This is a genomic window from Parabacteroides faecalis, from assembly GCF_022809355.1.
In the GTDB taxonomy this organism is placed as follows: domain Bacteria; phylum Bacteroidota; class Bacteroidia; order Bacteroidales; family Tannerellaceae; genus Parabacteroides; species Parabacteroides faecalis.
The window spans coordinates 1-57,671 of the sequence record NZ_JAKZMM010000002.1; the positions used below are offsets into that span (position 1 = coordinate 1).

The following is a 57,671-nucleotide window of genomic DNA, read 5'->3' on the forward strand; positions in this document are numbered from 1 at the left end:
GACAATGCTGTGGCTGAACGAGTGAACGGCATTATCAAACAGGAATGGCTTTACAGGATGAAGCGGCCAAACAACTTTGTTGAAGCAAAGGAATTGCTTGACAGGATTGTCAATTTCTATAATGAAAAACGTCCGCATAGAAGCAACCAGATGAAAACTCCTGTGCAAATAAGAAGTCTCTCTGAGACTTGACGCTCTTTGGAGGCTACGCGCCTCCAGCCGCTATGGACAAACTTGCGGTAGTTTTTTCATATTAATAAATGATATGTCACCATCAGAAGATTTGTACCTTATTGTATTTTTTATCTTTGCAAAGGTAAAATGTAAAGCCTTTTAGTAAGACTTATTTTATCTGTAGAGTTTTTTAGTAACGTAACAAAAAAGTGTAAAGTAAATTTAGGCATAGTCAATTCCTCGTTGGTTTTGTTTCAAAAGACGCCGGCTTTTCAGTAATTCCCGGCGTCTTTTGGATAAAAGCCGGCGTCTTTTTACCTAAACTCGCTTTATCTGTTTGATCTTCTTATATACATAATAAAAAGCGGGAACCAAGAATAAATCGGCAGCCAGCCAGGCAGTCGAATCGCCAAAGCAAACCGCCATATAACCCCATACCGGAACGGCAAACAAACTGACGACTGTACGGGCGATCATTTCGGCTACACCCGAGAACATCGCCAGATTCGTAAATCCGGCTCCTTGGATGGAGTAACGCAGAATACACAAAATACCCACCAAAGGGAAAAAGACAGCCGTAACATGTACATACAGGATCGCGTCTTTCAAGATCTCCGTTTCACTCGGATCAACAAACAAATAAAGGATCTGACGAGCTCCTAACATCAGAACGGCAAATGTAAACACAGCATAAACCAGCATCATGCCGGTACTGGATTTGATCCCTTGCCAAACCCGCTCAGGCTTGCCTGCCCCATAATTCTGCCCGACATAGGTAGCCATTGCAATACCCAGACTTTCAAACGGACACAAGAAGAACATCTTGACACGAGCCGCTGCCGTAAAGGCTGCTACACAAGCCGTACCCAACGCATTATTCGCACTTTGCAGCATGATGCTTCCGATCGCTGTAATCGAGAATTGTAATCCCATCGGAACACCAATCCCCAATAAATGTCCCGCCAGTCTCGAACGGAATTTCCGATCATTCTTATCTCCCTGGATAATCGGGAAATGACGGTACATATAAAAATAGCACAGCACGGCCGACACTCCTTGCGAAACAACAGTTGCCACACCAGCTCCCAATACGCCCCATCCCAACACTAGGATACAAAACAAATCCAACAGCACATTCAGGACAGTTGAAAACATCAGGAAATAAAAAGGTGTCTTGCTGTCTCCCAAGGCCCGGATAATGCTGGCCAGCAAATTATAGAAGAAGGTACACGGCACACCGATAAATGTAACCAACAGATACAGATAAGCATCCTTGAATATATTCTCGGGCGTCTGCATGATCCGCAGAATATCTGAACAGAAAAGACTGGTTATAAGAGCAACAGAGATAGACATGACAACCGCCAATTGCAAACTGACAGCCACATAACGACGCATCGTCTCATAATCACGTGCACCAAACTTCTGCGCAACCGGAATACCGAAACCACAACAGCAACCGTTACAAAAACCCAAGATCAGAAAAACAACAGAAGTACTTGCTCCAACGGAGGCCAAAGCATTAATACCTAAAAACTTTCCAACAATTGCCGCATCAATCAACGAATAAGTCTGTTGCAATACATTCCCCAGCAACAACGGCAACGTAAAACTAAAAATGAGCGTTAACGGCTTTCCAACCGTCATTTCTTTTGAAGAAGCCATAAGGTTTTCTAATTTTGCGGCAAATATAGAGAAGATTCAACAGATTGTGTTTATTACCGTATGGCAAAAATGTCGCGTATTAAGAAAGAAAAACAGATCGTCACGATCATGGTTAAATTATATTGCCGGAAGAAAGAAGGGAATCCTGAATTATGTCCAAGTTGCCAAGCTTTATTGGATTATGCTTACGCACGATTGGACCGTTGTCCTTTCGGCGAAAACAAGACAACCTGCCAGAAATGTCCGATCCACTGCTATAAGCCGGCCATGCGGGAAAAGATGCGTGAAGTAATGCGCTTCAGTGGTCCACGTATGCTTCTTTATCATCCGATTGCGGCTATCCGACATCTGTTCAACCGATAAATACAACTGATATGACTTATTCTGAATTATTACAACAACTGACGGTAGAAAGTCAAGATAACGGCGAGGTATTTACCCGAACCAATCGGTTGGAACGAATCAAAAGTCTGCTGCATGAGTCTTCTTATGAACTATTGTATGCTGGAAAGCTGGCTCTCATCTATGGGAAGAAAGGCGTTACTCCGGCAAAAGCCCGGTTACTCGTTTCTTCCCACATCGATACGGTGTACACCCATTGTTTCTGCGAGGAAACTGATACACATTGGAAAGGGACATTCGACAACAGTGCGACCAATACAGCCTTGCTCCAGTTGATGCTGGAGAATAAAATAGGCGACCATGTGCTGATCACCTTTACCGGAGATGAAGAGATCGAATCCAGAGGTGCACAGGAAGTCAAGCGCTGGTGCAGCCAGCAGACTTGGTATCCTTCAGCCATCCTTGTACTGGACGTCACGAATGAAGGTTGGGACGACTCCGTTTCCTTCTCCATCGAAAACGACCGTGGCTTCGATCTCCTCACTGCCCATCAAATTATCTCATCCATTCAGGAGTCAGAACAACCTTGTGTCTTTCTTCACGACGCCCTGCCCGATGAAACCTGGATCTATGGAGAGAAACAAAATCCCGACGACCGGAGCTATCCATGCCTCAGCCTTTGTCTTCCAGTAGGCGGAGACATGCACAGCAATACCGGCTGTTGGTTGAGGAAGGGAGAGCCGAAAATGTATATGAAGATACTATCAAGACTCCTAGAAAGCCTGGCATAACATCATTTTTTCTTATACACTTCATACTGCTTATCGACCATAATCTCTTTAACCGCCTGGATGTAATCAAAGCCATACTTTACATCCGGCAAAAGATAAGCACCTTCTACCCACTCATTCCATGCATAAATGGTTATTAACTTAGGTTGCTCAGGATGATTGTCACAATATTCCTTCGCTTTTTGTAGAAAGGCTGCAAACGATCTGGGCGACTGGTTAAAATGAACCACATCCTTCTGCGTCTTATGAGGGAAACGTGGCGTATCATCCCAACCTATAGAGGCATTCGGAAAATAAGGAATGGAAACAGCCTCACTCCATTTCTCCAGACGTTCAAAAGCTTCAGTGCCCCATTGGATATAATCTTCCGGATGCGGTCCGCCCCAGTTATACAAAGTCAAGCTGCTAATTCCTAAAACCTTTATCTGGTTTAAGAAATGATCATTCGGCTCTCCTCCCGTCATTAACTGGATATGCAAACCGGGGAAACCGGCTTTTTTTACTTCTGTCCGGAAATAATCCAGTCCTTTACAGGTTTCCTCCAAAGAGCCGAACGTCTTGATCAAATTATCCAAACTGAAAACAGAGAATACAGGTTCGCCCTGTATCTTATAATAATTAGGCTGTTTGAAATATTGCTCTATCACCCGCTGTACCACAATCTTGAAGTTAGGCCAATCAATAGCCCCGTTCCATAACCGGGAATCGTCATCCTTATACCGATGCACATTCCAATAATTACGAGCCACATCATGATCTGCCCACATAATATAGAAATTCATCTTCCGGTTATTCGGAGCTTTCAGGAAGCCGTCATTCAAGCAACTCTCCAGGAATGGTCCGTTATTAAACCAGTACCAATCAAAGATGAATGTATTAACTCCATGATCAGTAGCCAAATCAATCCAACGCTCCATCACTTTCGGGTCATTATCCAATTCATATCCCCACAATGGGATCTTCGGCTGATAATGACCAGGAAAACGAGGATTTCCTTTCTTGATAATCTCCCACTCACCCGTACCATCCGGCCACAACACCTCTCTTCCCATCGGATCGTCATGACAAGATGGCCAAATATAAGCAGCCACAGTATATTCAGAAGACATGTTACCATCCTTATCTCCTGATTTCGCACTTACAAATCCACTTGACAACAACAGTGCCAATAACAGACAGCCCGTCCATAAACTACATTTCTCCATAAGTGTTATTTTATAAGGTTATTTAAAAGTGTACACTTAAAATATCACCACCTCCATAATTAATAAATTTATAAAACACAACCAATATGTTTTACACTATTAGAGAGCAGTCTATTTTTCTAACATTTACAATTTTCAACCCAATTATTTACACTGTATTTGATAATGACCAGAAGATAAAAATAATTTTTTCTTTTCTACAGATTCATTCCCATTTACAAAAACAGATTGAGCTTCAACAGGTATTATTAATGTAGCTTTACTTCCTATCGGAATATTAACATCCATTGTATAAACATCAGGCTTCTTTTCCCAACAAACTTTTAAAAATCCATAAGGTGTATCTTTTGAAACCCTCACCCAAGAAATATCATTTACTAACTGAGGACAAATAATGAAATGTTTATATCCAGGCTGACTTTCGTCTGGGATAATTCCACCTAATGCTTGATAAAACCAAGATCCTATCCCATTATAACAGTTATGAATATGACTACGTTGACCATCCCAATGTTCCCATGTTGTTGTCGCACCACGATCAATCATATACAAATACCCAGGATATTCCCTTTTTTTCAACATTCCATACATAAAATCAACTTGATTATTTTTCGTTACCCACTCAGTTATAATTGGAACTCCAACTAGCCCTGTAGATAGATGCCCTTTAAAACGCTCTGCAGTTACTTGATATAAAGTATTTTTCACCTCTGATACTAAATTATCTGGAGTTGCACCACACAACATTGGATAAATTAGATCTATCTGTGTCCCTGTAGAATAAGTTTTCGCTTCTGGATCATAAAAAGTTTCTTGTATTTGCCTAATAAGAGTTTCATACTTATTGGTATAGATTCTTTTATCATTATTTTCACCCAACAAATCTGCAATTTTAGCCATAGTATGATAGCAAATTGCAATAAAACAATTATTCACAATATTAATTGACAAAGAGTCCGTCTGATCAATCCCTATAGGTGTAGCCCAATCTCCTAAATACCAGTTTCTATACGTTGTATTTGGCCATTTTTGTAATAAGCCATTAGGGGAATGAAGTTGAACATATTCTAACCATTGTTTCATATTAGGATAATACCTATCTAACAAACGAGTATCTCCATAATTTATATATGTCTGCCAAGAAGCAGTGATAATAAAACCACACCAATACGGTCCACCTCCTGCAGAAAACGGATTTGGAGCTGTATGTGGTAAACTTCCATCTTCACGCATGCAATCACCCCATGACAACATCCAATTCATATATGTAGGAGCTAAATTAAACATTGTTTGTCCCGTTAATGTTGAAGCATTTCCATCACCACCATATCCAAGTCTCTCAACATGAGGGCAATCCACCATATCTCCTCCGATCATCAAGCATTCTAATGTATGATGAATCATATTATGAATTAAATTTAAATCTTTGTCAGAACAAGCAAACGAAGACTTTCCTGTATAATCCGTATGAATCAAACAAGCTGTAATATCAGATAGTGCAGGAGACTCTTTTAAATTAGAAACTTTCAAATAACGATATGCATGATAATTGAATTTATTAGTAAAAACCTCATCCTCTCTACCCGAAGCTATATAATAATCTTCATAAACACCATCCCTAAATTGATTATTGCTATCCAAGAAATCACAATAACTAATCCTTATTCTCTGCCCAGTCTTTAATGGTGGAAACTTAATCTTTGTCCAACCTGTAAAATTCGTTCCCATATCAAATATCCAAGCTGTATCACCGGAAGCAACGGCTGTTTTAGGATGCCATTCCTTCTGAATTCGATTTAATTCAACCATTTGTGGTGTTACACTATGAGAAGGGACCTTAACCATCTTAACTTTATACCAATCTACTTGGTCCAACGAAGAGGTTGTTAAATCAGATAAAAGACAAGATCCATCAATAATCTCACCTCCCAACTGATGCATTCGCCACGTTGACTGATATCCACTTTCACGAGCTACCCAAGATTGATCCGTAATTAAAATTGTAGAACTATTTCTTCCTTTTACAGATTCCAATTGAGCACGAAAAAATGGACCACCTTTAACAACACCTGGAATACCATCATGATACCAACCTTTTCCAAGCCAAACAAGTAAATCATTATCTCCTTCATTCAGAAAATCTGTTACATCATATGTTACAACCAAAGAACGTTTATTAAATTGGGAAACAGCAGGAGTTAATACGGCATCACTTACAGGTTTTCCATTTAAATAAACTTCATGATACCCCAATGAATTAACATGTAATAATACTTTTTCGTCAGATTGAGTCCAAGAAAATGTTTTTCGGAACTGTGGTGATTTGGGCTCTTCCAATTCATCTATCCCAATATATTGGGCTTTCCAATCATCTGACTCTAATAGACCTACTGCAAAAAAAGCAGGTTCGCTCCAATCTGTCACATTTCCTTTTGAATCCCAAACACGAACTTTCCAATAAGCCATACTTTTTGAAACTAAAGGTTTTCCTTGATAATGGACCCATATTGATTGATCAGATTTAACCTTTCCTGTATTCCATAAGTCTGCTTTATCTTCCGATAATAATACCTCAGAAGAAGCTACTAATAATTGATATGCAGTCTGTTCTTCACCTAAATTAGGAGATGTTAAAATCCAACTAAAATGAGGTGTTGTGTTATCTATCCCTAACGGATTTATTAATGCTTCACATTTTAATTGACCAACCTGTAAAAATTTTTGTTGACTACATGAAAGCATTAATAACATATAAATAAATAAATAAATTTGTCTATAAAACACTATCTTCATATTAACAATATTTACCAACCTGGATTTTGTTCCAATTTCACATCTTTATTTGTATCTATAACAGTTTGAGGAATAGGCCACAAATTAAATTTTTTATTTAAAGTTGTACGTGGATAATCCCAGTAAGCATATTTTTTTATACGATCAACAGCAACAGTTCCTCCCATCCTTAGTAATGTATTCCAACGACTTTCTTCATACACCAACTCTCTGGCCCTTTCATCCAATATTAAATCAAGATTAATATCTTTTGCTACTACTTTATATTGACATTTTGCTCGTTCTCGCAATAAATTTATATCATTCGCAGCTGATTGCATATTACCCAACCTATATTTTGCCTCTGCTCTTAATAATATAGTTTCAGGTAAACGGATCAAATAATGGTCTCTAAAAATATGAGACCTATTTTCTCCATCCTCAATACCAACATAATAATCCGGTCCAATTTTACATGAAATAGGATATAATTGAGTCGTTGCTACATCATTTCTTTGTCCAGAAGCATCTTCTCTGTATAAAACAGACCAAGGAAGTAATTTCCCATAATATTGAGACCCTGGTACATTTCCAAGAATTGTTCTACGAAATACCGCGTCAGAATTTCTCATATCAACATTCCATTTCCCTTCATAAATCAAATCTCTTGTATAGAAGGTTGGTTGTACAGCACAAGTACCTAATCCACCTACATCCTCCATTGAGCCTGTCGCATACTCTCCTCCTTGATCCCTAAATACAGGACAATAATATCCTGCATAAATAGTCCCTTTAGAACCTTCTTGTTTATAAACTTCATAATCAAATTGGATGGCCCAAATAGATTCTCTATTTCCTGCTTGATAATCTTGATTCCCCACTTGGAATAAATCCCAAAATACATTCCCGTCAATCCCATAACCTGCATTTTCATAAGAATGTTCTTCTGTCTGCTCAGCTTCAGAACTTGCATAATAAAATTGAGGATTTTCATTTGCCCTCATTCCAAATCGCTCTGTCATCAATGAATATAAACCTCCATCAATAACAAAATCTGCATATTCTATAGCCTTAAGATAAGCTGCATTTGAATCTCCTCCTTCTTCCGATAGAACAATACCTTTGTCTATATAAAGCTGACACAAATTATGCTGAGCAGCTGCACGAACTAACCTACCAGCTTCTTCTGAAGTCTCTGGTAAATCATCCAAACATGCTTCAAGTTCATCTATAGCAAATTGATAAGTTTCCAAACGAGTAGAACGCTCATAATCATAACGAGGTTCTATTGCTAACTCTGTTACAATTGGAACACCTCCATATAATTCTCCCAAATTCCGATAAGCAAAAGCTCTAAAAAAGCGAGCCTCTGCAATTATTCTTGCCTTCTCATCTTCCGAAGCCCAAACTATATTATCCAAATTCGCCGCCATCAATGCTGTATTTGCCATATTAATCAATTGATAAAAAGCAGAATATACGGAATAAAAGCCTTTTGTTTCCGAATTAAGAACACTATAATCATTAAATCGATTTGCTAAACGAATTGTTGCAACATCATACATATCCGTTCCATTACCCAAACAATATGCATAGAAATCTAAATCCCAATTTTCTTGTGGGCAATAAATATATCGAACTTGATCATAACAACTTGTTACTACAGCACTTACTTGACTGGATGTCGTAAATATATTATCTATTGTATAAAATGTTTCAGGATTTTCATTCAAAAAATCATTATCATTACAACCAAACAACATACTAGTCAATACCAACACTCCTAAATTAATATATTGTTTCATAATCTTTTCATTTTTAATTAAAAACTAATATTAGCACCTAAAGATAACGTGGTAGAAACAGGATAAGCACCACTAGTTAAAACATTACCCAGTTCAGGATCACCGCCCTTCCATCCTGTAATAGTTAAAACATTCTTACCTGTAAAAAATACTTTTAAATTATCAATACCGATTTTTTTTATACAAGGTTGCTTAAATATATACGAAATCGTTATATCTTGCAATCTTACATAAGAACGACTTTGTAATCCTAAGAATTTACTATCACCAGAGAACCAAGCTGCAGGATATTCATTATTAGGATTCTCAGCAGTCCAATATGGAACATAAATATTATTGGCACTAAAGAAATCTGAACGACCACCAGCCATATACGCAGGCAAATTGCTTTCCTGAAAATAACCATTACCTCCAAATGTTCCAGTAAATAACATATACAATTCTAAATTCTTCCAAGAAACAGTATTACCTAAACTCAATTTGAAACGAGGATCTTTATTTCCAATAATAACTCGATCATCAACAGTAATTAAACCGTCCCCATTTATATCTACATATTTAGGAGTACCAGCCTCTACTCCATTAGCATCCATATATTCTATATCATTTGTTTGAACAATTCCATTTTGTTTATAACCATATATTGAATGAATAGAATGCCCTATAAACAAATTATTACCTATATCATCATCCTCTATACCATCAGCATTTAAGTCATCACCATATAAATGAGTTAATTTATTTCTATTTAGCCAAAAAGTTAAACTCGTCTTCCAATTCCAATCTTTTGATTGAATATTAACTGATGAAAGCGTTATCTCAACACCTCTATTTTTTACCTCGCCCATAGATGATTTCATTGTAGTAAAACCAGTCATAACAGGTATCGTCCTATTAAAAAGTTGGTCATATGTTTTGGAAAAATATATATCTAAATCTGCAAATAAACGACTATTGAACCAAGATGATTCAAAACCAAAATTCCAAGCTTCTGTTGTTTCCCAACCTAATAGAGTATTACCTATCACTGATTGCTTTATACCATAAGTAGGGGAACCTATATTACCAAAAGAATAAAAAATACCACCAGAAGAACCTGTAGAAACCGTAGATAATGTTCCATAAGGATCAAGTCCTTGATTACCATTTTTACCCCATGATAATTTTAATTTCATGTCATCCAAAAAATTTATTGATTTCATAAATGATTCATTTGTAATACGCCACGCAGAACCAACCGCCCAAAAATTCCCCCATTTACTTTGTAAACCAAAAACAGAGGCTCCATCTCTCCTATAAGAGGCTGTTAAATAATATGTATTACTAAAGGAATAAGATATTCGACCAAAATAACCTATATTTCTTCTTTTTGTATTATTATTATTCCATTTTTGAATTTTCGCATAATGTAAACCATTTAATCCCAATATAGTATTACCATTAGTTGAAAAATCGGAGCCTGTCATCTTTTCATCTTTCACATATTTACTATCTCGAGTAGCAACAGCTGTTAAATCAATTGAATGTTCTCCAAATGAATTTTTATAATTTAAAATATTATCTATTACCCAACTTGTTGTTTTTATATTTTGTACATAACCATTTGCTACCGATAAATAATTTTGTTGAGTTGTTATAGAATAACGAGAATCATCATCATATGGGCCAATTGGTGCAAAATAATTTTCATGATAAAATTGACCTACTCTACGATAATCCAAATTACCAGCATAATTTAAACGATAACTCAACCCTTCTAACCAAGGAATTTTAACTAACATAAAAGCATTCATTCTAAAATTATTACGCAAATCTACATCATCTACACCTCCTGATTCAACATCCCACAATGGATTCACTGCTTCACTTTGTCCATTAGGGTATTTTTCTAATTGTGTTGAATTAGCTCTATACAACATATCATAAGGTGTAAGAATTTGTGCATTTGTTAAATTCGCTCCAATTCCAGAATAATCCGAATGTGTATATGCAGCATCAACGCCAATCTGCAACCAATCTGTAATATTCGTATTTATTTTACCTAAAACAGTCATACGAGAGAAATCATCACCTTTGACAACACCTTGATTATCTGTATAAGAAGCGGACATATAATAGTTCATTTTATCTCCAGCCCCAGAAACAGCTATCTGATAGTCTTGCATCCACCCAGTACGAGTTGATTCATCTAACCAATCTATTTCATTACCTGCCTCATAATTCACTTTCTCTTGACTAAACAAGAAACTATAATCCTCATACTTATTTTTATCTCTAACCATATTTAACCATTGCTCACCTTTCAATAACTTAGGTTTAAGATGCCAATTCTGCATACTACCTGCAACATTAAGATTAATAACAGGTTTCCCTGTTTTACCCTTTTTGGTTGTAATAATAATCACACCATTTGCCGAGCGTGATCCATATGCAGCAGCCGATGTTGCATCCTTTAATACATCAAAAGAAGCGATATCATTTGGATTAATATCATTAATATTTCCCATAAAAATAATTCCATCTACCACTATTAATGGATCATTGGATCCCGATATTGAGTTTTGTCCACGTACCTGCATTGAAGGTTGCCCTCCTGCAGAATTTGTTGCACCAATATCTAATCCAGAAACATTACCCTTTAGTGATTCTAAAGCATTTGTATTAGAAGATAATGCTATCGGAGAATTTTCTAACTTAAAAGAAGAAACAGAACCTGTAAATTCTTTTTTTGTCGTAGTTCCATATCCTACAACTACCAACTCATCCAAAGACTGACTATCTTCTCTTAACGTAATAGAAAATGTTTTTTGGTTTCCTACTTTTATTTCCAGGTTGGCATAACCAATATAAGAGATTTGCAAAGTTGCACCTTCTTCTATATCCAATGAGAACTTACCATCCATATCGGTAATCGTTCCGTTGGTGGTACCTTTTACCATTACATTAGCACCAATCACAGGCATACCAGATGGATCAACGATGGTTCCGGTTACAACTTTTCCGGATTGTTGAACCACAGCATCTTTCTGCATCAACAAGATATTATTCCCCTGCATGGCATAAATAATGTCTGTCCCAGCAAACATTTGGTTTAACACTTCGGCAACCGTTTCGTTGTTTGCCTGGATCGTCACAGTGTTGTTCAGATTTACTTTGTCATGATTATAGACAAACAGATAATCTGTCTGTTCTTCGATTTGCTTGATGACTTCTTTCGCCTGCTTCTGATTTGCATGGATATTTACCCGCAGACTTTGTGAGTTAACATTTATAGCAAAGGCCGAAGAAACACATAGTACTCCAAATAATGAGGTTAGCTTCATCAGTCTAAAAATGTGCTTAAATTCGGTTAACGACAAGGCATTTGACACCTTGATCAACTTTTTATTCATAACTTTGTTGCAATTAATTTGTTGGTATTCGATTTAATTCCCGTTAGTGTCAGAATACTGACTTTTTTGAGCCGGGCTATGTGGCAGCATTACCCGGCTTCTTGTTTTGTTCTTTCATTTATCCATAGGCACTTTATTTTATTGTTATTACATTCTGTTCGTTATCTTTTACATAACGGAAATGATGTTCCATCTGTAAAACCTTCAACACCTGTTCCACGCCGTCTTTACTCCGGAACTTTCCCGTATAACGTTCCTTCAAAAAGGCCTGATTCTGATGTTGTATCTCCACATCAAAATACAAAGACAACTTTTCCATAATCTTGTAAATTGGTTCATCCAGAAAACAGATCAAACCTTCTTTCCATTTGAAATAATCCGGATTCTGAATAAGTCCCGAATAATATTGCCCATCCTTGAAATAAACCATCTCTCCCGGTTTCATCGAATGAGGTTCCCGCAACCTCGATGATTCCAGTAAGACACTTCCTTTTAATAAAGCTACTTCAAAGTCGGCTTCTTCTTCATAGGCCGAAACATTAAATTCTGTTCCCAATACCTTTACATCCACTTTCGAAGTCTTTACGACAAATGGCACTTTTTCATTCCGGCGGACTTCAAAATAAGCCTCTCCTGAGAGTTCCACCGACCGAGTATCTTTCTGAAAAGAAAGTGGATAAACCAATTTGGAATGAGCATTCAGCCATACTTTCGTACTATCCGGCAACATCAGTTCTGCGCGTTGCCCAGCAGGTACATATAAAGTTTGGTACAGGGGTCGTTCTTCCGTATCTTGTTCTGACTGTCTGAACTCCCATCCATATTGAATCCCCAATACCAGTAAGATCACAGCTGCGATCTTGACGAGTTCGACTCCTATCGAACGAAGCTTTATTTGCTTTGCCCGTTTCCGAAGTGTTTGAGCAGCCGACTGGTTCATCACGGAGATGTCGAATGCTTTATGTAAAGCCATGAACTCTTTCACATGCGCTTCATCCGCATCCAGCCAATCGACAACTTGTTCCGCTTCTTTTGCCGTTACTCGTCCTTCAATATATCGTTGTAATAATTCGTAATCCATCTGTTTTTTATCCGTTTCATTAATATGACAATTCAACCCTAAAAATCCCTGAACAAAAAATCCACTTTTTTCAGAAAAAAATCAAGAAGTCGATATTCTAGTATATTTTATCTGTTTCGTGTTAGGAGAAATAACTGATATTCTTTTTCTTTGTTCTATCAAATAAAAACGGATTGCAAACCTAAACAACAAAATGACATGAGAACTATTTGGAGTTTATTGGGTGCCACGTTGCTATTGACGGCTTGTGGTACAAATCAGCAAGAGCAGATGGCGTTTCAAAACACGATTCCAATCGAGCCAAATGACACTAAAGAAATGATTATCGAAAAGGCGGCTCACGTGGTTCCAACAGAAAACCAGTTGGCTGCTCTTCATAATGAATACATTGCATTTATCCATTTCGGCCCCAATACATTTACCCGCCGTGAATGGGGAACAGGTATGGAAGATCCTAAAATCTTCGACTTGAAGAACTTGGATACCGACCAATGGTGTGAAACCATGAAGGCTGCCGGCATGAAGATGGTTATTCTGACAGTGAAGCATCACGATGGCTTTGTATTGTGGCAAAGTCGTTATACAACACATGGAATTATGTCGAGTCCATTCCAAAATGGAAAGGGAGATGTATTGAGAGATTTATCTGCATCTTGTCAGAAATATGGACTAAAGTTGGGTATTTATCTTTCTCCGGCTGACTTATTTCAGATAGAAAGTCCGGATGGTCTGTATGGAAACCTGAGTAAATATACCAAAAGAACGATCCCACGTGAAGTGCCGGGTCGTCCGTTTGCCAACCAGACTAAGTTTGAGTTTGAGGTAGATGATTACAATGAGTATTTCCTTAATCAGCTGTTTGAATTGTTGACCGAATACGGCCCTATTCATGAAGTATGGTTTGACGGAGCACATCCGAAGCGGAAAGGTGGACAGCGGTATAATTATACTGCTTGGAAAGAATTGATTCACAAACTGGCTCCGCAAGCTGTTATCTTTGGTCGGGAAGATGTCCGTTGGTGTGGTAATGAAGCCGGGAAAACAAGAGATACCGAATGGAATGTCATCACTTATCCGCACAATCCGGATACAGCAACGGTTTTCGTTGATATGACGGATACAGATCTGGGCAGCCGCGAGGTTTTGTATAAAGCGAAATACCTGCATTACCAACAAGCAGAAACGAATACCTCTATCCGTGAAGGTTGGTTCTATCGGGATGATACACATCAGAAAGTAAGAAGTGCCGACGATGTGTTTGATATTTACGAACGTGCTGTCGGCGGCAATTCAACCTTCCTGTTGAATATTCCACCCAATCGCGACGGACGTTTCTCTCCAGCCGATGTAGCCTCTCTGACGGAAGCAGGCAAACGGATCCGGAAGACTTACGGTACCAACTTGTTGGAAGGAGCCAAAGGTCCGGAAGAAGTTTTGGATAAAGATGAAAATACGTATGTGGAACTGGATGGTAAGAAGAAAGAGATCACAATCTCAACGCCTCAACCTATTACGTTCAACCGTTTGCTCTTGCAGGAAGCAATTGCTTCTCATAGTGAACGAGTAGAAAAACATGCGGTAGATGCTTGGATAGACGGCGAATGGAAAGAGATTGCCCAGGCTACAAATATCGGATACAAACGAATCCTCCGTTTCCCGGATGTGACAACCAACAAGATCCGCGTACGCTTCCTGGAGAACCGGGCGAATCCGGCTATCCATACCATCACGGCTCATCATTATCAGGCACGTCCGCCTCAGTTGGATTTCATCCGTGATTTATCAGGAAATGTCAGCATCGAGCCAAAGGTACAGAACTTCAAATGGAATCAGTATGGCGAGAACGCATCCAAGAACTTAAGTCAAGGTTATACCATTTATTATACAACAGACGGCAGTACTCCGACCACCTCATCTACTCCATATACAAAGCCGTTTAAGATGGAAAACGGAGAAGTGAAAGCTTTTGCGGTATTAAATGAGATGGAAGGTGCCATGCAATCGGATCGTTTCGGATGGATCAAACAGGATTGGAAATTGGTATCAGCCAGCAGTGAAGCCGATAATCATCAGGCAGCTTTGGCATTCGACGAGCAACCTTATTCTTACTGGTTGTCAAAACCCGGAAAGAATCAATCCATTACCATCGACTTGGGAGCTTCACGTGAACTCAAGGGATTTGCTTACACACCGCAAACAGTTAATGCAGAAGGCATGATGGAAAAAGGAGTATTCTACATCAGTGCTGACGGAAAGAGTTGGAAAAAAGCAGAAGATTTTGAATTCGGAAATCTGATCAACGACCCGACCAAGCGCCAGCATTACTTCCAGCAACCGGTTTCTGCCCGCTTCGTTAAAATAGAAGCTACCCGCATCGCCGCCGGAGGTCAAGTAGTAGCTATTGCAGAATTGGATTTGTTCTAAACTTCACGAAACATCTTTCGTAGAATTAACTCATATAGAAAAGCCCCCTCGGAGAGATTCGAAGGGCTTTTCTCTTTTTCCCGGTCTTTCTTTAATATCCCGGATTTTGTGTCAGCTGTTTATTCAGTGTAAGTACATTGTCGGGAATCGGGAAAACAGTGGTATAACCATTTTCTTCTTGCGGTAACTGCGGGCGACTGCTATAAGTCCTCGTAAACCGGCCAAAGCGAACCAGGTCTTGTCGGCGCCAGCCTTCCCAAGCCAATTCCAACTGGCGTTCTGCCAGAATATTCTCAAGCGTAGCTTTCCGTTCCGGCATTCCTACCCGCCGACGTACTTCGTTGAGTTCGCTGTCACCATTTTCTCCATTTCTCACTTTGGCCTCACTCTTCATCAACAAAGCATCTGCGTAACGGAAAAGGACGATATCATTGTCAGATAATTTCCCGTCTTTCGTTCCCTGACTATCTACTTCGTATTTCTTCATCCGTGCTCCTGCCGTCTTCTCAGCAGCCAGTCCTGAAAGATCCAGCTGAATATCCCAAGGAAGATACTCCAAGACCGTTCCATTATCCAACCGAACCGTATCACCGTTAAAGTCAAATACTACTCCTGCAAAATAGCAGGCGTCAAAACGGGTATCAACAGAATCCGTTCCATAACCAAATGTCTGAAGGGTTTCGATGGTAGCACTCGATCCATTCTCGCCTCCCAACCCATACGCCTTTGCATGATTATAATGACGGGAACGGAACAGATTCTGCATTTGGTTCGCATATAAATTCTTATCCATCGGGATGGTAAAGACATTCTCTTCCGAACCTTCGTTATAGACTTTAAAGTTATCGGTATAAGCCGGAGAAAGCCGATAACCGCAAACTGTCAGCGAATCACAATACGCCATCGTTGTTTGCCAGGCATTCAGGTAACGATCACCAACCTTAAAATAAATAGACTTTCCATCCGGGCGAGCTGTAGTCGTCCACCGGTCATGTAAATAGACTTCACAGTTTAATGCCAGTTTAGCCAACAGGAAAAATGCCACCGGACGCGTCACCCGTCCGTAATAATCACCCGGATAATTACTTCGTTCCAAACTCAAATCGGGTAACGCGACCTGAAGTTCATCCACGATAAACCGGAATACCTCACTCCGTTCGCTTTGCTTAACATCTTGCATAGGCGTGGACGACGACAATACCAACGGAACACGTCCGAAAAGATCTACCAGATAATAATAGTATAAGGCACGGATTGCCCGGACTTCCGCCAAATAAGGCGATAATTCGTACTCCGGATATTGTTTCTGCAAGGTCTGTAAGATTTCCAGAGATTTATTACTTAATACGATTACCTTATACAGATATTCCCAGGTTGCCTGAATTGCATAATTATTCGTTCCCCAACGATGTAAGAACAGTCCTTGCCAGAAACCACCGTCATACCAGTCGCCACCCCGTGTCGGGAGCATAGCTTCGTCCGTCGTAAACGTATTCAAGTCGTACACGCCGCGATATGTTCCTTGCAGACCTTGACTATCACTATTCCCTCCTATATAATTATATAAGGTAGCAACTGTATTCAGATAAATATTGGCTGGCGTATCAAAAGCTTCTTCCTCCGAGATCTGATCACGCGGATGCTCTTCCAGGAATTTACTGCATCCCATTAACAGGAAAAGACTACTTATATATAGAAACAAACTGAACTTCTTCATACCCGACAAACATTAAAATTGGAAATTCAAACCGATTGAATACGAACGGGCCACCGGGTAATTCCGTTTATCATCAACTCCCAGTGTACTGTTCACAATCGAACTATTAATCATTGGCGTCAAACCGGAATAAGCGGTTATGGTTGCCAAATTATTTACAGACGCAGACAGGCGTAAGTACCGAATATATTTCTTCAGTTTCCCCAAAGGAACATTCCAGCCAACTGTCAGATAATCAAAATTGACATAGTCTCCGTTTTCCAACCAATAATCGGTAGCAGTCTGGTCTTTGATTCGTTGTTCGGGAGCACCTTTCATAACGTTATAATCCGGGAAACTACCCATATTCATATAACTCAGTGCCGTTCCGTTATAAATCTTATGTCCAAATGCCCCATTAATCTGCAGGGAGATATCGAAGTTCCGGTAACGGAAACTGAAGTTTGAACCCAGCATTGCCTTCGGTGTGGCTTGTCCCGCCACATAACGGTCTTCTCCATCCTCCAGATTGACACCGTTTCCATTCAAGTCTGCCACTTCGTAGCGATAACTGCCGTCGGCCTGTTCTACCAATCCGGTACAATGCGGTAGATAGAAAACGCCCAACGACTCTCCTACAATCTGATATACAATATGATTGTTTCCTCCGTGAAAACCTGCTCCATTCAGACTGGCAATCGGCGTATATTGTGGGGCCGACATATATTGCCCGTTATACATACCGCTTAACGACAACAGTTTATTCTTCTGAAAGGCAACATTCACGTTGATATTCAATTCCATATCTTTCTTCTGAAGCGGAGTGATGCCTAATCCCAATTCAACTCCACTATTCTCCATCGAACCTAAATTCGCCAATAACTTATTATAAGCAAACGGAGGGACACTGACATCATACAGATATAACATATCACTCGTTTTAGCATGATAGTAATCTGCCGCCAAAATCAGCCGATTCTGGAAGAAACCAGCATCCAGTCCGACATTGAACGTCCGCTTCACTTCCCATTTCAAATCGGGATTAGCATTTCGGATCACACCCATCGTAACAGTCGGTGCTCCGTTTACCGAAACAACCCCATTCGGTTTCATCAACTGTAAAGAATTATACGAATCAATGGCTCCTAAATTTCCTGAAACACCATAACCCGCACGCAGTTTCAGGTTATTTAGAAACGAGACTTCTTTCAGAAAACCTTCTTCCGACAAGATCCACGCCAGGGATGTAGAAGGGAAGAAGCCCCAACGGTTATTCTCTCCTACTTTAGACGAAGCATCCGCACGGGCATTGGCGGTCAGGACATATTTCCCGTCGTACACATAATTGAAACGCGCCAGGAATGAAGCCAACCGGGGCGATTCATAAAACGAACCCGTTCCTTCCCACAAGCGGACAGCACCTGCCTGCAAGTTATTATATCCATACTGATCGGTAGTAAAGTTGGTCACAGTGGTATAAAATCCGGTCAGAATCTTTTTCTGGACTTCCGCCAATCCCAGGACATCCAACTTATGCTTTCCCCAGGTATTGGTATAGCTCAGCATCATGTTCCCGAGCAAATCTTCCGTCTTGTTCTCCCCTTTGTAAGCTTGTCCGTGTGCCCAGACCGAAGTGGGCAAATACTGCGAATTTTCTATGACATTATAGGAATACGAGCCAAAAACCGAAAACGTCAGATGCCGGTTCAGTAAGAGAGAGAATTTCATGTGGGTATTAAAGTGAGCATTCGATTCATCATCCTGTACCTCCAGCCAAGCCAACGGATTGGTGATCTGACTGGCATTCGTAATCTGATCCCACGAACCAGTTTCCGGATTTCGATGATTGGGGAAAGTCGGATTGAATGTCGCTGCCGAATAGAAGGTCTTTTGTTCATCTGTCAGGTAATTGTTTTTCTGCAACGAACCAAACAAACCCATATCCAACTGGAAACGATCCTGAAAGGCCTTTTGCGAAAGATTTACCTTAGCGGTAAAATTCTGATAAGCATTATTCTGTACCACCTCTTTCCGATCCATCATACCAATAGAAGCCCGGTAATTGGTTGTATTCGTTCCGCCTCCAAAGGCTATATGATGATTTTGCATGACTCCCAAACGAGTAATCTCTTCGGGGAAATTCGTCTGGTTACCTAAATCCAGAATATCCATATTCAGTTGTCGCGCTACGGCCCGGAATTCATCGGCCGAAAGCATTTCCAAATTCTTATAAACCGACTGAACACCGTAATTCCCGGTATAACTTACCCGAAAAGATTCACTTTTTCCTTTCTTGGTTGCTACCTCAATTACGCCAGAAGCACCCCGCGATCCGTACTGAGCAGTCTCGGACGCATCTTTCAAAATCGTGAAACTCTCAATATCTGCCGGATAAATCGTATTCAATGCACTCAAATCTGCCGATACTCCGTCAATAATTACCAAGGGATCATTTCCTCCCGTCAGAGAAGTTGTACCTCTGACACGCACCGACGACAGCATGGCTGCCCGGTTTTCACCTGAAGAAATACTGACACCCGCCGATTGTCCGCTCAAAGCTTCCAAGGGTGTCGTCACAAATCCTTTATTCATCCGCTTTTCAGAAACTTTATCGACAGCCCCCGATAAGGTTTGTTGGTTTCCGACGGCATATCCGATCTTGATTTCCTCCATTCGCAATGAATCTATCCGCAATGTATCTGAAGAGATTAACTCCACTTGCCCCTTCGCGCCCAGCGAAAAACCCAGGAAACAGGCTATCAATAACGGGCACACATGTGTTTTACTGGTACGATCCATAAAGCTTTTTATTTCAAAACAAGTAAACTCAAAAGAAAGTTTACTTTCATTAGCTTTAATTTACAAGAACCACCAAAACACCGGTAAATAATCTTTCAAGGCTATGCGAAGTACTTTCAATGATTTGGTAATATGATATTCTACACTTTTGGGAGCCAAGTGCAAGGTTTCGGCAATTTCCTTTACCGACATCTGTTCATATCGGCTCATGATAAAGATCTGACGTGTCTGTTCGGGCAAAGAAGCCAATGTATCCTCCAGAATACGGGTTATCTCCGAAGAAAACATCTCTTCCGGATTACAAGCCTGCAAGGTAGCGATCCGATAAGAAGTATCCCGTATCTGCTTGTCCGAAATATCTTCCATTGCCTCCCACTCTATAGCCTGATGTTTCAAATAATTCAATGCTTTATTCTTCAAGATAGTCGTCAGCAATGCCAATGGAGTATTTACCGTTTCAGTCTTCAAAGTCTCCCATAATTGAATCAAAGCCTCTGAAGCAATATCCTCGGCCACCATATCATCACGTACATACGACTTCACAAACAGGAAGGATCGCTTGTAGTACTGCGTATATAATCCACTGAAACTGATATTATTCATGGCATAAGAAGTATATTCTTCCAATCGAATCCGCAGTAAAGTTAATGAAAAGTTCGCATCAACAAAGAAAAAGGTAAGAGTATTTACGTAAAAATTAATTTACTTTTAATTGATTCACCTTGGTGAATTAAACAAATCACCCGGGTGAATTAATCAATTCAGCTATATGAATTAATTGATTCACCCGGGTGATGCAAACTAAAGCTTATCTATTTTAACTTAATTATCGCCTCTGATACAAGAGTTTATCACCTATTAAAAATGACTGCTTCCATCGAAACAATGCGTACATACCTTACATTTAGGTAATCCGATCGCTTCAATCAGTGTTTCCAACGTATTGAATTTCAACGAACTCAAGCCGAAACGTTCTGCAATGATGGATACCATTTTCTTATACTCCGGAGAATCGGTGGTAGCATACTTGTCCAGATTCTTGTTTTCATCGCCTTCCAGTTCCTTAATAATACGGCGTGTGATCAACTCCAAATCACTCTTGGAAGAAGTAAATCCGATGAAAGGACAACCATAAATCAACGGCGGACAAGCAATACGCATGTGTACTTCTTTGGCTCCATAATCATACAGGATCTTTACGTTATCCCGCAACTGAGTTCCACGGACAATCGAATCATCGCAGAACAGAATCCGCTTACCTTCCAACATTGAACGGTTCGGAATCAGTTTCATTTTGGCTACTAACGAACGTAACTCCTGATTGGCCGGAGTAAAACTGCGGGGCCAGGTCGGCGTATATTTAGCAATGGCCCGGTGATAAGGAACTCCTTTTCCTTCAGCATAACCCAAAGCCATACCTACTCCCGAATCCGGAATACCGCAGGCACAATCTACTTCCGAATGGTCTTTCTGCCCCATCTTGTATCCACAGGCAAAACGCACTTCCTCCACATTCTTTCCTTCATAACTGGAAACGGGGAAGCCGTAATATACCCACAAGAACGAACAAACCTGCATACCTTCATTCGGTTTGCGCATTTGTTCCAATTCATCGGCACGCAAACGGATTATTTCGCCCGGTCCTACGAATTTCTCTATCTCATAACCTAAGTTAGGCAAACTGCTCGATTCGCTTGTTGCCGCGTATGCTCCGTCTTTTTTCCCAATGACAATCGGAGTTCTTCCCCATTTATCACGGGCAGCGATAATACCGTCTTCCGTCAACAACAGCATCGAACAAGATCCTTTGATCCGGTTATACACATTTTCAATACCTTCTACGAAATCCTTACCTTGCGTAATCAACAAGGCAACCAGTTCCGTCTGATTCGTCTTTCCGGAGCTTAATTCAGAAAAATGCATATTGACAGCCAGCAAATCTTTTTCCAGTTCGTCAATATTATTGATCTTAGCTACCGTAACAATCGCAAACTTTCCTAAATGAGAATTGATAACGATTGGTTGTGCATCGGTATCACTGATGATACCAATACCGGCATTTCCTACGAATTTAGGCAAAGAAGCTTCAAACTTGGTTCGAAAATAAGAACTTTCCAGATTATGAATAGAGCGAGTAAACCCATTTTCTTTATCGTATGTCGCCATACCGCCTCTACGGGTTCCCAGATGTGAATTGTAGTCCGTACCATAGAACAAATCAGTAGCACAGGCCGACTTTGAGATAGTACCGAAAAAACCACCCATTGTGTTTATTCTTATTATTAAGTTTTTGAAATATGGGTGCAAAAATACAAAATATCGGCCATCTGTAAAAAAGGAGCAATCAAAAAACATCTTAATTTGTGGTGGATACACTTTACATTTTGTCAGTCAAGAAACCCTTTATTGGCTGAAAGCCTCTCACAAAAAGCATCTTTCTTCATCTCCGATTGAACGAAAACTCAGAAGCCTGTCACTTTTATTGAACCGGTCATTACCCTATTCGCTGATTTTACTATAAATTTGCCAGCAAAGGGAAGATCGCACAATGTATCCACATTGTCATCCGGATGTCATCGGATATTCATCCCTGAAAAATAAAAAAGCAGTTACTTTACAATCTATTCAATGAATAAGCAGATGAAACTAAAACACATGTACAAACAGTTAAGCCTGCTGGCTTTTATCGCCATCGGTTCCATCGGATCATTAATGGCTCAGTCCCGTATTTATATTCATTCGCACAATGATTATTGCCAAAGTGTACCTTTTTATCAGGCCTATTCCCAAAAGGTCTATTCCATTGAAGCCGATATTTACACTAATGCCGACGAGACTGGTCTGCTGGTAGCTCACGACCGGGACGAACTTCCCACAGCCCTTACAATTGACGAACTGTATATCTCGCCGATCGTAACCCAATTCAAGCGAAACCAAGGAAAAGCCTGGGCCGACAATGAGCATACATTACAATTGATGATCGACATGAAAACAGCAGAACATCCTACATTAGATATATTGGTAAAGAAACTCCAGCAATATCCCGAAGTATTTGATCCGTCGGTCAATCCGAAAGCCGTAAAGGTATTGATCACAGGCAATACACCTAAACCGGAAGATTTCAAGAACTATCCGGAGTTTATCTTTTTCGACGGAAGACCTCAATATGACTACACGCCGGAGCAACTGGAAAGAATCGGACTGGTCAGCGACTCGTTCGACAAGTATTCAAAATGGAACGGCAAAGGAGCTATGGTGGCTCCGGAAAAAGAGAAACTCAATCAGGTCATTCAGAAGGTACATAACTGGGGAAAACCGGTCCGCTTTTGGGGAACACCCGACGGTGTGACTGCCTGGAATACATTTCATGAAATGGGAATTGATATCATCAATACCGACAAACCAGAATTATGTTCAGACTTCTTCAAGGATTTCGAACGTAAAAATATGCAATTGGCAGAAAAGACAGCCTTACAAGCTTCGGAAGAAATCGCAAAGACGAATCGATTGGACAAAGCAACCCGTTCTTTTGGTGGTTTCGATCAATCAGCCAGCCAACTAAGCCAGCCGGTTGAAACCTATCAACCTACCTTTCAGTCGGATAATGCCAATCGAACGCCTAAGAATATTATCCTAATGATAGGTGATGGCATGGGACTGGCACAAATCTGTGCGGCACAGACAGTCAACCAAACACTGACGATGTTGCAATTGAAGCACATCGGACTACAAAGAACGCATGCCAAAGATCAATATACAACTGATTCGGCAGGAGCAGGCAGCGCAATCGCCACCGGAGAACCAACCTGCAACCGACATATCAGTACCAATGAAGATGGAAGTATCAATCCTTCTTTAACCGAGATATTGGCACCACGTCAATACGCCTGTGGAATCGTAACTTTAGGTAATATAGCAGATGCAACACCGGCAGCCTTTTACGGACATACCACGGAACGAGATCAAACCGACGAAATTACCCGCTGGTTATTAAAAGGCAACTTGACTTTACTCAACGGTTCCGGCATGTCGGCACTTACAGATAGAAAAGACGGTACAAACCTCAAGGACGAATTATCCAAACAATACCTTATCTCTTCCTCTATAGAGGAAATCAAAACCCATGGAGAAAAGGAAATCTGTTTGGATGAACAGATGGGGAAAGCCACCACGGAAGAAAGTTTACCTCTTCTGGCAGAAGCTACACAAAAAGCGATTCAAAAGTTAACAAACGCCAGCAGCAAAGGATTCTTTCTAATGGTAGAAGGGGCGAAAGTTGATTATGCCGGACATGCCAACTACTTACCCGGCTCTGTATTGGAAACACTCAGTTTCGATCAGGCGGTAGCAGAAGCCCTCAGATTTGCAGACCAAAACGGAGAAACACTGGTTATAGTGACTGCCGACCACGAAACCGGAGGTTTGACATTAGTTGACGGAAATCTGGAGAAAAGAAAAGTGACCGCCCGGTATATGACCGACGATCACACACCGATTATGCTTCCTGTTTTCGCCTATGGTCCTGGTTCATCTAAATTCTGCGGAACTTATCCCAATACAGAAATATTCCATAAAATCTTGGAAGCCCTAAAAATCCAACAAAGACCATAAGCGATAACAGTAATACATATTTTAACATATACGTAATATTTAATATTTCAATCACTTATACTAAAAACAAGAGATAGAATAAAAAAAGATCTTGCAAATTCAGAAATTATATCTACCTTTGCAGTCGGGTAAGTCCTACACGGCAAGCTCCCTCGGAATCCCCCAGGACTTGACCGTAGCAAGGGTACTTGGTTGTAGCGGCGCGATGTAGCTAGCTTACCCATCTGCCTCTTTAGCTCAGTTGGCCAGAGCACGTGATTTGTAATCTCGGGGTCGTTGGTTCGAATCCGACAAGAGGCTCAAAGGAAAGCGGGAAAAGATAACACTTTTCTCGCTTTTTTTGTCATTATACAGTACATCATCTCACTAAATATCAAAAATATGAAAGTCTTATTAGTCAATGGAAGTCCACATCACAAAGGATGTACTTTCACCGCTCTACAAGAAATAGAAAAGGAATTACAGACACAAGGTATAGAGACAGAAATATTCTGGATCGGTATTCGCCCGCTCTCAGGTTGTATGGGATGTAATTATTGTCTGGAAGCCGGTCGCTGCTGTATGGAAGACTCCGTAAATCAATTCTTGGAAAAAGCACAACAAGCTGATGGCTTTATATTTGGTTCACCCGTTCATTTTGCATCAGCTACAGGCGCACTGACTTCGTTTATGGATCGTGTATTCTACGGACGTGCCAAATTATTTTCTAACAAACCGGCTGCTGCAATTGCCAGTTGCCGCCGCGGAGGTTCTTCTACCACCTTCGACCAGCTCAACAAATATTTTACCATTAGCAATATGCCCGTTGTTTCATCCAACTATTGGAATACCGTACACGGAAACACACCAGAAGAAGTAGCTCAAGATATCGAAGGTTTACAAACGATGCGTATCCTCGCCCGTAATATGGCTTGGTTACTTAAATGCATTGAAGCCGGCAAACAGGCAGGTATCAATCCACCCGCGTTTGAAGCGCGTACCAACACGAACTTCATCCGCTAAATTGGCCTTAATCATATAGGAATTAAGCTGTGGACTAATATAAATCAGGAAATAAAGCAAGTATCAAAAAAGAATACATAAATTTGTAGGAAACCAAAAAACTATAGCAATGGATAAATATGTACGTTTCGACTGGGCGATGAAAAGAATGCTCCGGGATAAAGCCAATTTTGCTGTCCTGGAAGGTTTACTTACGGTGTTATTGGAAGAACCTATTCACATTCTGGAAATCTTGGAGAGTGAAGGAAATCAACAATCGGAAGATGACAAATTCAATCGCGTAGACATCAAAGCCAAAGACAGTAAAGATGAAATTATTATTGTAGAAATCCAGAATACAAGAGAATTGTATTATTTGGAAAGGATTCTTTATGGCGTAGCAAAAGCGATTACCGAACACATTACGCTCGGACAATCATACCAGGCTGTTAAGAAAATCTACTCCATCAGTATCCTGTATTTTGATATCGGAAAAGGAAGTGATTATTTATATCACGGACAAAACCATTTTATAGGAGTACACACCAAAGACGAACTGGTTATTTCTACTAAACAAGAAAATGCGATTCTTCATAAATTACCGGCTAAAATATTTCCTGAATACTACCTGATTCGTGTCAACGAATTCAATCAGGTAGCTAAAACCCCATTGGAAGAATGGATCAGTTACCTAAAAAACGGAGTCATTCGTCCTGACACAACAACTCCCGGTTTGGTGGAAGCGAGAGAAAAGCTTCAATACTATAATATGAGCTCCGAAGAACGCCATGCCTATGATGAGCATATCAATGCAATCATGATACAAAACGATGTTTTAAATTCGGCCAAATTGGAAGGAAAAATCGAAGGTCGAATAGAAGGCATGGCCGAAGGAAAAGCTGAAGGGAAAGCTAAAGAAAAACGGGAAATAGCGAAAAAACTAAAAGCGATAGGAATCTCCATAGAGCAAATCAAACAAGCTACCGGTTTAAGTAGTGAAGATATTGAACAATTATAAATAAAAAGAAAACGTATCCTTAAGAAAGATCTTAAAGGATACGTTTTCTTCATTTTACCATTATTTTAAACCTTCCAATATTTTCTTCAATACGGTTTGCGCTGAAATTTCACGATTTGCAGCTTCCGGAATAACGATACTTTGCGGACTTTCAATGACATCATCGGTCACAATCATATTTCTGCGAACTGGTAGACAGTGCATAAAATAAGCATTGTTTGTCAAAGCCATCTTCTCTGTATCAACAGTCCAGTTACGATCCATATTGATCACTTTTCCATAATTAGGATCCTGATAGGCAGCCCAATTCTTTGCATAAACGAAATCAGCACCTTCCAAAGCCTTCTTCTGATCATATTCTACTTTGGCATGACCTACAAACTTAGGATCCAATTCATATCCTTCCGGATGTGTAATGACAAACTCATAGTCTGTCGCATTCATCCATTCAGCAAAACTATTGGGAACAGCCTGAGGCAAAGCTTTCGGATGCGGAGCCCACGTCATAACAACTTTCGGACGAGCGGTTTTCTTATATTCTTCAATCGTTATCAGGTCGGCAAAACTCTGCAACGGATGACGTGTAGCAGCTTCCATACTAAATACCGGACGTCCAGAATACTGAATAAACTGATTCAAGATCTTTTCATTATAATCATCTGCCTTATTCTCAAAACGGGCAAACGAACGAACACCAATAACATCACAATAGCAACCCATAACCGGTATAGCCTCTAACAAATGTTCAGGTTTGTCTCCGTCCATAATGACACCGCGTTCAGTTTCCAACTTCCAGGCACCTTGATTCACATCCAACACGATTGTGTTCATGCCTAAATTCATCGCAGCTTTCTGTGTACTCAAACGAGTTCGTAAACTTGAGTTGAAGAAAATCATCAACAAGGTCTTGTTCTTTCCCAACTCAGAAAACTGGAAACGATCTTTCTTAATCTCAAACGCTTCTTTAAGGGCCTGCTGTAAATCCCCTAAATCCTGTACACAAGTGAAATTTCTCATTTTAGCTGATTCTATATTATTTTACCTGATGATCTTTATCTCTGATTTCTACCCGACGAATCTTTCCACTGATTGTCTTAGGCAACTCATCCACAAATTCAACCACGCGAGGATACTTATAAGGAGCTGTAACCCGTTTCACATGATCCTGTAATTCCTTAATTAAGTCCTCTCCGGCTTTGTCCTTATATTCTTTAGACAAGACAATCGTTGCTTTTACGACTTGTCCACGGATCTCATCCGGAACTCCAGTTATGGCACATTCTACCACTGCAGGATGAGTCATCAAAGCACTTTCCACTTCAAACGGACCAATTCTATATCCCGAACTTTTGATAACATCATCGGCACGACCAACAAACCAATAATACCCATCTTGATCTCGCCAAGCAACATCACCAGTATAATATAACCCGTCATGCCAAGCCTCACGTGTGCGTTCAGCATCCCGGTAATACTCTTTAAACAAACCTAAAGGTTTTCCATTCTGTGTATGAATCACGATCTGACCTTGCTCACCATCTTCAGCAGATGTACCATCCGGACGAATCAAATCAATATCATATTGAGGATTAGGCATACCCATAGAACCCGGTTTCGGTTCCATCCAAGGGAAAGTTGCAATTGTCAATGTTGTTTCCGTCTGCCCAAATCCTTCCATCAACTTAATACCTGTCAGTTTATAGAAAGTTTCATATACAGCTGGATTCAAAGCTTCACCAGCAATCGTACAATATTGCAATGATGACAAATCATATTTAGTCAAATCTTCCCGAATCAAGAAACGGAAAATTGTTGGAGGAGCACAAAGAGAAGTTATCTTGTAATCCTGAATCATACGAAGCATATCTGCTGGCGTAAACTTCTCGTGGTCATAAACGAAAACTGTTGCTCCCGCAATCCATTGGCCATAAAGTTTTCCCCAAACAGCTTTACCCCAACCTGTATCAGCAATGGTCAAATGCAAACTGTCACGATGCAAGTTATGCCAATAACAACCCGTTGTAATATGACCAAGCGGGTAAGTAAAATCGTGCGCAACCATCTTAGGATTTCCTGTTGTTCCTGAAGTAAAATACAACAATGAAATATCATCATTACTATTAGCATGTACAGGACGTACAAAGGCTGGCACATTTTCCCATTCTTTATGAAAATCATGGAAACCGGAAGGAACAAATGGTCCGACTGAAACTACGTGTTCAATCGTGGGAGATTCAGGAAGCGCGTCCTCTATATGTTTGGTAATAACTTCTTCTCCTGCGCAAACAATCATCTTAATATCGGCGGCATTAGCACGATAAACAATATCTTTCTTGGTCAATAAATGCGTTGCAGGAATAACTACAGCCCCCAGCTTATGCAAAGCAATAATTGAAAACCAAAACTCATAACGGCGTTTCAATATCAGCATGACCATATCACCTCGTCCAATACCCAAGGATTGGAAATAGGCCGCTGTCTGATCTGTATATTTCTTCATTTCGGCAAATGTAAAGTCTATATGTTCCCCTTTATCATTTGTCCAACACAAAGCTTTCTTCTCTGGTTCTTCTTCTGCCCAAGCATCTACGACATCATACCCAAAATTAAAATTCTCAGGTACATTTACTTTAAAGTTCTTTTTAAAGTCTTCTTGTGAAACAAAAGAAGTCTGACCTACAAATCTTTCCAACATAATCTTCTTCTTTATAAAATAACAGCTAAGAAACAAACTTTCTCTCCATCCAGAGCTTTCATTCCATGCGGCTGCTGTGAATCAAAATAAATACTATCTCCTTCTTCTAAGATCAATTGCTTCCCGTTAATCTCTATCATCATTCGTCCGCTAACAACATAATTAAATTCCTGCCCAGGATGTGAATTCCGATAAATTGGTTCATCTTCTGGTTTCGGGTGAACCGTAACCATAAAAGGATTTCCTTTTCTTTGAGCAAAACCAGCTGCTAACGATTGATATTTATACGCCTTGACACGTTCTACAGCTACTCCTTTATTCTTTCGAGTAACAAAATAAGAACTCATTTTAGGTTCGTCACCAAACATCAATGTAGTTAGCTCGACTCCATAAGCCTTAGCAATCTGATGCAATACACTAACTGAAATATCAACTGATCCGCTTTCTATCCGATTATATTCATCAACTGAAATATGACATGTTTGAGCGACTTCTTCAGGTGTTAGTTCTAAAGCCTCACGCAAACCGATCAAACGTTCCGCTATTTGTTTAATTTGTTCATCCATGATATATCCTTTATAATAATGATTTTCAAAGATAGAAAATAAAATAACAAAAATCCAGTAAAATCAACAAACAATTAGCAAATAGGAATTTTATGCATAAAAAAAGGGCATATCGCAAACGATATACCCTTCATATGCTTTATCAAATATATCAAGCATCTCCTTTGGGAACGAAATCCTCAAAATTAGCTGTTTTGTTTTCTGCCTGAGCTTTACCAGCAGTCATCATTTCCTCGAATTTTCTCAAGTTATCTTGCAAAGCTAAATATAAACGATGAGCGTTATCCGGAGTTAAAATAATACGGCTCTTAACTTGTGCTTTAGGAGCACCCGGAACAACGCGGATAAAGTCTAAGATAAATTCAGAAGCAGAATGAGAGATAATGGCTAAGTTAGCATAAGTTCCTTGAGCCATTTCATCAGACAGCTCTACTTGGATTTCATTGTTTGTTGTTTTATTTTCTTCCATGATTGTTAAATATAAAAGTTATACGCTTGCAAATATACATACTTAATTGGAATAATCCGCAAAAAAACAAGAATTGTATAAACAGAGAAATTGGGTCAGTCTTCACAATACATTAATTATAAAAGCAAAAGCGGCTACTTTCACAAGCAGCCGCTTTCCAGTTGTGTTTTTAATTCTCAATTCTTTAGACCAATGTAAAAATACCTTTGTGTTTTCTCTGTTTCGCTTAACGCTCAATACGAAACAGTGTTTAGTGCTAATCAAAATCTTATTGTACTGCAAAAATACAGAGATTATTTATAGTAACCAAATATTATCCGAACAAAATCTATGTTTATCATGAATTTCACGAAAAAAGATCCGTCTTTATAGCTCAATAAAAAACTTTGACTATAATAAAAACAATTAGGGCAAACTATAATAATATATAGTCTGCCCTAATTTAAATATTTCAATAATCAAATTCAGTCTTTGTCCATTTCATTGAAATCAACAACATTCTTTCGATTAGCCATGATTCGATCGAAATCATCTTTCGCACCTACAACCAATCTATCAAATTCACGCTGACCTGTACCAGCCGGAATCAAATGTCCACAAATAACATTTTCTTTCAAGCCTTCCAAATAGTCAACCTTACCATTGATAGCAGCCTCATTCAATACTTTGGTTGTTTCCTGGAATGATGCAGCTGACATAAAGCTATTAGTCTGCAATGCAGCACGTGTAATACCTTGAAGAATCTGATTAGCTGTTGCTGGAATAGCATCACGAACTTCGACCAACTTCATATCACGACGCTTCAACATACTATTCTCATCTCTCAGCTTACGAGCTGTAACGATCTGACCAGCTTTTAATGTTTGAGAATCACCCGGATCAGTAACGACTTTCTTACCCCAAATACGATCATTCTCATCCATTACTTCCAACTTGTCAACAACTTGTTGTTCCAAGAATCGTGTATCTCCTGGATCTACAATTTCAACCTTACGCATCATCTGACGAACAATGACTTCAAAGTGTTTATCATTGATCTTCACACCCTGCAGACGATACACATCTTGAATTTCGTTTACGATATATTCCTGTACAGCTGTAGGTCCCATGATAGCCAAAATATCCGAAGGAGTAATTGCACCATCTGATAACGGCATACCCGCACGAATATAATCGTTTTCCTGAACCAGCAATTGCTTAGACAGAGGAACCATATACTTCTTAACTTCACCTAGCTTAGAAGTTACCGTAATTTCTCGATTACCACGTTTGATCTTACCAAAGCCAACTTCACCATCAATTTCAGAAACGACAGCTGGGTTAGACGGATTACGAGCTTCAAACAATTCTGTAACTCGAGGCAAACCACCCGTGATATCACCGGCTTTACTTACAGCACGCGGAATCTTAACCAAAACTTCACCAGCTTTGATAGAATCGCCTTCTTCCTTCACTACGTGAGCACCTAACGGCAAAGAATAGTTCTTCAAATAGTTTCCGTTTTCATCCACAACATGAGCTGCAGGAGCTTTTGTCTTATCCTTAGATTCAATGATAATCTTTTCTTTAAGACCTGTTGTTTCATCACTTTCAACTTTGTAAGTAACATTTTCAATGACGCTTTCAAATTCAATCTTACCAGAAACTTCTGATACGATAACAGCATTGAACGGGTCCCATTCGATGATTACATCACCTTTCTTAACAAGATCACCACTATTGAAGAACAACTTAGAACCATAAGGTATATTGTTCGTCATCAATACAATCTTTGTATTCGGATCGATCAAACGCATTTCGGCCAAACGGCTTACTACAACCTTATGTTTCTTTCCATTTTCCTCGGCTTCAACAGCACGTAATTCTTCTATTTCAAGTAAAGCACTATCATACTTACAAGCTATGCTGTTTTCTGTTGCAACGTTTGATGCAATACCACCGACGTGGAATGTACGAAGTGTCAACTGTGTACCCGGCTCACCGATTGACTGAGCTGCAATAACACCCACAACTTCACCTTTCTGAACCATTTGATTGGTAGCCAAGTTTCGACCATAACACTTAGCACAAACACCTTTCTTTGATTCACAAGTAAGTACTGAACGAATTTCAACACTTTCGATCGGAGAATCCTGAATCTTCTTAGCAGCATCTTCGCGGATTTCTTCTCCGGCTTTCACGATCACCTCTCCAGTCAACGGATGAATGACATCATGAACAGAAACACGACCTAAGATTCTCTCATACAAAGAAGCGATCACCTCTTCATTATTCTTTAATTCAGTACATACCAGACCACGCAATGTACCACAATCTTCTTCATTGATAATCACATCATGCGATACATCCACCAAACGACGAGTCAAATAACCAGCATCGGCAGTCTTCAAGGCTGTATCAGCCAAACCTTTACGAGCACCGTGGGTAGAAATAAAATACTCCAATACAGACAAACCTTCCTTAAAGTTTGAAAGAATCGGGTTTTCAATGATCTGACCACCTTCAGCACCACTCTTCTGCGGCTTAGCCATCAAACCACGCATACCAGACAACTGACGAATCTGCTCTTTAGAACCACGGGCTCCCGAATCCATCATCATGAAAATTGAATTGAATCCATCGTTGTCTGCTGTCAATTGCTTAATCAAGATATTTGACAACTTACTATTGACATGCGTCCAAGTATCAATGATCTGGTTATATCGTTCATTGTTTGTGATGAAACCCATATTATAGTTGGCCATGATCTGTTCTACTTCATCATAACCTTCCTTCACAAGGGCATCCTTCTCAGGCGGAATAAGAACGTCTGCCAAATTAAATGACAAACCACCCTTGAAGGCCATATAATATCCTAAGTTCTTGATATCATCCAAGAACTGAGCAGTACGAGCTACACCACAAGCCTTGATAACTTTACCAATAATATCACGTAAAGCTTTTTTACCTAAAACTTCATTCAGATAGCCAACTTCTTTAGGTACGAATTCATTAACCATCAAACGTCCTACAGATGTTTCAACCATCTTCTTGACTAAATTTCCATTTTCATCCAGATCTTCTACATATACCTTGATCGGAGCATGGATATCCAGTTTCTTCTCATTGTATGCAATTGTTGCTTCCTCCGGTCCGTAGAAGACCAAACCTTCGCCTTGAGTACCTTTTCTCAGTTTAGTAATATAATACAAACCAAGTACCATATCCTGAGAAGGCACAGTGATAGGAGCTCCATTGGCCGGATTCAAAATGTTATGAGAAGCAAGCATCAACATTTGAGCTTCCAAAACAGCTTCATTACCTAAAGGTAAGTGAACAGCCATCTGGTCACCATCGAAGTCTGCATTGAACGCTGTACAAGCCAACGGATGCAATTGGATAGCCTTTCCTTCAATCAATTTCGGCTGGAAAGCCTGGATACCCAAACGGTGCAATGTCGGGGCACGGTTCAATAAAACAGGGTGACCCTTCATTACGTATTCCAGAATATCCCAAACAACCGGTTCTTTTCTGTCTACGATTTTCTTCGCTGATTTTACGGTCTTTACAATACCACGTTCAATCAGTTTACGAATAATAAACGGCTTATACAATTCGGCTGCCATTCCTTTGGGCAAACCACATTCGTGCATTTTCAACTCAGGACCAACGACGATTACAGAACGAGCTGAATAGTCAACACGCTTACCCAGCAAGTTCTGACGGAAACGTCCTTGTTTTCCCTTCAAACTATCAGATAAAGATTTCAACGGACGATTGGCATCTGTCTTAACGGCACTTGACTTACGTGAATTATCAAATAACGAGTCAACTGCTTCCTGAAGCATACGCTTTTCATTACGTAAAATAACTTCCGGTGCCTTGATATCAATCAATCTCTTCAAACGATTATTTCGAATAATTACTCGACGATACAAATCGTTCAAATCTGATGTAGCAAAACGACCACCATCCAGCGGAACCAACGGACGCAATTCGGGAGGAATAACAGGAATTACTTTCATAATCATCCATTCCGGCTTATTTTTACCCTTTGAAGCACGGAAAGATTCCACAACCTGCAAACGCTTCAAAGCTTCATTCTTACGCTGCTGAGAACTATCAGTACTTGCACGGTGACGCAATTCATACGACAATGAGTCTAAATCCAAACGAGTCAGCAAATCGTAAACAGCTTCTGCTCCAATTTTCGCAATGAATTTGTTCGGATCAGAGTCTTCCAACAGTTGGTTTTCCTTAGGAAGATTATCCAGGATCTCTAAATATTCTTCTTCAGACAACAGATCCAATTCTGCAACAGAATCTACACAACCCGGCTGAATGACAACATAGCGTTCATAATAGATAATGGCATCCAACTTTTTGGTCGGCAAACCTAACAAATAACCAATTTTGTTAGGAAGCGAACGGAAGTACCAGATGTGAGCAATAGGAACTACCAAATGGATGTGTCCCATACGTTCACGACGAACTTTCTTCTCGGTAACTTCCACACCACAACGATCGCAGACAATGCCTTTATAACGGATTCGTTTATATTTACCGCAATGGCATTCATAATCCTTAATAGGACCAAAAATACGTTCGCAAAACAAACCATCACGTTCAGGCTTGTAGGTACGATAGTTGATCGTTTCTGGTTTGAGCACTTCTCCACTTGAATTTTCCAGAATTTCTTCCGGAGAAGCCAAACCAATGGTTATTTTAGTAAAGTTACTCTTTATCTTGTTATCTTTTCTAAAGGCCATATTTTATGTTTATAAAGAGTTATCAATTGATAAAAGTAGACAAGCCCATTTAGGCTCATCTACTTAATATTATGTGATTTATTATTCCAAAGTCAAGCTTAAACCAAGACCTCTCAACTCATGAAGTAACACATTCAAAGATTCAGGAATACCCGGTTGTGGCATCGGATCACCTTTTACTATTGCTTCATAAGCTTTTGAACGACCTACAACATCATCAGATTTGATTGTCAGGATTTCCTGCAAAACATGCGCTGCACCAAATGCTTCAAGCGCCCAAACTTCCATTTCTCCGAAACGCTGACCACCAAACTGTGCCTTACCTCCTAACGGCTGCTGCGTAATCAATGAATACGGACCAATTGAACGGGCATGCATCTTATCGTCAACCATGTGTCCCAATTTCAAGAAGTAAGTTACCCCAACGGTTGCCGGCTGGTCAAAACGTTCACCCGTACCACCATCATACAAATAAGTCTTACCATAACGTGGAATACCAGCCTTATCTGTCCAAGCATTCAAATCATCTAATGAAGCACCATCAAAGATCGGAGTGGCAAACTTAACATTCAAATTACGTCCTGCCCATCCTAATACAGCTTCGAAGATCTGGCCCAAGTTCATACGAGAAGGCACACCCAGCGGGTTCAAACAAATGTCTACTGGAGTACCATCTTCCAAGAACGGCATATCTTCCTGACGAACGATCTTTGAAACAATACCTTTGTTACCGTGACGTCCGGCCATTTTATCACCTACCTGAATTTTACGTTTCTTAGCAATATAAACTTTTGCCATCTGTACAATACCTGTAGGCAATTCATCACCGATAGTCAAATCGAACTTCTTACGACGTAACTCAGCATCCAGTTCTTTATATTTCTTCAAATAATTCAAGATAACCTGCTTGATTAACTCATTCTTTGCATCATCTGTTGTCCAAGCACTCACTTGAATTGCATTGAAGTCTAATTCTTCCAACACACGACGAGTGAACTTAGCACCCTTCGCAATGATTTCAGAATTCATATAATCTTTTACACCTTGAGAAGTCAAACCTTCTGTCAAAGTCATCAACTTATTAACCAAAAGATTCTTCAACTCAGCCATCTTTACTTCGTATTCTTCATCAAGCTTCGGTAAGACAGCCTTTTCAGTTGCCTTAGTCTTACGTTTCTTAACAGCCTTAGAGAACAACTTCGTATCTATAACGACACCACGCAAAGAAGGAGTAGCCTTTAATGAAGCATCTTTCACATCTCCTGCTTTATCACCAAAAATAGCACGCAAAAGCTTTTCTTCCGGAGACGGATCAGATTCTCCCTTCGGTGTAATCTTACCAATCAAAATATCTCCTGGTTCTATTCGTGCACCTACGCGGACAATACCTCTTTCATCCAAATCCTTAGTTGCATCTTCACTTACATTTGGAATATCTGAAGTAAGTTCTTCCATACCTCGTTTTGTCTCACGAACCTCCAAGATATATTCATCTACATGTACTGAAGTAAAGAAGTCTTCACGAACCATACGTTCATTCAGTACAATAGCATCCTCATAGTTATATCCCTTCCACGGCATATAAGCAACTTTCACATTCTTACCCAAAGCCAATTCACCTTTTTCAGTAGAATATCCTTCAGTCAGAATATCACCAGCTTTCACTCGTTGACCACGATGACAAATAGGACGTAAGTCAACAGTTGTTGACTGGTTAGTCTTACGCCATTTCGGAATATTATATGTCTTAACCGCATCTTCGAAGCTAACGAACTCTTCATCTTCTGTACGGTCATATTTAATCTTAATACAAGTTGCATCAACAAATACAACTTCTCCTTCACGCTCAGCGATAATCTGAGTACGAGAATCACGTGCAACTTGAGCCTCAATACCCGTTCCAACAATAGGAGCATCGGTTCTCAACAATGGAACTGCCTGACGCATCATGTTTGATCCCATCAACGCACGGTTAGCATCGTCATGTTCCAAGAACGGAATTAAGGAAGCTGCGATTGAAGCAATCTGGGTTGGAGAAACATCCATCAGATTTACTTCTTCAGGAGCAACAACAGGGAAATCAGCTTCCAATCTTGACTTAACTTTATCACGAACAAAATGTCCTTCATCATCCAAAGGAGCATTACCCTGTGCAATAATTTTACCTTCTTCTTCTTCAGCTGTATAATATTGTAATCCCTCTTCAGAAAAATCTACCTGAGCATTGACTACCCGACGATAAGGCGTTGCGATAAATCCTAAGTCATTAATCTTTGCATACACACAAAGAGATGAAATCAAACCGATATTCGGACCTTCAGGTGTTTCAATAGGACACAAACGACCATAATGAGTATAGTGAACGTCTCGCACCTCAAATCCTGCACGATCTCTAGACAAACCACCAGGACCTAACGCAGACAAACGACGCTTATGAGTAATTTCAGCCAGCGGGTTGGTCTGATCCATAAACTGAGACAAGGCATTCGTTCCGAAGAATGAATTAACTACTGAAGAAATTGTTTTAGCATTGATCAAATCAATCGGAGTAAAGACTTCATTGTCGCGTACATTCATTCGTTCACGAACCGTACGAGACATACGAGCCAAACCTATACCAAACTGATTATATAACTGCTCGCCTACTGTACGTACACGACGGTTACTCAAGTGGTCAATATCATCAACAATTGCTTTTGAGTTGATCAGTTCGATCAGATATTTTATAATTTCAATGATATCTTCTTTCGTCAATACCTTAATATCATCGCTGATAGAAAGGTTTAATTTCTTATTAATACGATAACGACCTACATCTCCTAAGTCATAACGCTTTTCAGAGAAGAACAAGTTGGTAATAACTTCCCGAGCACTCGCTTCATCTGCAGGCTCTGCATTTCGTAACTGACGGTAAATATAAAGTACAGCCTCTTTTTCAGAGTTACTTGGGTCTTTCTGCAATGTATTATAAATAATTGCATAGTCAGACAAGTTTTGGTCTTCACGATGCAACAGAATATTCTGAGCACCTGATTCAAGAATTGCATCGATATTATCGTCATCAAGGACAGATTCACGATCAACAATTACATCATTACGTTCAATAGAAACAACTTCGCCTGTATCTTCATCAGCAAAATCCTCTACCCAGGTTTTCAACACACGAGCAGCTAACTTACGGCCAACCAATTTCTTTAAATTAGCCTTCGTTACTTTAACTTCTTCTGCCAAATTAAAGATTTCAAGAATATCTTTATCGCTTTCAAAACCAATAGCTCGCAAAAGAGTGGTTACAGGCAATTTCTTTTTACGATCGATGTAAGCATACATGACATTATTAATGTCGGTAGCAAACTCAATCCAAGATCCTTTAAATGGGATAATACGTGCAGAGTACAACTTCGTACCGTTAGCATGCACACTTTGACCAAAGAATACGCCCGGCGAACGATGCAACTGCGAAACCACAACACGTTCTGCTCCATTAATCACGAAAGTACCGCGCTCAGTCATATATGGGATAGGCCCCAAATATACATCCTGAATCACCGTATCAAAATCTTCATGATCCGGATCGGTACAATACAACTTTAATTTCGCTTTTAATGGGACACTATATGTTAAGCCTCGTGAAATACATTCATCAATAGAATAACGAGGTGGATCAATATAGTAATCTAAGAACTCCAACACGAAATTGTTACGCGTATCTGCAATAGGGAAATTCTCTGCAAATACTTTATACAAACCCTCCTTTTTTCTCTTCTCGGGAGGCGTGTCGAGTTGCAGGAAGTCTCTGAAGGACTTCAATTGCACTTCGAGGAAATCTGGATATGGTAAAGAATTCTTTATCGAAGCAAAATTAACTCTTTGATTTACATCTGTTGAAGACATCTAGTAACGATTTTATTGAACTTATTGAAATTATAGACACAAAAAGGTTAAGAATCTCCGTCTCCGAAGATTCCTAACCGACTCCCTGATTACCAGGTTTTTGAAATATTAGTTAAGCTCAACTTCTGCGCCAGCGTCTTCCAAAGCCTTCTTCAAAGCTTCAGCATCTTCTTTAGAAATGCCTTCTTTAACTTTGCTAGGAGCTGCGTCTACTAAGTCTTTAGCTTCCTTCAAACCAAGACCACAGTTTTCCTTAACGGCCTTAACAACCTGCAATTTAGCTGCACCAGCTGATTTCAGGATTACATCGAAAGAAGTTTTTTCTTCTACAGCAGCAGCGCCTGCAGCAGCAGGACCAGCAACAGCTACAGCTGCAGCAGCAGGTTCGATACCATATTCTTCTTTCAGAATTGTTGCCAATTCACTAACTTCTTTTACGGTCAGGTTTACTAATTGTTCTGCAAAAGCTTTCAAATCTGCCATTTTTGTATGATTTAAATGATTATTTTTTACTTGTTTAATTTATAATTATCTTTCTTCCAAAGTTTTCAATAAACCATGGATAGTTTGTCCTGATGACTGCAAAGCAGAGATAACATTCTTTGCCGGAGATTCCAACAAAGCGATAACGTCTGCAATAAGTTCGTTTTTGCTCTTGATATTTACCAAAGCTTCCAAAGAAGAAGCGTCGTAGAAACTTTCCTGAACATAAGCAGCTTTTAACTGAGGCTTACCTTCACCTTTGGTATCTTTTGTAAATTCTTTGATCAGGCGAGCTGGAGCATTAGCAACCTGTGAAAACATCACAGCTGTATTGCCCTTTAATGCTGAATGAAGGGGTGAAAAGTCACCACCGACATTTTCCAATGCTTTCTTAAGCAAATTGTTCTTGACAACAACCAATTTTACTTCACTCTTGAAGCATTCTCTTCTCAGACGGCTTGTAGTTTCAGCATCGATAGCTTCAATATCCGTCAAATAGAAGTTAGGATACTCCCGCAGTGTAGCAGTTAATTGTTCTATAACAACACCTTTATCTTCCTTTCTCATTGCTGTTCAATTGTTTTTAAAGTTCATCAACTGATTTTGGGTCAATTTTAATACCCGCACTCATAGTACTTGAAAGATAAATGCTCTTTATATATGTACCTTTAGCTGCAGATGGTTTCAATTTAATCAAAGCTGCAATAAATTCTTTCGCATTGTCGCGAATCTGATCAGCATTGAAAGAAACCTTTCCGATTGATGTATGAACAATACCTGCTTTGTCAACCTTGAAATCGATCTTTCCCTGCTTAACTTCTTTCACAGCGTTACCGATTTCATTGGTAACTGTACCACTCTTTGGGTTAGGCATCAAACCACGAGGACCTAATACACGACCCAGAGCACCAATTTTACCCATGATTGACGGCATAGTGATGATAACATCTACATCAGTCCAGCCACCTTTAATCTTATTGATATATTCATCCAAACCAACATAGTCAGCACCTGCTGCAGTAGCTTCTGCTTCCTTGTCTGGAGTACACAATGCAAGAACCCGAATCTGCTTACCAGTTCCATGAGGCAATGAAACAACACCTCTCACCATTTGATTGGCCTTACGGGGATCAACTCCTAAACGGACGTCCACATCTACAGAAGCATCGAACTTAGTTGTAGTGATTTCTTTCACTAAAGCAGAAGCTTCTTTCAATGAATAAGTCTTCCCAGCTTCAATCTTACCTAAAGCCAACTTTTGATTTTTTGTAAGTTTACTCATTTCAATTGAAGTTTATTAATTATTACCCGGGAATGCCCCTTTAACAGTGATACCCATACTTCTAGCTGTTCCAGCAACCATCTTCATGGCTGATTCAACAGTAAAACAGTTTAAATCTTGTAACTTGTCTTCTGCAATTGTCTTTACCTGATCCCAAGAAATTTCTGCAATTTTCTTACGATTCGGCTCAGCAGAACCACTCTTCACTTTTGTAGCTTCCAATAACTGAACTGCTACAGGAGGAGTTTTAACGACAAAGTCGAAAGACTTATCAGCGTAATAAGTGATTACAACAGGTAATACCTTACCAGCCTTGTCTTGGGTTCTGGCATTAAATTGCTTGCAAAACTCCATAATATTAATACCCTTAGAACCTAAAGCCGGTCCAACTGGGGGAGAAGGGTTTGCTGCTCCTCCTTTAATTTGCAATTTGATTTGTCCAGCAACTTCTTTAGCCATTTTCTAAAAATTTTAGATATATAACATCAATAACCGAAAGAATAAGTACTTTTCGTAACCAGAGTCTTACTCTTTCTCCACTTGCATATAACCCAGCTCAAGTGGGGTTTTACGTCCGAAGACCTTAACCATCACTTTCAGCTTGCGCTTCTCAGCATTGACTTCTTCGATTATACCACTGAATCCATTAAACGGACCAAAGGTAATTTTCACATTCTCTCCAACTACAAATTGGATATCCATATCTTCTGGTTGTTCCTGCATTTCATCAACCGTACCTAAAATACGATTAACTTCTGCCGGACGAAGGGGAACAGGATTATCTGAACCACCTAAAAAACCAATGATATTCGGAATGTTTCTTAATCGATGAGCAACCTCACCCACCAAAGCAGCTTCTACTAATACATAACCCGGTAAATAAGCGCGTTCTTTCATCACCTTTTTACCGTTACGAACCGTAAAAGTTTTTTCAGTCGGGATCAACACTTGCGATACATACTCTCCTAAGTCTGTATTCTTTATTTCAGCTTCCAGATACTCCTTCGCTTTATTTTCTTTCCCGCTAATTGCGCGAAGAACATAAAATTTCTTTTGAACGTCAGACATACCTTTACACTAATTAAAAGATTTTTTCATAGAAGAAACGCATCACTCCTTCAAAGCTCATGTCAATAGCAAAGATAACGACAGAAATGATAAGGGAAGCAAACATAACCACTACTGCGCTATTGGATAACTCTGCTCTTGTAGGCCAAGAAACCTTATACACAAGTTCGTTATAAGATTCTTTAATATATTCAAATATCTTCTTCATTGAATAGGTTATTTTTAGCACGGAACGAGAGGCTCGAACTCCCGACACCTGGTTTTGGAGACCAGTGCTCTACCAACTGAGCTAGTTCCGTAAATTAGCCAGCCCTCGCAAGAGCTGGCTTTTATTTATATCGGAAATTAGTTTTCCAATTCTGTGATCTGACCAGCACCTACTGTACGGCCACCTTCACGGATAGCGAAACGCAAACCTACGTTACAAGCTACCGGATAGATCAATTCTACATCGATAGTTACGTTATCACCCGGCATAACCATTTCAGTTCCTTCTGGCAAAGAGATTTCACCAGTTACGTCCAATGTACGGATATAGAACTGAGGACGATAGTGATTGTGGAACGGAGTGTGACGACCACCTTCTTCTTTCTTCAAGATATAAACCTCTGCTTTGAATTTTGAGTGAGGTTTGATCTGACCCGGGTGGCAGATAACCATACCACGTTTAACTTCGTTCTTATCGATACCACGAAGCAACAAACCTACGTTATCACCAGCTTCACCCTGATCCAATAACTTACGGAACATTTCAACACCTGTTACAACAGATTTCTTTCCGTCAGCACCTAAACCAATGATCTGAACTTCATCACCTACCTTAACAATACCTGTTTCGATACGACCTGTTGCTACAGTACCACGACCAGTGATTGAGAAGATATCTTCAACCGGCATCAAGAACGGTTTATCAATTTCACGCGGAGGCAGAGGAATCCAAGTATCACAAGCTTCCATCAATTCCATTACTTTTTCTTCCCATTTCGGATCGCCGTTCAAAGCACCCAGGGCAGAACCACGGATGATAGGAGTATTGTCACCGTCGAAACCATAGAATGAAAGCAATTCACGCATTTCCATTTCTACCAATTCCAACATTTCTTCATCATCAACCATATCACACTTGTTCAAGAAAACAACCAAACGCGGTACGTTTACCTGACGAGCTAACAAGATATGTTCACGAGTCTGAGGCATAGGACCATCAGTTGCAGCAACTACGATGATAGCACCATCCATCTGAGCAGCACCAGTTACCATGTTCTTTACATAGTCAGCGTGACCCGGACAGTCAACGTGTGCATAGTGACGGTTTGCAGTCTGATATTCTACGTGTGAAGTATTGATAGTAATACCTCTTTCTTTTTCTTCAGGAGCGTTATCGATAGAATCGAATGAACGTAATTCTGAAAGACCTTTCTTTGCCAATACTGTTGTGATAGCAGCTGTCAAAGTTGTTTTACCGTGGTCAACGTGACCAATCGTACCAATGTTAACATGTGGTTTCGATCTGTCAAATTTCTCTTTTGCCATAACTTAATTGTCTTTATATGATTAATAATTTATTCGACTTAATCTGAGCCTAAACCGAGACTTGAACTCGGGACCTCTTCCTTACCAAGGAAGTGCTCTACCGCTGAGCTATTTAGGCAGTTGAGCGGAAAACGGGACTCAAACCCGCGACCCCCAGCTTGGAAGGCTAGTGCTCTATCAACTGAGCTATTTCCGCAAATAAGTTGTGTGTGGGCAGTGATGGATTCGAACCACCGAAGGCGTAAGCCAGCTGAGTTACAGTCAGCCCCATTTGGCCACTCTGGTAACTGCCCTAATTAAAATTGTCAATTCACCATTGTCAATTTTCAATTATTTTGAGCCTCTTGTCGGATTCGAACCAACGACCCCGAGATTACAAATCACGTGCTCTGGCCAACTGAGCTAAAGAGGCATTCACTCTAAATAAACAGCCGTTCCGGCACCACGTCGAAACGGCTGCAAATTTAGGCATTATTTCTTACATACCAAATTTTCTACCGTTTTTTTTATTTGGATCTGCTTTTTTCTTTGAATTTAACTAATTGTTTCTCCAAAGCTTCCACACATTCGTCAATGGCAGCCTCAAATGAATCTTCAGTCTTCTCTGCAAAGCAGTCTCCATTCTTTATCTTCAACAAAATGTTAGCGTTTTTATTCATGGCTGTTTCCGGTTTCACTACTTTCAATGTCACCTCTGCCGATATAATGCCGTCGAAGTATTGCTCCAACTTTGTTACTTTCTTCTGAATAAAAGCTTCCAACTGTTTCGTTGCATCGAAATGAATCGCCTGAATTCTAATTTCCATAATGACCTCCTTCTTTTTGTGCTCGAGGATGAGCATGATACACTTTTTTTAATTCCTCAAAGGATGTATGTGTATAAACACTGGTTGAAGCCAAGCTACTGTGACCTAACAGATCTTTGACAGCATTCAACTCTGCCCCATTGTTCAACATACTAGTTGCAAATGAATGTCGTAATACATGCGGACTTCGTTTTGCCAAAGTAGGTATCTCCGACAACTTTCGCTTTACTATATTATAAACAATCGCTGTCGATATTTGTTCACCATTTGACCGGACGAAAAACCACTTACCGCTCCCGGCTTCCCGATTACGAATCTGTTGATACTTCTGCATCAACTCTTTCAAACCATTCGCAAAAGGAATCAATCGCTGCTTGTTTCGCTTTCCTGTTACTTTTATCTGCATCAACTCATAGTCTATGTCCGCATCCTGCAAACCGACTAATTCTGAACGACGCATACCCGTATCGTAAAGCATTTCTACGATCAACTGATTCCTCACGCTTTCAAAATCCTCATCCGATACTGCCGGATCTTCCTTCAATAGCAACTCCATATCCCGGTCTTTCACGAAATACGGGAGCGGCTTTTTGGTCTTAGGACCTACAACCAAACGCATCGGATTCACAGAAATTACTTTCTGCTTCATGAGATATTTAAAAAAAGATTTCAAAGAGCTTAATTTCCGATTTACAGATACAGGAGAATAACCATTATCCATTAACTGAACAATCCAATTCCTCACCAAATCTGCATCTACATCAACCGGAAAATTCAAACATACCGATTGTTCACTTACAAAAGCCATAAACTGACTTATGTCTTTTTTATACGATTCAACCGTATAATCGGAATAATTACGTTCATAACGTAAGTAATCCAAAAAGTCATCAACCAACATGTCTCATTGCATCAACTATTCTGCAACGAATATAGAAATTAGATTCTAAAAAAACAAGTATTTTTTCAATTATTCTTCAGTTTGCTGCAAATGCTGTACATAAATAGCACGCATCATTTGCTTTCTCTTTGCTACTGACGGTTTTTCGAAAGCCTGACGGTTTCTCAATTCTTTTACAACACCTGTCTTTTCAAATTTTCTTTTGAATTTCTTCAGCGCTTTTTCAATGTTTTCGCCTTCTTTTAATGGAACTACGATCATAATTTAATTTGTTATTTTGTTTAATTAATACATCCTTAAAACGGGCAGCAAAATTACAGATAGTTTCGCTATCAGCCAAACTTTCTGCCAATAATTCTCACTTTGTTTAAATTTTTATGATACTTTCGCTTATGCTACTTGCGAATACTTTATCTTTTCTAATATGAAATAAATCAACAGCCTCCTTTCCAAGTCTGATTTTAATTAAACATCGATTCAGTTCCTCTTTCGCCAAGATTTACCCGGCGCTAAAAAACGGCGCAAAGATACACATTTTCAGCTTCTCTTCCAAATCATCTCGCCGCATTATGTATTGTTTTCTTTCTGTCCGGCCCTGTTTTTCCATTATTCATTTCTCTCCGCCTATACAAATTTCACGTTGATATCTGTATTAATCTTAAAATGGAGATAAAAATAGGTATACATTCCGGCTTAATCATTATCTTTGTCAATTAATTATTCAAATAAAACAAAGAGAGATGAAACGTATAATTTTCTTATTAACAGCGCTTGTACTTTCATTAGGTGCTCTTTCGGCCCAGCAAAAGCAAGCTGTCATTTCAGCGAAGGAAACGGTTTATGATTTTGGAGAAATTAAAGAAGCTGATGGTAAAGTTGCGCACACATTTGTCATTGAAAATACAGGTGATGCGCCTTTGGTATTGACGCGCGTCATTGCTTCTTGCGGTTGTACAACTCCGGAATGGACAAAAGAACCGATTGCTCCAGGGAAAAGCGGTGATGTAAAAATCACATACAATCCAGCCGGCAGACCAGGTGTTTTTGCTAAAGCTATTTCTATCTACAGCAATGGAAAGAAAGGAAGTTTTATCCTGACCATCAAAGGGAAAGTTAAATAAAGAAAGATCTTATTCATTTTACTTATAATAATTCGAGGTTGTCGCAATGATACTAAATCTAAAACAGATTATCGGTACAATCTTCCTGCTTTGCGGAAGCATTGGAATCAGCATGGCTCAAAAGGCTCCTCAGATCAGTGTTGACCAGCAAGTGTTCAACTTCGGATCGATCGAGGAAGCGAAAGGGCTGACTTCGCATGTGTTTACTATCACCAATCAGGGCGACAAGCCTCTTGTTATTACACGTGTCACTGCTTCTTGTGGTTGTACACGGCCTGAATGGACCAAAGAACCGATTGCTGCAGGAAAAACCGGGACACTGAAGGTGACCTATAATCCGAATGGCAGACCGGGACCTTTTTACAAAACGATTACCTTATATAGTAATGCAGAAAAAAGCCGGTATAATGTAGCCATTAAAGGAAATGTAATCCCGAAGGAATTAACTCCCGAATTTACTTATCCGTATGCTATCGGTAATTTAAAACTGCATACCAAGAACGTTCTCTTCAACAACCTGCGGCAAAACGAAAGTCTTGGGGAAAAGATCAGTATCAAGAATGAAGGGAAAACTTCCCTTCAGATTGAGTTCGGTAAAATGCCGGACTTCATTATTGCTGATATGAAACCGACTTCCTTAAAGCCCAACGAGACAGGAGAGATTACCTTCCTGGTAGATGGACGGAAGATCAAGCAGAAAGGTCGTCAGCTGGTTCATCTTCCCCTGACTGTCAAAGCTGTCGGAGAGAAAGAAGTTACGGAAACTGTTGCCTTGGCAGCCAATGTAATTGATGATTTCAGCAAGATGTCTGCCCGGGAAAAAGCCAAAGGTCCGGCTATTCATATATCTGGTACGTTGTTGGACTTCGGGAAATTACCGTCTAAGAAAAACAAGATTCCGTTCTTCAGCAGTAAAATTACCGGAACGGTTGATATTACCAATACCGGAAAATCGGATTTGGTTATTTATAGTTTTACTTCCGACAACGAACATATTTCGATCAGCCGGGGTAAAAAAGAAATCAAACCGGGAGAAACGACAACTTACAAGGTTTCTATTCGTCCGAAAGATGTAAAAGTCCGCTTGGAGGCTTTGGTCAACATCATCAGTAACGATCCGAACGGACCGGTACGCTTATTAAAAGTAACAGCCCATAAATAAATAATACAAGCATGGAACACCCAGAAAACGACGATTTATACAAAGGATTAAAAGTAAATAAAGGTGTAACAGATGTACCGACAGTAAATCCTTATCTCCGGAAACGGGTACAACGCAAACAATATACACCGGCTGAATACGTGGAAGGTATCCTGAAAGGAAACATCACGATTTTAAGTCAAGCGGTAACATTGGTAGAAAGTGCCAAACACGAACACCAGCAAATCGCACAGGAAATCATCGAGAAATGTCTTCCGTATGCCGGAAAGTCTATGCGCATTGGTATTACCGGTGTGCCTGGTGCCGGAAAAAGTACCTCTATTGATGCGTTTGGTATGCACCTGCTCAAGAAAGGTCATAAACTGGCTGTCTTGGCCATCGACCCAAGTAGTGAGCGTTCGAAAGGTAGTATCTTAGGAGACAAGACCCGTATGGAAACTTTATCGAGAGAAAAAGATGCTTTTATCCGTCCTTCTCCTTCGGCAGGTTCTTTGGGTGGTGTTGCCCGCAAGACAAGAGAAACGATCATCTTATGCGAAGCTGCCGGTTTCGATACAGTATTCGTCGAGACAGTCGGCGTTGGTCAGAGTGAAACAGCCGTACATTCGATGGTTGATTTCTTCCTCTTGATCCAATTGGCTGGAACAGGTGATGAATTGCAAGGCATCAAACGTGGTATCATGGAGATGGCAGACGGCATCATCATCAACAAAGCCGACGGCGATAATGTAGATAAAGCCCAAATGGCAGCGGCTCAGTTCCGTAACGCATTGCATCTTTTCCCGCCTACCGAATCAGGCTGGTCGCCCAAAGTACTCACCTACTCCGGTTATTATAACATCGGAGTCAAAGAGATTTGGGATATGGTAGATGAGTACATGGCTTTCACGAAGAAAAACGGCTATTTCGAATATAAGAGACGCGAACAAGCCAAATACTGGATGTACGAAAGTATCAACGATACATTGCGAGATACATTCTACAACAATCCGGCTGTTAGTTCCATGCTCAACCAGACAGAACAACAGGTGTTAGGAAACGAAATCACTCCGTTCATTGCCGCCAAGCGTATGATGGATTTGTTCTTGGAAAATATTTCCAACACAAAGTTACCCTAACACATACTTTTAAATATAGTAGTCTTCGAGACACGGAGTTTATTTATCAAATGATCTCCGTGTCTTTCTTTTTTTATTCCTACATCATCTTTTACTTTTCAGATATATACCTATAAACCAAAAGCTTGTGGTGATTTAAGGACTTCCCCAAAATACTGTTATTCTCGCTATACAAATTTCCGAAATCCACGCTGTAACAAACAGCATCTCTCCTCCTCTCCTACCAGCAACGAATTAAACAGTAATTACTATCTATGGATATATTCGTATATTTCCCGTTATAAACTAATATTTTTATGCCATAAATTAATTAATTCACTAAGGTGATTCAATCAATTCACAATAGTGATTCAATTAATTCACAACTGTGAATTAATTAATTCATATGGGTGAATCAATAAAATCATAGGCAGAAAAATAGGAAATCATAACTGGATTTACAAGAATTCCCAACGACTAAACACGAGTTGATCTTTCTGCGCAAATATTTGGCGATAAAGGATATGATTTCTATCTAAATTCATTTTCACCTTCCGGTAGGAAGAAATATCGGCAAAGCTAAATACTAGTTTTTCGGTATACCCTTTCAAACGTTCCCTTATAGAAGTAACCTTTTCCATTAATGAAGGAATATCGACCTGATCAGTCAACATCAATGGATCAAAACGCCAAACAACATGCCCAAAGCCTAACTCATCGACCAGCCTTTTAAACGTATCAATTCGTTTTTCTACAGAAGGTACACCCTTTTCTAAACCTTCCTTTTCATAATCATTCAACGTATACAGAATATAACAATTAATTTGTTTTTCTTTCAAGATCGTTAAAAATGGAAGCAGAGGAGCCGGATATTTCGACCAAAAAACAATAAATCGCGTATGCTGATAAGACACAAAACTCTTTTTCCCATTAAAAGGATTCATCCAAGCCGAATATCCTCTTTGCAAACGATAGAAAAACCAATCGGCATAGAAAGCCGGAATATCTGTACTTCGGCTAGCAGAAACAATAACAGGAGCTTGGGCATCGGCCCATGTTCCATCATCTCGTACTATTTTCACTTTCGCCCAAGCCACATCCTCAACTAACAATGATTAAGGCTTCTAAAATAGAACGTTTTTCCAAGACACACAATACTTGTCCGGAATTCTTGCAGAAGAAACAGACAACACCCATGCATACCACATTTATAAAGGAGGCATAAATATAAAAGGATGTCACTTACCATCAAGTAACATCCTTTTATAAGTAGCGCATCCGGGAATCGAACCCGGGTTTCAGCCGTGAGAGGGCCGCGTCCTAGGCCACTAGACGAATGCGCCATTTGTTGTCCTTAAGACAGTGCAAAAGTAAAGATTTATTTTAATCCGACAAATAGTTTTGCAAAAAAATTATTTCTCTTACCTTTGTAAGTCGTTAGGTATAATATATAACTAACGTGGTAATTAATAGAAAACATTACTAATACCAGTTTAATAAACAACTAATATTATGGCAGAACAAAAAGAAAAACTTTTCTCTGAATTCGAACCCGTTTCAACCGAAGCATGGGTTGCGAAAATCACGGCCGACCTGAAAGGCGTTCCGTTTGAGAAAAAGCTTGTTTGGAAAACAGGTGAAGGCTTCAATGCCAATCCGTTCTATCGTTTGGAAGATCTGGAAGGTCTGAAAACGACAACAGCTCTTCCGGGTGAATTCCCGTATGTACGTGGTACTAAAAAAGACAATGACTGGAAAGTACGCCAGAACATCGAAGTAACTTGCTTCAAAGCGGCGAATGAAAAGGCATTGGACATTCTGAACAAAGGTATTACCTCGTTGGGCTTTATCATCAAAGGTGATGAAGTAAGCGCTGAAAACATCGCTACTTTGCTTGATGGTATCTGTCCGGCTTGTGTTGAACTTAACTTCAAGACTTGCAACTGCAAAGCAGCCAAGTTGATTGAAATCTTAGCGGCTTATTTCGCTTCTAAAGGTGTGGATGTTGAGAAGTGTGAAGGTTCTGTTAACTACGATCCGTTCAAGAAACCGCTTATCAAAGGTCGTAAGAATGAAAACTGGGTAGAAGGTGCCAAGGCTGTATTAGAAGCTGCCAAAGCTCTTCCGAAATACAAAGTTTTGGCTGTTAATGCATTCGAACTGAACAATGCAGGAGCTTATATCGCTCAGGAATTAGGTTTCGCATTGGCTTGGGGTAATGAATTATTAGCAAAACTGACCGATGCCGGTTGCAACGTAGATGAAGTAGCCAAGAGAATCAAATTCAACTTTGGTATCAGCTCTAACTATTTCATGGAAATTGCGAAATTCCGTGCAGCTCGTTGGTTATGGGCAGAAATCGTTGCTGCTTACAAACCGGCTTGCGAATGTGCTTGCAAGATGGCTGTTCATGCTCAGACTTCAAAATGGAACATGACTATTTATGACGCACATGTAAACTTGTTGCGTTCACAAACTGAAGCCATGTCTGCTGCTATCGCAGGTGTTGACTCAATCACAGTTCGTCCGTTCAACGAAGCATACGAAACTCCGGATGACTTCTCTGAACGTATCGCACGCAACCAGCAGTTATTATTGAAAGAAGAATCTCACTTCGACAAAGTAGTTGATCCGGCTGCCGGTTCTTATACAGTTGAAGTATTCACCAACTCAATTGCAGACGTTGCTTGGAAACTGTTCTTGGAAACAGAAGAAAAAGGTGGTTTCGGTGCACAGGCTAATGCCGGAGAAATCCAGGCTGCTGTCAACGCATCCAACGAAGCTCGTCATAAAGCTGTAGCAACTCGCCGTGAAACCTTACTGGGTACAAACCAGTTCCCGAACTTCACAGAAGTAGCTGCAGAAAAGATCAAGAAAGAAGAAGGCGCATGCTGCTGCCAGAACAAAGAAGGTCACAGCTGTGGCGAACCGGAAATTGCAGCATTGAACTTTGCCCGTGGCGGTTCAGAATTTGAAGCCTTGCGTCTGGCTACTGAAAAGAGCGGAAAGACTCCGAAAGCATTCATGCTGACAATCGGTAACTTGGCTATGCGTTTGGCTCGTTCTCAGTTCTCTTGCAACTTCTTCGCTTGCGCAGGTTACAAGACAATTGATAACTTAGGATTTGATACTGTTGAAGCCGGAGTAGAAGCTGCAGTCAATGCAGGTGCCGACATCGTCGTTTTGTGTTCTAGCGATGATGAATATGCTGAATTAGCACCAGCTGCATTTAAAGCGCTGAACGGCCGTGCTCAATTCGTAGTAGCAGGTGCTCCTGCTTGCATGGAAGACCTGAAAGCTCAGGGTATTGATCAGTTTATTAATGTAAAGAGCAATGTATTGGAAACATTGCAGGCTTTCAATGCTAAGTTAGGTATTTAAAAATCCAAAAGACAATGAGACCAAATTTTAAAGACATAGATATTAAAAATGCCGGCTTCGCTGCTACAAATGCAGCTGAATGGGCAAAGGCCAATGGCATTGAAGCCAATTGGAAAACACCGGAACACATCAACGTGAAACCGGTCTATACAAAAGAAGACTTGGAAGGTATGGAACACCTGAACTTCGTATCTGGTATTCCTCCTTATCTGCGTGGTCCGTACAGTGCCATGTATCCATTGCGTCCTTGGACAATCCGCCAGTATGCAGGTTTCTCTACAGCTGAAGAATCAAATGCTTTCTATCGCCGTAACTTGGCTTCAGGACAGAAAGGTTTGTCTGTAGCATTCGACTTAGCTACTCACCGTGGATATGATGCTGACAACGAACGTGTAGTAGGCGACGTTGGTAAAGCAGGTGTTTCTATCTGTTCTGTTGAAAACATGAAAGTTTTGTTCGATGGTATTCCTTTGAACAAGATGTCAGTTTCAATGACAATGAACGGTGCTGTACTTCCGGTAATGGCATTCTACATCAATGCAGGTTTGGAACAAGGTGCTAAATTGGAAGAAATGGCTGGTACAATCCAGAATGATATCCTGAAAGAATTCATGGTGCGTAACACATATATCTATCCACCTGAGTTCTCAATGCGTATCATCGCTGATATCTTCGAATATACTTCACAGAAGATGCCGAAGTTCAACTCTATCTCAATCTCTGGTTACCACATGCAAGAAGCAGGTGCAACTGCTGATATTGAAATGGCTTATACTTTGTGCGACGGTTTGGAATATCTTCGTGCTGGTGTAAATGCAGGTATCGATATTGATGCATTCGCTCCTCGTCTGTCATTCTTCTGGGCAATCGGTATGAATCACTTCATGGAAATTGCCAAGATGCGTGCAGCTCGTATGTTGTGGGCTAAGATCGTTAAGAGTTTCGGTGCCAAGAATCCGAAATCATTGGCTTTGCGTACACACTGCCAGACTTCTGGTTGGTCACTGACAGAACAGGATCCGTTCAACAACGTAGGTCGTACTTGTATCGAAGCAATGGCAGCAGCTCTTGGTCATACACAGTCTTTGCATACCAATGCATTGGACGAAGCAATTGCTTTGCCGACAGACTTCTCTGCTCGTATTGCCCGTAATACTCAGATCTACATTCAGGAAGAAACAAAAGTCTGCAAGCAGATTGACCCGTGGGGTGGTTCTTACTATGTAGAATCTCTGACAAACGAACTGGTACAAAAAGGTTGGGCGTTGATCCAGGAAATCGAAAGTATGGGCGGTATGGCAAAAGCTATCGAAACAGGTCTGCCGAAGATGCGTATCGAAGAAGCAGCTGCTCGTACTCAGGCTCGTATCGACTCAGGTATCCAGACAATTGTTGGTGTTAACAAATATCGTCTGCCGAAAGAAGATCCGATCGATATTCTGGAAATCGATAACACAGCCGTTCGTAACGAACAGATCGAACTGTTGAAGGAATTACGTGCTAATCGTGACGAAGCTGCCGTACAGAAAGCTTTGGCTGATATCACAGAATGTGTTAAGACAAAGAAAGGCAACTTGTTGGAATTGGCAGTAAAAGCAGCCGGTTTACGTGCTTCTTTGGGTGAAATCTCTGACGCTTGCGAAGCTGTTGTAGGACGTTATAAAGCAATCATTAGAACTATTTCAGGCGTGTACTCATCAGAAACTAAGAAAGACGCGGACTTTGAAAAGGCTTGCCAGTTAACAGCCGAGTTCGCTAAGAAAGAAGGTCGTCAGCCACGTATCATGATCGCTAAGATGGGTCAGGACGGACACGACCGTGGTGCAAAAGTTGTTGCAACGGGTTATGCAGACTGTGGTTTCGACGTAGATATGGGACCGTTGTTCCAGACTCCGGCAGAAGCTGCTCGCCAGGCTGTTGAAAACGACGTTCACGTAATGGGTGTTTCTTCATTGGCTGCAGGACACAAGACATTGGTTCCGCAAGTAATCGAAGAACTGAAGAAGTTAGGTCGTCCGGATATCATCGTCATTGCCGGTGGTGTAATTCCTGCTCAAGATTATGACTTCTTATATAAGGCTGGTGTTGCAGCCATCTTTGGTCCGGGTACTTCTGTTACCAAAGCTGCTTGCCAGATCATGGAAATCTTGTTGGGTGAATAATTTTATTCTCTAAATCAATAGCCCCGCCAGACAAAGAAGAATTGTTTGGCGGGGTTTATTTTTATACGAAGTCATAGCTATTATTTCTCTATATTCCTTATATTTGCCAAAACAAAACCCTACAATATGAAAAAAGAATTCGGAAAATGGTTAATGGATATAGCCAAGTATCTAATGACAGTTGCTATATTGTCATCTATTATTACAGATATGGATAAAACATGGTTATACTATCTGTCTTTATTATTTTTTATAGTATTAATCCTTGTATTCGGTTTGTGGCTGATACGAGATAAAAAGGAAGGAGTATAATATGCTAACAATCATGAGTTGTATTACACTTTTAATTATAGCGATTACAGGTGTTCTTTACTTCAATTATCAAGACAAAAAAGAAGAGAAGAATAAACAGTCTAAATAAATAGCACCACGGTATCAGGATATATTTCGATGCCGTGGTGCTATTTTTATTCCAATATCTCAGACAAACATTCTTCTGAGAATTTTCTATAAGGATAAACCTCCTATCCTTTCCACTCTACCCATACAGAAACTTCTGTATAGATATGTTTGTAACGGATTATCAGATGATATTCAGAACCAACACTATACAGAGAGGCAGCCCTTAGCTTTAACTGTTTTCCTTCAACAGCATAAGTAAGTTCCTCCTGAGCTTTTCCTAACAAATCGATTTCAATATCTCCCGGATGAGAAGAAGGTAAATCAACCACTAACGGAGTTTGTTCGTCGATAGAAGCCAGATAAGGATCCAACCAGATCGTTCCCAGTGAAGTTCCCCAAACCGGTAGTTGTCCTTCTGATGGTTTACCCAGTAAGAAACGGACATTAGCTCCGGTAATACTGTCACCCCGCTGAATCCAGGAGTCAACAAATACCCGATAAACTGATGCAGACTCAGCAATAGCTAACTGTCCGGATTCTTCAAATTCTAATATGTCATCGACATCACAGATCACATAACCATTTCCCGGTTGTACGGCTACTTGTGGAGCCATATTTATGAAATCCGGCATCTCAATATCTCCAATACCGGATTTCTTTCCCATGTCGAAAATAGGGAAACGGTTACTATGGAAATTCCTCTCACCCGTTATATATACATCCGAATTACCCAGCAAGGTCTTTCCGTTCCTTTCGTCCATCATATACAAGGTTGCCGTGCCTTCCGGAAACAATTCTTCCTCACTCAGATCATCCGAACACGAAAAACAGGCCATTAGCCAAGACAAGGCCACCCAAATAACAAGATTACGCTTCATCATACTCTTTCCTTTTTAGTTTATCAAATTCTTTTTCTGATGAAGAGTCCTGCAATTCGGATTTATCACTATAACGACCGATACCTTTTAATAATTATTTAGAAATGATCAGTTTCCCCGATAAGTAGAATATCCGAAAGGAGAAAGAGTTATCGGTACATGATAATGCTTATCATCCTTGATCTCGAACACCACTTCGATAAAAGGATAAAAAGAATCTTGCTGTTGTGCCTCAAAATAAGGAGCTGTTTCATACGTCAGCTTATAAATACCCTGATGATTGGTTCCATCTTCCGGCAAGAAGTCCTTTACCCGACCATTGATATCCGTTGTTTTCTCAGCTACCTGAATCCATGTATCAGTCTTAGTTTCCAACTTTGACAGGCGAATCTTTACATCTGCAGCCGGAGCTCCTTTATTAATATCTAAAATATGACTCGATAATTGATAAGAGACTTCTTGCCCCCAGCCGAACTGAGCCAACATAGCCAACGTTAGCATCATAAAAATCTTCTTCACACACATAACTTTTACAATTAAAATAAACGGTTTAATAAATAATTCCAGGTAAGAATTTACAATCCACTCTCACAAGAAGAACAGAACGGGGGAATAAATAGTTATGTATTGAAGCGTTAATCTCTACTTAAAAGTCGTTATATCCAGAATTATTCTAACTTTGCGTACAGACTAATTACAAAGATTATGAACATCAAGAATAGCTTGACCGAATTGATTGGTCATACGCCGTTACTGGCTCTTCACCGTTGGGCGAAACAACAGCAATTGGTAGCCGAAATCGTTGCCAAAGTAGAATATTTCAATCCAGGAGGAAGTGTAAAAGATCGGGTTGCCCTTTCGATGATTACCGATGCCGAAGAAAAAGGATTGTTAAAGCCTGGCGCCCTCATCATCGAACCAACCAGTGGAAATACCGGTGTCGGATTAGCTTGGGTTGCTTCGGTAAAAGGATACAGATTAATTCTGACTATGCCCGAAACCATGAGCCTGGAACGCCGTAATTTACTGAAAGCTCTCGGAGCTGAACTAGTTCTCACCCCTGGAAGTGAAGGAATGGGCGGTGCCATCCGCAAGGCGCAGGAAATACAAGCGGCAACACCCGGTTCGTTGATCTTACAGCAGTTTGAGAATCCGGCCAATCCGCTTGCACATGAACGCACCACGGCCGAAGAAATCTGGCAAGATACCGACGGAAAAATCGATATCTTTGTGGCCGCTGTCGGTACAGGCGGAACACTAACCGGAACAGCCCGCGGATTAAAGAAGAAGAATCCGAATATCCGGATCGTAGCTGTCGAACCAGCCGGATCACCCGTCCTATCCGGAGGAAAAGCCGGTCCACATAAAATACAAGGTATCGGAGCTGGATTCATTCCTAAGATTTTAGATACGAGTCTAATTGACCAAATTATTCCTGTTACCGACGAAGACGCCATGCGTACCAGTCGTGAATTATCTGCTACCGAAGGTTTATTGGTGGGTATATCATCCGGAGCTGCAGCTTTCGCCGCCCGAGAAATAGCAAAAGATGAAGCTAATCAGGGAAAACGCATTGTTGTTTTATTGCCTGATACCGGCGAACGTTATCTCTCTACGGAGTTGTTTCAACACACTTAAAAGATTAGAGGACTGTTTAACAGCTATATTTTCACCTACTTAAAAAGGAAATATGACATGTGAATTCATCACAACACATATCATATTTCCCTTTGGGAATATATTGAAAATTTAATGATCTTGTATTCTATTTTGCAGTATAAACATAATTAAAACGTCCACCAGGAGCAACATCCCCATTTATATAAAAATCCATAATATTCCCTTCATCTTGTAAGTTATCACTCCATTTAAATTCAAAATCTAACTGATCAGTTAACCCCAATATTGATTTTTCAACTTCAATCTCCAATCTATTCCCACTCACAACAAATTTTCCGTTTCCAATATTTGTCCACATCCATTTTCCTTTTATATTTTTTTCAATCGTAACCAATCCATTTTCTGGGGAAATACGATTAATGACCAAATCATATCCATACCAACCAGTCTGTTTGTTTCGATCAACATCAATAAAAAGGAGCATCCAATTTGGATCTTTAATTGAAGTCAAAGGTTGATCAGTTTCTACATAAAAATAAATATTTTTATTATCACGAGCTACTTTTGCTCCAATTATATCATTTCTCCCAGTTTTATTTACGTAATAAGTATCATTTCGTCCTGGATGATCTCGATGCAAAGTATTT

General features: G+C 40.0%; 43 protein-coding genes, 7 tRNA genes and 1 pseudogene (1 of these 51 running past the window's edge). 15 read left to right on the forward strand and 36 right to left on the reverse strand.

Annotated features, from left to right (window positions below; translation table 11 throughout):
- Positions 1-192, forward strand: a 192-nt coding sequence (locus tag MUN53_RS00820; protein ID WP_243323012.1) for an integrase core domain-containing protein, incomplete at its 5' end; no start/stop codon positions are given.
- A gap of 300 nt (positions 193-492) precedes the next feature.
- Here the strand turns inward: MUN53_RS00820 and MUN53_RS00825 are convergent.
- Positions 493-1,839 (reverse strand): MATE family efflux transporter, encoded by a 1,347-nt coding sequence (locus tag MUN53_RS00825; RefSeq protein WP_243323014.1) that lies wholly within the window; start codon positions 1,837-1,839, stop codon positions 493-495.
- A gap of 69 nt (positions 1,840-1,908) precedes the next feature.
- On the opposite strand from MUN53_RS00825, the gene MUN53_RS00830 reads away from it, so the two are divergent.
- Positions 1,909-2,202, forward strand: coding sequence for a nitrous oxide-stimulated promoter family protein (locus MUN53_RS00830; protein ID WP_243323129.1), 294 nt, complete (start codon positions 1,909-1,911; stop codon positions 2,200-2,202).
- Positions 2,203-2,213: 11 nt separating this feature from the next.
- Complete coding sequence (locus tag MUN53_RS00835) at positions 2,214-2,972, forward strand: M20 family metallopeptidase (protein ID WP_243323016.1); 759 nt, start codon at positions 2,214-2,216, stop codon at positions 2,970-2,972.
- A gap of 2 nt (positions 2,973-2,974) precedes the next feature.
- Here MUN53_RS00835 and MUN53_RS00840 read toward each other — a convergent pair whose 3' ends face one another.
- The 5 genes from MUN53_RS00840 to MUN53_RS00860 form a co-directional block, all read right to left on the reverse strand.
- Complete coding sequence (locus MUN53_RS00840) at positions 2,975-4,177, reverse strand: glycosyltransferase WbsX family protein (protein WP_243323017.1); 1,203 nt, start codon at positions 4,175-4,177, stop codon at positions 2,975-2,977.
- Positions 4,178-4,321: 144 nt separating this feature from the next.
- Positions 4,322-6,970, reverse strand: coding sequence for an alpha-L-rhamnosidase (locus MUN53_RS00845; RefSeq protein ID WP_243323018.1), 2,649 nt, complete (start codon positions 6,968-6,970; stop codon positions 4,322-4,324).
- An 11-nt stretch (positions 6,971-6,981) separates the two neighbouring features.
- On the reverse strand, positions 6,982-8,754 hold the full coding sequence (locus MUN53_RS00850) for a RagB/SusD family nutrient uptake outer membrane protein (RefSeq protein ID WP_243323019.1): 1,773 nt from the start codon (positions 8,752-8,754) through the stop codon (positions 6,982-6,984).
- 17 nt (positions 8,755-8,771) lie between these two features.
- Entirely contained in the window at positions 8,772-12,146 is a 3,375-nt protein-coding gene (locus MUN53_RS00855; RefSeq protein WP_243323020.1) for a TonB-dependent receptor, read from the reverse strand.
- Positions 12,147-12,279: 133 nt separating this feature from the next.
- The gene (locus MUN53_RS00860; RefSeq protein WP_243323021.1) at positions 12,280-13,227 is read right to left on the reverse strand and encodes a FecR domain-containing protein; all 948 of its coding nucleotides are present in this window, start codon (positions 13,225-13,227) and stop codon (positions 12,280-12,282) included.
- A gap of 198 nt (positions 13,228-13,425) precedes the next feature.
- Between MUN53_RS00860 and MUN53_RS00865 the strand changes: the two genes are divergently transcribed.
- Complete coding sequence (locus MUN53_RS00865; protein WP_243323022.1) at positions 13,426-15,651, forward strand: alpha-L-fucosidase; 2,226 nt, start codon at positions 13,426-13,428, stop codon at positions 15,649-15,651.
- Between the two features lie 91 nt (positions 15,652-15,742).
- On the opposite strand, the gene MUN53_RS00870 is transcribed toward MUN53_RS00865, so the two are convergent.
- The 4 genes from MUN53_RS00870 to MUN53_RS00885 all read right to left on the reverse strand — a co-directional run bounded on the left by MUN53_RS00870 (position 15,743) and on the right by MUN53_RS00885 (position 22,411).
- Complete coding sequence (locus MUN53_RS00870) at positions 15,743-17,368, reverse strand: RagB/SusD family nutrient uptake outer membrane protein (RefSeq protein ID WP_243323023.1); 1,626 nt, start codon at positions 17,366-17,368, stop codon at positions 15,743-15,745.
- A gap of 12 nt (positions 17,369-17,380) precedes the next feature.
- On the reverse strand, positions 17,381-20,020 hold the full coding sequence (locus MUN53_RS00875; RefSeq protein WP_243323130.1) for a SusC/RagA family TonB-linked outer membrane protein: 2,640 nt from the start codon (positions 20,018-20,020) through the stop codon (positions 17,381-17,383).
- Between the two features lie 186 nt (positions 20,021-20,206).
- Complete coding sequence (locus MUN53_RS00880; protein WP_243323024.1) at positions 20,207-20,749, reverse strand: RNA polymerase sigma-70 factor; 543 nt, start codon at positions 20,747-20,749, stop codon at positions 20,207-20,209.
- 255 nt (positions 20,750-21,004) lie between these two features.
- On the reverse strand, positions 21,005-22,411 hold the full coding sequence (locus tag MUN53_RS00885; RefSeq protein ID WP_022454888.1) for an amidophosphoribosyltransferase: 1,407 nt from the start codon (positions 22,409-22,411) through the stop codon (positions 21,005-21,007).
- Between the two features lie 375 nt (positions 22,412-22,786).
- Between MUN53_RS00885 and MUN53_RS00890 the strand changes: the two genes are divergently transcribed.
- The 4 genes from MUN53_RS00890 to MUN53_RS00905 all read left to right on the forward strand — a co-directional run bounded on the left by MUN53_RS00890 (position 22,787) and on the right by MUN53_RS00905 (position 26,756).
- Positions 22,787-24,757 (forward strand): alkaline phosphatase, encoded by a 1,971-nt coding sequence (locus MUN53_RS00890; RefSeq protein ID WP_243323027.1) that lies wholly within the window; start codon positions 22,787-22,789, stop codon positions 24,755-24,757.
- 226 nt (positions 24,758-24,983) lie between these two features.
- A tRNA-Thr gene (locus MUN53_RS00895) sits at positions 24,984-25,057 on the forward strand.
- 81 nt (positions 25,058-25,138) lie between these two features.
- Positions 25,139-25,759: a flavodoxin family protein gene (locus MUN53_RS00900; protein ID WP_243323030.1), complete on the forward strand. Its 621-nt coding sequence runs from the start codon at positions 25,139-25,141 to the stop codon at positions 25,757-25,759.
- Between the two features lie 109 nt (positions 25,760-25,868).
- Positions 25,869-26,756, forward strand: a complete 888-nt coding sequence (locus MUN53_RS00905; RefSeq protein ID WP_243323031.1) for an Rpn family recombination-promoting nuclease/putative transposase — start codon at positions 25,869-25,871, stop codon at positions 26,754-26,756.
- 60 nt (positions 26,757-26,816) lie between these two features.
- Here MUN53_RS00905 and MUN53_RS00910 read toward each other — a convergent pair whose 3' ends face one another.
- The 21 genes from MUN53_RS00910 to rpsU form a co-directional block, all read right to left on the reverse strand.
- Positions 26,817-27,773, reverse strand: a complete 957-nt coding sequence (locus MUN53_RS00910; RefSeq protein WP_022454892.1) for an N-acetylornithine carbamoyltransferase — start codon at positions 27,771-27,773, stop codon at positions 26,817-26,819.
- 16 nt (positions 27,774-27,789) lie between these two features.
- Positions 27,790-29,451, reverse strand: coding sequence for an AMP-binding protein (locus MUN53_RS00915; protein ID WP_022454893.1), 1,662 nt, complete (start codon positions 29,449-29,451; stop codon positions 27,790-27,792).
- A gap of 11 nt (positions 29,452-29,462) precedes the next feature.
- Positions 29,463-30,017, reverse strand: a complete 555-nt coding sequence (locus MUN53_RS00920) for a helix-turn-helix domain-containing protein (protein WP_022454894.1) — start codon at positions 30,015-30,017, stop codon at positions 29,463-29,465.
- A 151-nt stretch (positions 30,018-30,168) separates the two neighbouring features.
- Positions 30,169-30,486 (reverse strand): DUF3467 domain-containing protein, encoded by a 318-nt coding sequence (locus MUN53_RS00925; RefSeq protein WP_022454895.1) that lies wholly within the window; start codon positions 30,484-30,486, stop codon positions 30,169-30,171.
- A gap of 464 nt (positions 30,487-30,950) precedes the next feature.
- On the reverse strand, positions 30,951-35,234 hold the full coding sequence (rpoC, locus tag MUN53_RS00930) for a DNA-directed RNA polymerase subunit beta' (protein ID WP_022454896.1): 4,284 nt from the start codon (positions 35,232-35,234) through the stop codon (positions 30,951-30,953).
- Between the two features lie 81 nt (positions 35,235-35,315).
- Positions 35,316-39,128, reverse strand: coding sequence for a DNA-directed RNA polymerase subunit beta (gene rpoB / locus MUN53_RS00935; protein ID WP_022454897.1), 3,813 nt, complete (start codon positions 39,126-39,128; stop codon positions 35,316-35,318).
- 108 nt (positions 39,129-39,236) lie between these two features.
- Positions 39,237-39,611 (reverse strand): 50S ribosomal protein L7/L12, encoded by a 375-nt coding sequence (gene rplL, locus MUN53_RS00940; RefSeq protein WP_243323032.1) that lies wholly within the window; start codon positions 39,609-39,611, stop codon positions 39,237-39,239.
- A gap of 45 nt (positions 39,612-39,656) precedes the next feature.
- Positions 39,657-40,178 (reverse strand): 50S ribosomal protein L10, encoded by a 522-nt coding sequence (gene rplJ / locus MUN53_RS00945; protein ID WP_243323033.1) that lies wholly within the window; start codon positions 40,176-40,178, stop codon positions 39,657-39,659.
- A gap of 16 nt (positions 40,179-40,194) precedes the next feature.
- Positions 40,195-40,893, reverse strand: a complete 699-nt coding sequence (rplA, locus tag MUN53_RS00950; protein ID WP_243323034.1) for a 50S ribosomal protein L1 — start codon at positions 40,891-40,893, stop codon at positions 40,195-40,197.
- Between the two features lie 15 nt (positions 40,894-40,908).
- Positions 40,909-41,352 carry a 50S ribosomal protein L11 gene (gene rplK, locus MUN53_RS00955; protein ID WP_243323035.1) on the reverse strand — a complete coding sequence of 148 codons (444 nt, stop codon included), beginning with the start codon at positions 41,350-41,352 and terminating at the stop codon, positions 40,909-40,911.
- Between the two features lie 66 nt (positions 41,353-41,418).
- Positions 41,419-41,961 (reverse strand): transcription termination/antitermination protein NusG, encoded by a 543-nt coding sequence (nusG, locus tag MUN53_RS00960; protein ID WP_022454902.1) that lies wholly within the window; start codon positions 41,959-41,961, stop codon positions 41,419-41,421.
- Between the two features lie 13 nt (positions 41,962-41,974).
- Positions 41,975-42,169, reverse strand: a complete 195-nt coding sequence (gene secE, locus MUN53_RS00965; protein ID WP_243323036.1) for a preprotein translocase subunit SecE — start codon at positions 42,167-42,169, stop codon at positions 41,975-41,977.
- Between the two features lie 18 nt (positions 42,170-42,187).
- Positions 42,188-42,260 (reverse strand) — tRNA-Trp (locus MUN53_RS00970).
- 46 nt (positions 42,261-42,306) lie between these two features.
- Complete coding sequence (gene tuf / locus MUN53_RS00975) at positions 42,307-43,494, reverse strand: elongation factor Tu (RefSeq protein ID WP_243323037.1); 1,188 nt, start codon at positions 43,492-43,494, stop codon at positions 42,307-42,309.
- 46 nt (positions 43,495-43,540) lie between these two features.
- Positions 43,541-43,612, reverse strand: a tRNA-Thr gene (locus tag MUN53_RS00980).
- A 5-nt stretch (positions 43,613-43,617) separates the two neighbouring features.
- A tRNA-Gly gene (locus MUN53_RS00985) sits at positions 43,618-43,690 on the reverse strand.
- Between the two features lie 14 nt (positions 43,691-43,704).
- Positions 43,705-43,787 (reverse strand) — tRNA-Tyr (locus tag MUN53_RS00990).
- A 45-nt stretch (positions 43,788-43,832) separates the two neighbouring features.
- Positions 43,833-43,906, reverse strand: a tRNA-Thr gene (locus tag MUN53_RS00995).
- A 94-nt stretch (positions 43,907-44,000) separates the two neighbouring features.
- Positions 44,001-44,300: a ribosome hibernation-promoting factor, HPF/YfiA family gene (hpf, locus tag MUN53_RS01000; RefSeq protein WP_243323038.1), complete on the reverse strand. Its 300-nt coding sequence runs from the start codon at positions 44,298-44,300 to the stop codon at positions 44,001-44,003.
- Positions 44,290-45,201, reverse strand: a complete 912-nt coding sequence (locus MUN53_RS01005; RefSeq protein WP_243323040.1) for a tyrosine-type recombinase/integrase — start codon at positions 45,199-45,201, stop codon at positions 44,290-44,292. Before MUN53_RS01005 ends, hpf begins: the two co-directional genes overlap by 11 nt.
- Before the next feature lie 69 nt (positions 45,202-45,270).
- Positions 45,271-45,462, reverse strand: a complete 192-nt coding sequence (rpsU, locus tag MUN53_RS01010) for a 30S ribosomal protein S21 (RefSeq protein ID WP_022454633.1) — start codon at positions 45,460-45,462, stop codon at positions 45,271-45,273.
- Positions 45,463-45,941: 479 nt separating this feature from the next.
- Between rpsU and MUN53_RS01015 the strand changes: the two genes are divergently transcribed.
- From MUN53_RS01015 to meaB, 3 genes are read left to right on the forward strand one after another with little or no spacing between them, the layout of a single operon-like run.
- Positions 45,942-46,322: a DUF1573 domain-containing protein gene (locus MUN53_RS01015; RefSeq protein WP_243323041.1), complete on the forward strand. Its 381-nt coding sequence runs from the start codon at positions 45,942-45,944 to the stop codon at positions 46,320-46,322.
- Between the two features lie 46 nt (positions 46,323-46,368).
- On the forward strand, positions 46,369-47,484 hold the full coding sequence (locus MUN53_RS01020; RefSeq protein ID WP_243323042.1) for a DUF1573 domain-containing protein: 1,116 nt from the start codon (positions 46,369-46,371) through the stop codon (positions 47,482-47,484).
- Positions 47,485-47,495: 11 nt separating this feature from the next.
- Positions 47,496-48,602: a methylmalonyl Co-A mutase-associated GTPase MeaB gene (meaB, locus tag MUN53_RS01025; RefSeq protein ID WP_022454636.1), complete on the forward strand. Its 1,107-nt coding sequence runs from the start codon at positions 47,496-47,498 to the stop codon at positions 48,600-48,602.
- A gap of 488 nt (positions 48,603-49,090) precedes the next feature.
- Here the strand turns inward: meaB and MUN53_RS01030 are convergent.
- Both MUN53_RS01030 and MUN53_RS01035 read right to left on the reverse strand, forming a co-directional pair.
- Positions 49,091-49,678: pseudogene (locus MUN53_RS01030) on the reverse strand (DUF1848 family protein); the annotation flags it as partial.
- A gap of 173 nt (positions 49,679-49,851) precedes the next feature.
- Positions 49,852-49,924: transfer RNA gene (locus MUN53_RS01035), tRNA-Glu, on the reverse strand.
- A 169-nt stretch (positions 49,925-50,093) separates the two neighbouring features.
- Between MUN53_RS01035 and mutA the strand changes: the two genes are divergently transcribed.
- The 3 genes from mutA to MUN53_RS01050 all read left to right on the forward strand — a co-directional run bounded on the left by mutA (position 50,094) and on the right by MUN53_RS01050 (position 54,436).
- Positions 50,094-51,962: a methylmalonyl-CoA mutase small subunit gene (gene mutA, locus MUN53_RS01040; protein WP_243323043.1), complete on the forward strand. Its 1,869-nt coding sequence runs from the start codon at positions 50,094-50,096 to the stop codon at positions 51,960-51,962.
- Positions 51,963-51,976: 14 nt separating this feature from the next.
- Complete coding sequence (gene scpA, locus MUN53_RS01045) at positions 51,977-54,124, forward strand: methylmalonyl-CoA mutase (RefSeq protein WP_022455302.1); 2,148 nt, start codon at positions 51,977-51,979, stop codon at positions 54,122-54,124.
- A gap of 126 nt (positions 54,125-54,250) precedes the next feature.
- On the forward strand, positions 54,251-54,436 hold the full coding sequence (locus tag MUN53_RS01050) for a DUF6722 family protein (RefSeq protein ID WP_022455300.1): 186 nt from the start codon (positions 54,251-54,253) through the stop codon (positions 54,434-54,436).
- Between the two features lie 212 nt (positions 54,437-54,648).
- On the opposite strand, the gene MUN53_RS01055 is transcribed toward MUN53_RS01050, so the two are convergent.
- Together MUN53_RS01055 and uraH are read right to left on the reverse strand one after the other, a co-directional pair.
- Complete coding sequence (locus MUN53_RS01055) at positions 54,649-55,407, reverse strand: DUF5036 family protein (RefSeq protein ID WP_243323044.1); 759 nt, start codon at positions 55,405-55,407, stop codon at positions 54,649-54,651.
- A 105-nt stretch (positions 55,408-55,512) separates the two neighbouring features.
- Positions 55,513-55,908, reverse strand: coding sequence for a hydroxyisourate hydrolase (gene uraH / locus MUN53_RS01060; protein ID WP_243323045.1), 396 nt, complete (start codon positions 55,906-55,908; stop codon positions 55,513-55,515).
- A gap of 201 nt (positions 55,909-56,109) precedes the next feature.
- Between uraH and cysK the strand changes: the two genes are divergently transcribed.
- A complete protein-coding gene (gene cysK / locus MUN53_RS01065; protein WP_243323046.1) occupies positions 56,110-57,042 on the forward strand; it encodes a cysteine synthase A in 933 nt (310 codons plus the stop codon).
- A gap of 127 nt (positions 57,043-57,169) precedes the next feature.
- Here cysK and MUN53_RS01070 read toward each other — a convergent pair whose 3' ends face one another.
- Positions 57,170-57,671 carry the 3' portion of a hypothetical protein gene (locus MUN53_RS01070; RefSeq protein WP_243323047.1) on the reverse strand. The gene runs 1,304 nt beyond the window's last position, so 502 of the gene's 1,806 nt are visible here — the last part of the coding sequence; its start codon lies beyond the right edge, outside the window; its stop codon occupies positions 57,170-57,172.

Coding starts and splice junctions, on each gene's coding strand:
- secE (WP_243323036.1), bottom strand. CDS start 42,169: ATGAAGAAGATATTTGAATATATTAAAGAATCTTATAACGAACTTGTG.
- MUN53_RS00845 (WP_243323018.1), bottom strand. CDS start 6,970: ATGAAGATAGTGTTTTATAGACAAATTTATTTATTTATTTATATGTTA.
- rplJ (WP_243323033.1), bottom strand. CDS start 40,178: ATGAGAAAGGAAGATAAAGGTGTTGTTATAGAACAATTAACTGCTACA.
- mutA (WP_243323043.1), top strand. CDS start 50,094: ATGGCAGAACAAAAAGAAAAACTTTTCTCTGAATTCGAACCCGTTTCA.
- cysK (WP_243323046.1), top strand. CDS start 56,110: ATGAACATCAAGAATAGCTTGACCGAATTGATTGGTCATACGCCGTTA.
- uraH (WP_243323045.1), bottom strand. CDS start 55,908: ATGATGCTAACGTTGGCTATGTTGGCTCAGTTCGGCTGGGGGCAAGAA.
- MUN53_RS00885 (WP_022454888.1), bottom strand. CDS start 22,411: ATGGGTGGTTTTTTCGGTACTATCTCAAAGTCGGCCTGTGCTACTGAT.
- MUN53_RS00825 (WP_243323014.1), bottom strand. CDS start 1,839: ATGGCTTCTTCAAAAGAAATGACGGTTGGAAAGCCGTTAACGCTCATT.
- hpf (WP_243323038.1), bottom strand. CDS start 44,300: ATGGAAATTAGAATTCAGGCGATTCATTTCGATGCAACGAAACAGTTG.
- rplL (WP_243323032.1), bottom strand. CDS start 39,611: ATGGCAGATTTGAAAGCTTTTGCAGAACAATTAGTAAACCTGACCGTA.
- rpsU (WP_022454633.1), bottom strand. CDS start 45,462: ATGATCGTAGTTCCATTAAAAGAAGGCGAAAACATTGAAAAAGCGCTG.
- tuf (WP_243323037.1), bottom strand. CDS start 43,494: ATGGCAAAAGAGAAATTTGACAGATCGAAACCACATGTTAACATTGGT.
- MUN53_RS01050 (WP_022455300.1), top strand. CDS start 54,251: ATGAAAAAAGAATTCGGAAAATGGTTAATGGATATAGCCAAGTATCTA.
- MUN53_RS00865 (WP_243323022.1), top strand. CDS start 13,426: ATGAGAACTATTTGGAGTTTATTGGGTGCCACGTTGCTATTGACGGCT.
- meaB (WP_022454636.1), top strand. CDS start 47,496: ATGGAACACCCAGAAAACGACGATTTATACAAAGGATTAAAAGTAAAT.
- MUN53_RS01015 (WP_243323041.1), top strand. CDS start 45,942: ATGAAACGTATAATTTTCTTATTAACAGCGCTTGTACTTTCATTAGGT.
- MUN53_RS00875 (WP_243323130.1), bottom strand. CDS start 20,020: ATGGAGGAAATCAAGATCGGATATGCCGTCGGAAACCAACAAACCTTA.
- MUN53_RS01005 (WP_243323040.1), bottom strand. CDS start 45,201: ATGTTGGTTGATGACTTTTTGGATTACTTACGTTATGAACGTAATTAT.
- rpoC (WP_022454896.1), bottom strand. CDS start 35,234: ATGGCCTTTAGAAAAGATAACAAGATAAAGAGTAACTTTACTAAAATA.
- MUN53_RS00900 (WP_243323030.1), top strand. CDS start 25,139: ATGAAAGTCTTATTAGTCAATGGAAGTCCACATCACAAAGGATGTACT.
- MUN53_RS00855 (WP_243323020.1), bottom strand. CDS start 12,146: ATGAATAAAAAGTTGATCAAGGTGTCAAATGCCTTGTCGTTAACCGAA.
- MUN53_RS00830 (WP_243323129.1), top strand. CDS start 1,909: ATGTCGCGTATTAAGAAAGAAAAACAGATCGTCACGATCATGGTTAAA.
- rplA (WP_243323034.1), bottom strand. CDS start 40,893: ATGAGTAAACTTACAAAAAATCAAAAGTTGGCTTTAGGTAAGATTGAA.
- MUN53_RS00920 (WP_022454894.1), bottom strand. CDS start 30,017: ATGGATGAACAAATTAAACAAATAGCGGAACGTTTGATCGGTTTGCGT.
- rplK (WP_243323035.1), bottom strand. CDS start 41,352: ATGGCTAAAGAAGTTGCTGGACAAATCAAATTGCAAATTAAAGGAGGA.
- MUN53_RS01020 (WP_243323042.1), top strand. CDS start 46,369: ATGATACTAAATCTAAAACAGATTATCGGTACAATCTTCCTGCTTTGC.
- scpA (WP_022455302.1), top strand. CDS start 51,977: ATGAGACCAAATTTTAAAGACATAGATATTAAAAATGCCGGCTTCGCT.
- MUN53_RS00880 (WP_243323024.1), bottom strand. CDS start 20,749: ATGAATAATATCAGTTTCAGTGGATTATATACGCAGTACTACAAGCGA.
- MUN53_RS00915 (WP_022454893.1), bottom strand. CDS start 29,451: ATGTTGGAAAGATTTGTAGGTCAGACTTCTTTTGTTTCACAAGAAGAC.
- nusG (WP_022454902.1), bottom strand. CDS start 41,961: ATGTCTGACGTTCAAAAGAAATTTTATGTTCTTCGCGCAATTAGCGGG.
- MUN53_RS00910 (WP_022454892.1), bottom strand. CDS start 27,773: ATGAGAAATTTCACTTGTGTACAGGATTTAGGGGATTTACAGCAGGCC.
- MUN53_RS01055 (WP_243323044.1), bottom strand. CDS start 55,407: ATGATGAAGCGTAATCTTGTTATTTGGGTGGCCTTGTCTTGGCTAATG.
- MUN53_RS00925 (WP_022454895.1), bottom strand. CDS start 30,486: ATGGAAGAAAATAAAACAACAAACAATGAAATCCAAGTAGAGCTGTCT.
- MUN53_RS00850 (WP_243323019.1), bottom strand. CDS start 8,754: ATGAAACAATATATTAATTTAGGAGTGTTGGTATTGACTAGTATGTTG.
- MUN53_RS00840 (WP_243323017.1), bottom strand. CDS start 4,177: ATGGAGAAATGTAGTTTATGGACGGGCTGTCTGTTATTGGCACTGTTG.
- rpoB (WP_022454897.1), bottom strand. CDS start 39,128: ATGTCTTCAACAGATGTAAATCAAAGAGTTAATTTTGCTTCGATAAAG.
- MUN53_RS00890 (WP_243323027.1), top strand. CDS start 22,787: ATGAAACTAAAACACATGTACAAACAGTTAAGCCTGCTGGCTTTTATC.
- MUN53_RS00905 (WP_243323031.1), top strand. CDS start 25,869: ATGGATAAATATGTACGTTTCGACTGGGCGATGAAAAGAATGCTCCGG.
- MUN53_RS00870 (WP_243323023.1), bottom strand. CDS start 17,368: ATGAAGAAGTTCAGTTTGTTTCTATATATAAGTAGTCTTTTCCTGTTA.
- MUN53_RS00860 (WP_243323021.1), bottom strand. CDS start 13,227: ATGGATTACGAATTATTACAACGATATATTGAAGGACGAGTAACGGCA.
- MUN53_RS00835 (WP_243323016.1), top strand. CDS start 2,214: ATGACTTATTCTGAATTATTACAACAACTGACGGTAGAAAGTCAAGAT.